The 43,984-nt window shown below is 74.2% G+C and carries 46 protein-coding genes and 1 tRNA gene; 26 read left to right on the top strand and 21 right to left on the bottom strand.

Features of this window, described 5'->3' with window-relative positions:
• Positions 1–380: molybdenum cofactor guanylyltransferase (mobA, locus tag ACYVI6_RS07730; protein WP_460445816.1), on the bottom strand; the 380-nt coding region annotated here is incomplete at its 3' end.
• 142 nt (positions 381–522) lie between these two features.
• Between mobA and ACYVI6_RS07725 the strand changes: the two genes are divergently transcribed.
• From ACYVI6_RS07725 to ACYVI6_RS07710, 4 genes are all read left to right on the top strand, one after another.
• Positions 523–3,942 (top strand): sensor histidine kinase, encoded by a 3,420-nt coding sequence (locus ACYVI6_RS07725; RefSeq protein ID WP_460445815.1) that lies wholly within the window; start codon positions 523–525, stop codon positions 3,940–3,942.
• Between the two features lie 97 nt (positions 3,943–4,039).
• The gene (locus tag ACYVI6_RS07720; protein WP_460445814.1) at positions 4,040–4,492 is read left to right on the top strand and encodes a roadblock/LC7 domain-containing protein; all 453 of its coding nucleotides are present in this window, start codon (positions 4,040–4,042) and stop codon (positions 4,490–4,492) included.
• The gene (locus tag ACYVI6_RS07715; RefSeq protein ID WP_460445813.1) at positions 4,489–4,899 is read left to right on the top strand and encodes a DUF742 domain-containing protein; all 411 of its coding nucleotides are present in this window, start codon (positions 4,489–4,491) and stop codon (positions 4,897–4,899) included. Before ACYVI6_RS07720 ends, ACYVI6_RS07715 begins: the two co-directional genes overlap by 4 nt.
• Entirely contained in the window at positions 4,880–5,518 is a 639-nt protein-coding gene (locus tag ACYVI6_RS07710) for a GTP-binding protein (RefSeq protein WP_460445812.1), read from the top strand. Before ACYVI6_RS07715 ends, ACYVI6_RS07710 begins: the two co-directional genes overlap by 20 nt.
• Positions 5,519–5,609: 91 nt before the next feature.
• On the opposite strand, the gene ACYVI6_RS07705 is transcribed toward ACYVI6_RS07710, so the two are convergent.
• From ACYVI6_RS07705 to ACYVI6_RS07695, 3 genes are read right to left on the bottom strand one after another with little or no spacing between them, the layout of a single operon-like run.
• Entirely contained in the window at positions 5,610–6,398 is a 789-nt protein-coding gene (locus ACYVI6_RS07705) for an ATP-binding cassette domain-containing protein (protein ID WP_460445818.1), read from the bottom strand.
• A gap of 44 nt (positions 6,399–6,442) precedes the next feature.
• Entirely contained in the window at positions 6,443–7,474 is a 1,032-nt protein-coding gene (locus ACYVI6_RS07700; RefSeq protein ID WP_460445811.1) for an ABC transporter permease, read from the bottom strand.
• A gap of 4 nt (positions 7,475–7,478) precedes the next feature.
• Positions 7,479–8,585 (bottom strand): substrate-binding domain-containing protein, encoded by a 1,107-nt coding sequence (locus ACYVI6_RS07695; RefSeq protein ID WP_460445817.1) that lies wholly within the window; start codon positions 8,583–8,585, stop codon positions 7,479–7,481.
• Positions 8,586–8,815: 230 nt separating this feature from the next.
• On the opposite strand from ACYVI6_RS07695, the gene cysK reads away from it, so the two are divergent.
• The 7 genes from cysK to ACYVI6_RS07660 all read left to right on the top strand — a co-directional run bounded on the left by cysK (position 8,816) and on the right by ACYVI6_RS07660 (position 16,109).
• A complete protein-coding gene (gene cysK / locus ACYVI6_RS07690; protein ID WP_460445810.1) occupies positions 8,816–9,745 on the top strand; it encodes a cysteine synthase A in 930 nt (309 codons plus the stop codon).
• A 4-nt stretch (positions 9,746–9,749) separates the two neighbouring features.
• Complete coding sequence (gene epsC / locus ACYVI6_RS07685; RefSeq protein WP_460445809.1) at positions 9,750–10,358, top strand: serine O-acetyltransferase EpsC; 609 nt, start codon at positions 9,750–9,752, stop codon at positions 10,356–10,358.
• A 534-nt stretch (positions 10,359–10,892) separates the two neighbouring features.
• A complete protein-coding gene (locus ACYVI6_RS07680; RefSeq protein ID WP_460445808.1) occupies positions 10,893–12,275 on the top strand; it encodes an ABC transporter substrate-binding protein in 1,383 nt (460 codons plus the stop codon).
• Between the two features lie 163 nt (positions 12,276–12,438).
• Entirely contained in the window at positions 12,439–13,389 is a 951-nt protein-coding gene (locus tag ACYVI6_RS07675; protein WP_460445807.1) for a carbohydrate ABC transporter permease, read from the top strand.
• Positions 13,386–14,297 carry a carbohydrate ABC transporter permease gene (locus tag ACYVI6_RS07670; RefSeq protein ID WP_460445806.1) on the top strand — a complete coding sequence of 304 codons (912 nt, stop codon included), beginning with the start codon at positions 13,386–13,388 and terminating at the stop codon, positions 14,295–14,297. The genes ACYVI6_RS07675 and ACYVI6_RS07670 overlap by 4 nt, the downstream gene beginning before the upstream one ends.
• A gap of 40 nt (positions 14,298–14,337) precedes the next feature.
• Positions 14,338–15,333: a zinc-dependent alcohol dehydrogenase family protein gene (locus ACYVI6_RS07665; protein WP_460445805.1), complete on the top strand. Its 996-nt coding sequence runs from the start codon at positions 14,338–14,340 to the stop codon at positions 15,331–15,333.
• Between the two features lie 11 nt (positions 15,334–15,344).
• Positions 15,345–16,109, top strand: a complete 765-nt coding sequence (locus ACYVI6_RS07660) for a DeoR/GlpR family DNA-binding transcription regulator (protein WP_460445804.1) — start codon at positions 15,345–15,347, stop codon at positions 16,107–16,109.
• 3 nt (positions 16,110–16,112) lie between these two features.
• Here the strand turns inward: ACYVI6_RS07660 and ACYVI6_RS07655 are convergent, their stop codons facing one another.
• The 3 genes from ACYVI6_RS07655 to ACYVI6_RS07645 all read right to left on the bottom strand — a co-directional run bounded on the left by ACYVI6_RS07655 (position 16,113) and on the right by ACYVI6_RS07645 (position 19,862).
• Complete coding sequence (locus tag ACYVI6_RS07655) at positions 16,113–16,412, bottom strand: hypothetical protein (RefSeq protein WP_460445803.1); 300 nt, start codon at positions 16,410–16,412, stop codon at positions 16,113–16,115.
• A gap of 110 nt (positions 16,413–16,522) precedes the next feature.
• Complete coding sequence (locus ACYVI6_RS07650) at positions 16,523–17,512, bottom strand: Gfo/Idh/MocA family protein (RefSeq protein ID WP_284288744.1); 990 nt, start codon at positions 17,510–17,512, stop codon at positions 16,523–16,525.
• A gap of 10 nt (positions 17,513–17,522) precedes the next feature.
• Positions 17,523–19,862 (bottom strand): putative bifunctional diguanylate cyclase/phosphodiesterase, encoded by a 2,340-nt coding sequence (locus ACYVI6_RS07645; protein ID WP_460445802.1) that lies wholly within the window; start codon positions 19,860–19,862, stop codon positions 17,523–17,525.
• A gap of 139 nt (positions 19,863–20,001) precedes the next feature.
• Here ACYVI6_RS07645 and ACYVI6_RS07640 point away from each other — a divergent pair, with 139 nt between their 5' ends.
• Positions 20,002–20,223 carry a hypothetical protein gene (locus ACYVI6_RS07640; RefSeq protein ID WP_460445801.1) on the top strand — a complete coding sequence of 74 codons (222 nt, stop codon included), beginning with the start codon at positions 20,002–20,004 and terminating at the stop codon, positions 20,221–20,223.
• On the opposite strand, the gene ACYVI6_RS07635 is transcribed toward ACYVI6_RS07640, so the two are convergent.
• Together ACYVI6_RS07635 and ACYVI6_RS07630 are read right to left on the bottom strand one after the other, a co-directional pair.
• A complete protein-coding gene (locus ACYVI6_RS07635) occupies positions 20,220–21,815 on the bottom strand; it encodes an EAL domain-containing protein (RefSeq protein ID WP_460445800.1) in 1,596 nt (531 codons plus the stop codon). The genes ACYVI6_RS07640 and ACYVI6_RS07635 overlap by 4 nt on opposite strands.
• A gap of 128 nt (positions 21,816–21,943) precedes the next feature.
• Entirely contained in the window at positions 21,944–22,456 is a 513-nt protein-coding gene (locus ACYVI6_RS07630) for a hypothetical protein (RefSeq protein ID WP_460445799.1), read from the bottom strand.
• Positions 22,457–22,627: 171 nt separating this feature from the next.
• Between ACYVI6_RS07630 and ACYVI6_RS07625 the strand changes: the two genes are divergently transcribed.
• Positions 22,628–22,714: transfer RNA gene (locus tag ACYVI6_RS07625), tRNA-Ser, on the top strand.
• A gap of 325 nt (positions 22,715–23,039) precedes the next feature.
• Complete coding sequence (locus tag ACYVI6_RS07620) at positions 23,040–24,356, top strand: HNH endonuclease signature motif containing protein (protein WP_460445798.1); 1,317 nt, start codon at positions 23,040–23,042, stop codon at positions 24,354–24,356.
• 7 nt (positions 24,357–24,363) lie between these two features.
• On the opposite strand, the gene ACYVI6_RS07615 is transcribed toward ACYVI6_RS07620, so the two are convergent.
• Together ACYVI6_RS07615 and ACYVI6_RS07610 are read right to left on the bottom strand one after the other, a co-directional pair.
• Positions 24,364–24,882, bottom strand: coding sequence for a hypothetical protein (locus ACYVI6_RS07615; RefSeq protein ID WP_460445797.1), 519 nt, complete (start codon positions 24,880–24,882; stop codon positions 24,364–24,366).
• A gap of 48 nt (positions 24,883–24,930) precedes the next feature.
• On the bottom strand, positions 24,931–25,383 hold the full coding sequence (locus tag ACYVI6_RS07610; RefSeq protein WP_284288734.1) for a hypothetical protein: 453 nt from the start codon (positions 25,381–25,383) through the stop codon (positions 24,931–24,933).
• A gap of 169 nt (positions 25,384–25,552) precedes the next feature.
• Between ACYVI6_RS07610 and ACYVI6_RS07605 the strand changes: the two genes are divergently transcribed.
• The 3 genes from ACYVI6_RS07605 to ACYVI6_RS07595 all read left to right on the top strand — a co-directional run bounded on the left by ACYVI6_RS07605 (position 25,553) and on the right by ACYVI6_RS07595 (position 26,995).
• Complete coding sequence (locus ACYVI6_RS07605) at positions 25,553–26,008, top strand: DUF6069 family protein (protein ID WP_460445796.1); 456 nt, start codon at positions 25,553–25,555, stop codon at positions 26,006–26,008.
• Positions 26,005–26,340 carry a YbbN family protein gene (locus ACYVI6_RS07600; RefSeq protein WP_460445795.1) on the top strand — a complete coding sequence of 112 codons (336 nt, stop codon included), beginning with the start codon at positions 26,005–26,007 and terminating at the stop codon, positions 26,338–26,340. Before ACYVI6_RS07605 ends, ACYVI6_RS07600 begins: the two co-directional genes overlap by 4 nt.
• A 121-nt stretch (positions 26,341–26,461) precedes the next feature.
• A complete protein-coding gene (locus tag ACYVI6_RS07595; RefSeq protein ID WP_460445794.1) occupies positions 26,462–26,995 on the top strand; it encodes a CAP domain-containing protein in 534 nt (177 codons plus the stop codon).
• A 14-nt stretch (positions 26,996–27,009) separates the two neighbouring features.
• Here ACYVI6_RS07595 and ACYVI6_RS07590 read toward each other — a convergent pair whose 3' ends face one another.
• Genes ACYVI6_RS07590 through ACYVI6_RS07580 form a run of 3 tightly spaced genes read right to left on the bottom strand, consistent with a single transcriptional unit; the run spans position 27,010 to position 28,204 of the window.
• Entirely contained in the window at positions 27,010–27,462 is a 453-nt protein-coding gene (locus ACYVI6_RS07590; protein WP_460445793.1) for a PRC-barrel domain-containing protein, read from the bottom strand.
• A complete protein-coding gene (locus ACYVI6_RS07585) occupies positions 27,462–28,037 on the bottom strand; it encodes a PRC-barrel domain-containing protein (RefSeq protein WP_460445792.1) in 576 nt (191 codons plus the stop codon). The genes ACYVI6_RS07590 and ACYVI6_RS07585 overlap by 1 nt, the downstream gene beginning before the upstream one ends.
• Before the next feature lie 8 nt (positions 28,038–28,045).
• Positions 28,046–28,204, bottom strand: coding sequence for a hypothetical protein (locus ACYVI6_RS07580; protein ID WP_284288728.1), 159 nt, complete (start codon positions 28,202–28,204; stop codon positions 28,046–28,048).
• A 222-nt stretch (positions 28,205–28,426) separates the two neighbouring features.
• Here ACYVI6_RS07580 and ACYVI6_RS07575 point away from each other — a divergent pair, with 222 nt between their 5' ends.
• Both ACYVI6_RS07575 and ACYVI6_RS07570 read left to right on the top strand, forming a co-directional pair.
• Positions 28,427–28,768 (top strand): S-adenosylmethionine decarboxylase, encoded by a 342-nt coding sequence (locus ACYVI6_RS07575; protein ID WP_460445791.1) that lies wholly within the window; start codon positions 28,427–28,429, stop codon positions 28,766–28,768.
• Positions 28,768–29,502 (top strand): hypothetical protein, encoded by a 735-nt coding sequence (locus ACYVI6_RS07570; protein WP_460445790.1) that lies wholly within the window; start codon positions 28,768–28,770, stop codon positions 29,500–29,502. Before ACYVI6_RS07575 ends, ACYVI6_RS07570 begins: the two co-directional genes overlap by 1 nt.
• On the opposite strand, the gene ACYVI6_RS07565 is transcribed toward ACYVI6_RS07570, so the two are convergent.
• The gene (locus ACYVI6_RS07565) at positions 29,462–31,777 is read right to left on the bottom strand and encodes a putative bifunctional diguanylate cyclase/phosphodiesterase (RefSeq protein WP_460445789.1); all 2,316 of its coding nucleotides are present in this window, start codon (positions 31,775–31,777) and stop codon (positions 29,462–29,464) included. The two genes, ACYVI6_RS07570 and ACYVI6_RS07565, sit on opposite strands and share 41 nt — an antisense overlap.
• Positions 31,778–31,884: 107 nt before the next feature.
• Between ACYVI6_RS07565 and ACYVI6_RS07560 the strand changes: the two genes are divergently transcribed.
• Positions 31,885–32,715, top strand: coding sequence for a phosphatase (locus tag ACYVI6_RS07560; RefSeq protein ID WP_460445788.1), 831 nt, complete (start codon positions 31,885–31,887; stop codon positions 32,713–32,715).
• A gap of 10 nt (positions 32,716–32,725) precedes the next feature.
• Here ACYVI6_RS07560 and folP read toward each other — a convergent pair whose 3' ends face one another.
• Together folP and ACYVI6_RS07550 are read right to left on the bottom strand one after the other, a co-directional pair.
• The gene (folP, locus tag ACYVI6_RS07555) at positions 32,726–33,613 is read right to left on the bottom strand and encodes a dihydropteroate synthase (RefSeq protein ID WP_460445787.1); all 888 of its coding nucleotides are present in this window, start codon (positions 33,611–33,613) and stop codon (positions 32,726–32,728) included.
• Positions 33,614–33,824: 211 nt separating this feature from the next.
• Entirely contained in the window at positions 33,825–34,823 is a 999-nt protein-coding gene (locus ACYVI6_RS07550; RefSeq protein ID WP_460445786.1) for a 2-dehydropantoate 2-reductase, read from the bottom strand.
• 41 nt (positions 34,824–34,864) lie between these two features.
• On the opposite strand from ACYVI6_RS07550, the gene ACYVI6_RS07545 reads away from it, so the two are divergent.
• Positions 34,865–35,749 carry an ROK family protein gene (locus ACYVI6_RS07545; protein ID WP_460445785.1) on the top strand — a complete coding sequence of 295 codons (885 nt, stop codon included), beginning with the start codon at positions 34,865–34,867 and terminating at the stop codon, positions 35,747–35,749.
• On the opposite strand, the gene ACYVI6_RS07540 is transcribed toward ACYVI6_RS07545, so the two are convergent.
• Genes ACYVI6_RS07540 through ACYVI6_RS07525 form a run of 4 tightly spaced genes read right to left on the bottom strand, consistent with a single transcriptional unit; the run spans position 35,727 to position 38,201 of the window.
• Entirely contained in the window at positions 35,727–36,776 is a 1,050-nt protein-coding gene (locus ACYVI6_RS07540) for a zinc-dependent alcohol dehydrogenase family protein (protein ID WP_460445784.1), read from the bottom strand. The genes ACYVI6_RS07545 and ACYVI6_RS07540 overlap by 23 nt on opposite strands.
• A 52-nt stretch (positions 36,777–36,828) precedes the next feature.
• Positions 36,829–37,227: a PaaI family thioesterase gene (locus ACYVI6_RS07535; protein WP_460445783.1), complete on the bottom strand. Its 399-nt coding sequence runs from the start codon at positions 37,225–37,227 to the stop codon at positions 36,829–36,831.
• A gap of 45 nt (positions 37,228–37,272) precedes the next feature.
• Complete coding sequence (locus ACYVI6_RS07530) at positions 37,273–37,677, bottom strand: rhodanese-like domain-containing protein (protein ID WP_460445782.1); 405 nt, start codon at positions 37,675–37,677, stop codon at positions 37,273–37,275.
• Positions 37,674–38,201, bottom strand: a complete 528-nt coding sequence (locus ACYVI6_RS07525; RefSeq protein ID WP_460445781.1) for a cysteine dioxygenase — start codon at positions 38,199–38,201, stop codon at positions 37,674–37,676. The genes ACYVI6_RS07530 and ACYVI6_RS07525 overlap by 4 nt, the downstream gene beginning before the upstream one ends.
• Positions 38,202–38,558: 357 nt before the next feature.
• On the opposite strand from ACYVI6_RS07525, the gene ACYVI6_RS07520 reads away from it, so the two are divergent.
• The 5 genes from ACYVI6_RS07520 to ACYVI6_RS07500 form a co-directional block, all read left to right on the top strand.
• Entirely contained in the window at positions 38,559–39,848 is a 1,290-nt protein-coding gene (locus ACYVI6_RS07520) for an acetyl-CoA C-acetyltransferase (RefSeq protein ID WP_460445780.1), read from the top strand.
• The gene (locus ACYVI6_RS07515) at positions 39,845–41,197 is read left to right on the top strand and encodes a 3-oxoacyl-ACP reductase (RefSeq protein ID WP_460445779.1); all 1,353 of its coding nucleotides are present in this window, start codon (positions 39,845–39,847) and stop codon (positions 41,195–41,197) included. Before ACYVI6_RS07520 ends, ACYVI6_RS07515 begins: the two co-directional genes overlap by 4 nt.
• Positions 41,198–41,199: 2 nt before the next feature.
• On the top strand, positions 41,200–42,111 hold the full coding sequence (locus ACYVI6_RS07510; protein WP_460445778.1) for a MaoC/PaaZ C-terminal domain-containing protein: 912 nt from the start codon (positions 41,200–41,202) through the stop codon (positions 42,109–42,111).
• Positions 42,112–42,120: 9 nt separating this feature from the next.
• Positions 42,121–43,404, top strand: a complete 1,284-nt coding sequence (locus ACYVI6_RS07505; protein WP_460445777.1) for a calcium:cation antiporter — start codon at positions 42,121–42,123, stop codon at positions 43,402–43,404.
• Between the two features lie 5 nt (positions 43,405–43,409).
• A partial coding sequence (locus ACYVI6_RS07500) for an AlkA N-terminal domain-containing protein (RefSeq protein WP_460445776.1) occupies positions 43,410–43,984 on the top strand: 575 nt, incomplete at its 3' end.

The raw sequence follows: 43,984 nt of genomic DNA, 5'->3' as shown, positions 1-43,984 counted from the left end.
GCGAGCAGCGGCTGGTCGCGGCCGCCCGCGTCGACCCCGACGGCGGCCTCCTGCTGCGGCGCGGCACGCAGGGCGGCGACCAGCAGCGGCAGCGCGTCGGCCGCGAACGGCTGGTCGCCCGCCACGACCGCCACCAGCGCGTCGTCCGGACCCGGTAGCGCGGTCAGCCCCGCGGCGATCGCCGGCACCGGTCCGCCGGGCACCTCGGGCCCGACCAGCCGCACCGGCACGCCCAGCCGCCCGAGCCGGCGCAGCAGGTGGTCGAGCACCGTGCCGTCCCCGAACGGCGCCGCCAGCTTGTCGCCGCCGAAGCGGCTGGAGCGCCCGCCGGCGGGCACGACGACGCCGATCAGCCCCTCGACGTCCGGCTCGCCCGACACGGTCGCAGTATCCGCCACGCACGCGGGAGGGCGCTCGACACGCCGTCGCTGGGCCGAACGGGTGACCTCCTGCCGGTGCGTGGTCAACATCCCACCCCGTCGCGCCGACACGTCATCTGTCAGCGACAGAGGGAAGGGCACCATGCTGCGTAACCGAGGTATCAGGACCAAGCTGCTCGCCGTCCTGGCACTGCCCGTCGTCGTGCTGCTCGTGATCTCGAGCATCGTGTCGGCACTGCAGTTCCAGAGCGCCAGCAAGGCGACGCAGGTCGAGAAGCTCGCCACCGGCGCGGGCGTCCTCGGTGAGCTGGTGTCGAACCTGCAGGACGAGCGCGCCGCCTCCGAGGTGCGCGTGCAGTCACAGACCGTCTCCAAGGAGACCGAGCGCCAGCTCAAGGCCACCCGCCTGGCCACCAACGGCTCGCTCGTCGCCGTCCGCAAGCTGCTCGTCTCGGTCGACCTGAACGCGCTGTCGGCCGACGCCGGCACCGCGGTCGCCCAGGCGCAGGCCGGGCACGAGCGCCTGCTCGACATGCGCCGCCAGGTCGACGGCGGCTTCATCAGCACCGACACCGTGGCCTCGCAGTACGCCACCGTGATCGCCGCCGACATCGCGCTCCCGCAGCGCATCGGCGACGGCCTCGACGACCGCTCCATCGGCCAGCAGCTCGTGGCGTACTCCGCCTCGCAGCGCCTCACCGAGGTCGCGCTGCTGCAGCGCGAGGCCGGCCTGGCGCTCATCCGCGCCGACGGTCAGGACTCGGGCGACGCCCAGCGCCGCGCCATGGTCGAGTACGGCCAGCAGGACATCGCCGCGAGCACGCTGTTCCGCCAGAACGCGACCGCCCCGCAGCAGCAGGCCCTCGACAACGCGGTCTACAACCCGCCGACGCTGCGTGGCCTGTACCGCGAGGCCGAGGCCGCTCTCGAGCGCGGCGGCTCGCTCGGCGACATCGACACCGCCTACTGGCGCGCCGCGGCCAACCCCCGCATCGACGCGCTGAACGACCTGGGCGCCCCGATCGCCGCGGCCATCGCCGCGACCGCGAACGACACCGCGGCCGCTGCCCGGGCCCGTGCGCTGTTCGTGCTGCTCGGCTCGATCCTCCTCGTCGTCGTCGTCGGCGGCCTGGGTGTCTACCTGGCCCGCGCCATGACCCGCCCGCTGCGCCGCCTGACGGCCGCGGCCGGCGAGCTGGCCGACGAGCTGCCCCGCATGGTGGAGCGCATGGCCACCCCGGGCCAGGGCCCGGGCGTGGAGCTCCCCGAGATCCAGATCACCTCGAACGACGAGGTGGGTCAGCTGGCCCTCGCCTTCGTGAACGTGAACGAGACGACGGTCCGCGTCGCGGAGGAGCAGGCCGCGCTGCGCGCCTCGATCGCCGAGATGTTCGTCAACGTCGCCCGCCGCAACCACGTCCTCCTGTCGCGCCAGCTGAGCTTCATCGACCAGCTGGAGCGCACCGAGGAGAACCCGGACACGCTCGACAACCTGTTCCGCCTGGACCACCTCGCGACCCGGATGCGCCGGAACGCCGAGTCGCTCATCGTCCTCGCGGGCGTCGACGCCGGACGCCGCCTGCGTCGTCCGATGCCGCTGTCCGACGTGATCCGCACCGCCGTCTCCGAGATCGAGCGGTACGACCGCGTCGACCTCTCGCTGCAGGCCGACCCGCCGCTCGTCGGCCACGTCGCCCTCACCGCGGCGCACATGGTCGCGGAGCTGCTCGAGAACGCCACCCAGTTCTCCAACCCGGACACCCGCGTCATCGCGGCGACGGCGTTCGGTGCCGGCGGCGTCCGCGTCACCATCACCGACCTCGGCCTGGGCATGACCTGGGACGAGATCAACGACGCCAACCAGCGCATCGCCAACCCGCCCGTCACCGACGTGGTCGGCTCGCAGCGCCTCGGCTTCTACGTGGTCGGCCGCCTGGCCCGCCGCCTCGACGCCGCCGTGGTGCTGCGCCCGGGCCGCACGCAGGGCACCGTCGTCACCATCGACCTGCCGTCCGCGCTGTTCGTGCCCGGCTCGGTGCTCGAGGTGGCCGGCGGGTTCGACGACCTGGCGGACGCCGTCACCGAGGCGACCGGGTCGAGCGACCCGAGCGACTCGACCGGTTCGTCCGGCGGCTCCGCCCCCGCGGCGCACGACGACTTCACGCCGGTCGCCCCCACGGGCACCGACGCCGAGGTGCTCGACGTCGCTCCCGCCACCGACGGCTCGCTGCCGACCCTGCCGCGTCGCGGCCAGGGCGGCTCGGTGCAGCCCCGGGTCCCGGCGTCCGCGCCGGTGGAGCCGGCTCCGGCCGGGTCCGCCGACGGTGGTCTGCTGCCCCGCCGCTCGAAGGCGGCCGAGCCCGTCGTCGCCCCCGAGCCGGTCGCCGAGCCGGTCGAGGCGCCGTCCGGTCCCCGGTCCGGCATCTTCAGCGGCTTCCGCTCGCGCCGTGCGGTCGACGAGCCCGCCGACGCCCCCGAGACCGCGGCGGCCCCGGCCGCCCCGGTGACGGCGTCCGACGACCTGCAGGTCGCCACGGCGTCCGGTGCCCCGGTGTCCCTGCCGAGCCACCACGCGCACACCGTCCTGGACGACGAGCCCGCCGCCGAGTTCGTGCCGGTGCTCGAGGAGTCCAAGCCGCTGCCGACCCGCTCGCTGCCCGCCCGGGCCGTCGAGCCGGCACCGGAGCCCGTCGTGGCGCAGCTCGCCGAGGAGCCGGCCGCGCCGGTCGCCGAGGTCGAGCCGGTCGCCGAGGTCGAGCCCGTCGCGGTCGCCGAGCCGGTGGCCGTCGTCGAGCCCGAGCCGGTCGTCGAGCCCGAGGCCCTGCCGGTGCGCTCGCAGGGCGACGCCCTGCAGGCCTTCGCCCAGGCCGCGGGTCCCGCCTTCGAGCCGGTCTTCGAGCCCGAGGAGCCGGCCGAGCCGGCCCTGGGGTCGGCCGGGGTGGTCTCGCTCGACATCCTGCCCGACAAGGGTGGCAAGAAGCTGCGCCGCCGTCCGGCCAAGAGCGCCCCGGCGCCCGCGGCCGCCCAGGCCCCGGCCACCGCGCCGGTGCCCGCCCCCGCCGCTCCCGCGGCCGGTCTCTTCGGCGGCGCCGCGGCGGCGGTCGCCGAGGTCGCCTCGATCGCCCCGGCCGAGCCGGTCGCGGTCGAGGAGGGTCGCGCCGACGCCACCGCGCTCTTCGGACGTCGCCGCGAGGCGGCTGCTCCCGAGGCGCCGGCACCGGTCCCGGCCGTCCCGGCCCTCGCCGCCGCGCAGACCCTGCGCGAGCGGTCGGCCATGGCGTCCGAGGCGCTGTCGGAGCTGAGCGCGCTGTCCGCCTACAACCCGCAGACGGTGCAGCCGGCCGCCCCCACCTCGCTCACCCGACGGACGCCGCTCGCGACGCCCGCCGGTGCCGCCGGGCAGCGTGCCCAGCAGCAGACCGAGGAGCAGCCGCTCGGTGCCCGACGCACCAACCGCAACGCCGCCGACGTCCGCACCATGCTCTCCGGCTTCCGGGCCGGCGTGGAGCGCGGTCGCACGTCGCCCGGCGACACCGCCGACGAGCCCGCCGGCGACCACTGATGTCGACACCCCGCGTGTCGCTGCACGCTCAAGATCAGCTCCACCCTGTCCGATCAACCACCTGGATCGACCCCGCACCACTTCGGAGGACCACCCCGTGACGACGATGAGCACCGAGGCAGCCAACTTCAGCTGGCTCCTCGACAACTTCGTGAAGAGCGTGCCCGGCGTCAAGCACACGCTCGTCGTGTCCGCCGACGGCCTGCTGATGGCAATGTCCGACGAGCTCGACCGCACCGCCGGCGACCAGCTGGCCGCGATCGTCTCGGGCATGTCCAGCCTGACCCGCGGGGCAGCTCGCCAGCTGCGCGGCGGCGAGGTGCGGCAGGCCATCGTCGAGATGGACACGCAGTTCATGTTCCTCATGAACATCAGCGACGGCTCGGTGCTGTCGGTGGCCGCCGACGCCACCTGCGACGTCGGCCTGATCGGCTACGAGATGGCGCTGCTGGTGAGCCGCACCGAGGCCACCCTCACGCCGCAGCTGGTCACCGAGATGCGCTCGCGCCTCCCCGTCTCCGGGGCGGTCCGTGCGGGGATCCCGGGGTGATCCCGGTGGACCCCCTCGACCTCCCCGCCGACCTGGCGGAGGACGAGGCGGACGACGACACGTACGCCGTCCGCCCGTACGCGGTGACGGGTGGCCGGACGCGCACGTCGGCCAAGCAGGAGGCCCTGCCGGTCGAGGCGCTCGTCCAGTCCTTCGGTGGCGACGACGCGGTCGGGCTCACGCCCGAGCGACGCAAGATCATCGCCCTCACGTCCACGCAGTTCCTGTCCGTCGCGGAGCTCTCCGCGCACGTCGAGCTCCCGGTCGGCATCGTCCGGGTGCTCATCGCAGACATGGCCGAGGCCGGCCAGGTCAAGATCCACGGTCTGGGCACCACGTCCCAGGCCGCCCCAGCAACCAGCCTCAGCGTCCTGGAGAGTGTTCTCAATGGCATTTCCTCGCTCTGACGTCGCGCCGTCGGGCACGCCCGCGGCGGCCGCGGGCGCCGGCGCCGCGGCTGCGACCCCCGAGACGGCCCCCACCGTCGTCAAGATCGTCGTGGCCGGCGGGTTCTCCGTCGGCAAGACGACCTTCATCGGTTCCCTCTCGGACATCGAGCCCCTCCGCACGGAGGCCGCGATGACCGAGCACTCGGTCGGCGTCGACGACGCCGGTCTGGTGACCGACCGCAAGACCAGCACCACCGTCGCCATGGACTTCGGCCGCATCTCGCTGCCGGGCAACCTGTGGCTGTACCTGTTCGGCACCCCGGGCCAGGACCGCTTCCTCTTCATGTGGGACGACCTGGTCAAGGGCGCCATCGGGGCGGTCGTGCTCGTCGACACCGACCGGCTCGACCAGTGCTTCCCGGCCGTCGACTACTTCGAGGCGCGGCAGATCCCGTTCGTCGTGGCGGTCAACTGCTTCGACGGCGTGGCCCGCCACCAGCTCGAGGACGTCCGCGAGGCGCTCGCCGTCCCCGCGCACGTGCCGATGCTCTACACGGACGCACGCACCCGGGCGGCGACCAAGCAGGCGCTCATCAGCGTCGTGCAGCTCGCCATGCAGCGCCTCACCGGCGCCTGAGCCCGCACCAGACACCGCCGAGCTGCCACCTCTGGGGCACCGAACCACGGTTCGGTGCCGCGGAAGTGGCAGCTCGGCGGCGTCTCGGGGGTCAGTCCAGGGTCTTGGCCCCGGTCATGATCGCCACGCCCTCGCCCATCTCGTGGGTGCTGGGGGTGATGACGCCGGCCCGGCCGCCGAGCCGCTGCACGTGGATGCGGTCGGCGACCTCCCACACGTGCGGCATGTTGTGGCTGATGAAGATGATCGACAGCCCGCGGTCGCGCAGCTGCTTGATCATGTCGAGCACCATGCCCGACTCCTTGACGCCCAGCGCCGCGGTCGGCTCGTCGAGGATGACGACCTTGCTGCCGAACGCCGCGGCGCGCGCCACCGCCACCGCCTGCCGCTGACCACCCGACAGGGTCTCGACGGCCTGGTTCATGTTCTGGATCGTCTGGATCCCCAGGTCCTGCACCGACTTCCCGGCCCGTCGCTCCATGCCCTTCTTGTCGAGCATGCGCAGCACCGAGCCGAGCGGTCCCTTGCGGCGCTCCTCGCGAGCCAGGTACAGGTTGCTCGCGATGTCGAGCGCAGGGATGACGGCGAGCTGCTGGTAGACGGTCTCGATGCCGGCCTCGCGCGCGTCCTGCGGCTTGCGGAACGCGACCGGCTGGCCGTTGAGCCGCACCTCGCCCGAGTCCGGCACGAAGGCTCCGGTCAGGCACTTGATGAGGGTCGACTTGCCGGCACCGTTGTCGCCGATGACCGCGAGGATCTCGCCCGGGTACAGGTCGAGGTCGACGCCGTTCAGCCCGACCACCCGGCCGAACGTGATGACCAGGCCACGGGCCTGCAGCACCGGCTGCTGGCTGTAGATGTGCTCCTTGCCGGCCGGCACGCCGCCGTAGGCGACCTCCTGCTGGTCCGGGTGCTGGGACGTCGTCACACCTTCACCCGCCTGATCCACTGGTCGACCGCGACGGCGACGATGACGAGGATGCCGGTGGCCAGCACGCGCCACTGCTGGTCGACACCCATCTGCGAGAGCCCGAACTGGAGCGTCTGGACGATGAGCGCGCCGATGAGCGTGCCGATCAGCCGTCCGCGGCCGCCGAACAGGCTGGTGCCGCCGATGACGACGGCGGTGATGCTGGCCAGGTTCGCGTCCGGTGCCGCGTTCGGCGTGGCCGCACCGGCACGGCCGATGAGGATCCACGCCGCGATGCCGTAGATGAGCCCGGCGACCGTGTAGACGGCGAGCAGGATGCGCTTGCTCGGCACGCCCGAGAGGCGGGCCGACTCGGCGTCGTCGCCGACCGCGTACACGTAGCGTCCCCAGGCGGTCTGCGAGAGCACGAAACCGACCACCAGGTAGATCAGGACGACGACGACGATGCCCCAGGTGAGCCGGAAGTCGCCGATCGCGAAGCCCTCGCCGAGGAAGTTGAGCAGCCGCGGCAGGTGGTCGGCCTGGATGCTCTCGCCGCCGGAGTAGAGCAGCGCGATGGCGGTGAAGATGCTCAGCGTGCCGAGCGTGACGATGAACGGCGGCAGGTTGATCCGCGTGACGAGCGCGCCGTTCAGCAGGCCGGCCGCGGTGGCCAGCGCGACGCCGATCAGCAGGCCCAGCAGCCCCGGCATCCCGCCGTCCTTCGACAGCGTGGCCATCACCATCATCGACAGCACCATCACCGCACCCACCGACAGGTCGATGCCCGCGGTGAGGATGACGAGCGTCTGCCCGACGGCGAGGGCGGCCACGACCGCCGACTGCTGCAGCAGGATGCCCATCGAGTTCGGGGTGAGGAACGTCGGCGTCGCGATGAAGAACGCCACGAAGGCCACGAGGAGCAGGAACAGCGGGCTCAGCCACGGTCTCCCGTGCAGCTGGTGCTGCACCTTCTGCAGCGGGGACTGCTGCCGCCGAGCGAACTCGGCGGCAGCAGCCGAACCGGTGGTCGTGGTGGTGGTCATGCGATCAGTTGCCCCAGCACAACGAGTTGCCCTTGCCCGAGTCGATGCTCTCGACGCCGTCGGCCGGCTTGTCGGTCACCAGCGCGACGCCGGTGTTGAAGAAGTCGAGGCCGTCGGACGGCTTCGGCTTCTCGCCGCCGCGGGCGATCTTGGCGATGGCCTCCATGCCGAGCGTGGCCATCTTCAGCGGGTACTGCTGCGCCGTGGCGCCGATGACGCCGCTCTTGACGCTCGAGACGCCGGCGCACCCGCCGTCGACCGACACGATGAGCGCCTGCTTGCCGGCGGCCTTCAGTGCGGCGTTCGCGCCGACGGCGGTGGGCTCGTTGATCGTGTACACCAGGTTGATGTCGGGGTTCTTCGCCAGGCACTTCTCCATGGCGCTGCGCCCGCCGTCCTCGGCGCCCTGACCGGCCTCGTTGCAGACGATCGTGTAGTCGCCGCCCTTGCCGCCGGTGTACTTGCCGCTCTTGGCCTCGTCGCCGTTCTTCTTCGGGTCGGCGACGTCGATGCCCATGCCCTCGAGGAAGCCCTGGTCGCGGTTGTAGTCGACCGAGACGATCTTGTCGTCGAAGAGGTCGAGCAGCGCGATGACGGCCTTCTTGCCGTCCAGCGTCGAGGCGGCCCACTGGCCGTCGAGCTTGCCGGCCTCGCGGTTGTCCGTGGCGAAGGTGATGTCGACGGTGTCGGCCGGGTCGGGCGGGGTGTCGAGCGCGATCACGAAGAGGCCGGCGTCGCGGGCCTTCTTCATGGCGGCGTTCACGCCGGTGCTCATCGGGGTGATGAGGATGCCCTTGTCGCCGCGGGCGATGGAGTCCTCGATGGCCGTGATCTGGCCCTGGTCGTCGCCCTCCTGCTTGCCGCTGGCGACGGTGAGCTTCACGCCGTTCTTGCCGGCGTCGGCCTTGGCGCCCTTCTGCATGGCGACGAAGAAGGGGTTGGTCGAGTCCTTGGTGATGAGGCTGACGCCGACGGTCTTCTCGCCGCCGGACGACGACGCTCCGGCGTCGTCGCCGCCGCGGTTGCAGGCTGCGGTCGCGCTGACTGCGAGGCACGCCGCGGCGACCGCGACCGCCCGTCGCGTCATCGAGTGGGAGGGGGAGGTGCGCATCATGCCGGTGCCCTTCAGAGAACTGCTGACGACCTTGTCAGGCCCGTGCCTAGTCCGCTGACCTGCGGAAGTCAATGACCGGGGCCCCTGGCGAGACCGCGTCCCGTCCACATGGTGGACGTCCGGAGCCGTGCCGGGGCGTCCGACGTCCAGAGGGTGTTCGCTGTCCACGAGGTCGCGCGCGTCCGCGCGCGCCGACGCCTGCCCGCTCGACCGAGAGGTGACCCCCCGTGACCGTCTACGACGACGTGACCGCGCTCATCGGCAACACCCCGCTGGTCCGCCTGAACCGCGTCACCGACGGTGCGGGCGCGACCGTGCTGGCGAAGCTCGAGTTCTACAACCCGGCCAACAGCGTGAAGGACCGCATCGGCGTCGCGATGATCGACGCCGCGGAGGCGTCCGGCGAGCTGCAGCCGGGCGGCAGCATCGTCGAGGCCACGAGCGGCAACACCGGCATCGCGCTCGCCATGGTCGGCGCCGCGCGCGGCTACAAGGTGATCCTCACGATGCCCGAGACGATGTCGAAGGAGCGCCGGGCCCTGCTGCGCGCGTTCGGCGCCGAGCTGGTGCTCACGCCCGGCGGCGAGGGCATGAAGGGCGCGGTGAACAAGGCCGTCGAGATCGGCCAGGAGCGCGGGGCCGTGCAGGTGCGGCAGTTCGCGAACGCCGCCAACCCCGAGATCCACCGGCGCACCACGGCCGAGGAGATCTGGCGCGACACCGACGGCGCCGTCGACGTGTTCGTGGCCGGCATCGGCACCGGCGGCACCATCACCGGCGTCGGCCAGGTGCTGAAGCAGAAGAAGCCGGGCGTGCAGATCGTCGGGGTCGAGCCGGAGGAGTCGCCGATCCTGAACGGCGGCGCACCCGGCCCGCACAAGATCCAGGGCATCGGCGCCAACTTCGTGCCCGAGATCCTCGACCGCGAGGTCTACGACGAGATCATCGACGTGAACGCCGAGACGTCCGTCGAGTGGGCCCGCCGCGCCGCCGCGGAGGAGGGGCTGCTCGTCGGCATCTCGTCCGGTGCGGCGATCAAGGCCGCCGTCGACCTCGCCAAGCGCCCGGAGAACGCCGGCAAGACGATCGTCGTGATCATCCCCAGCTTCGGCGAGCGGTACCTGTCGACGATCCTGTACGCCGACCTCCTCGACTGACCGGGTGCCGCACCCGGACGCGGCCGCGCCGACCTCCTTCTGGCGGTCGGCGCGGGCGCGCGTGCTCGAGGACCTCGACGCCGCGGCGGTGCGCGACCCGGCTGCCCGCAACCGCCTCGAGCTGCTGCTGTGCTACCCCGGGCTGCACGCCGTGTGGATCCACCGCGCGGCCCACCGGCTCTGGCGCCGACCGGGTCTGCGCCTGGCCGCGCGGCTGCTGTCGCAGCTCAACAGGTCGCTCACGGGCGTGGAGATCCACCCCGGGGCCGTCGTCGGCCGCCGGCTGTTCATCGACCACGCCATGGGCGTGGTGATCGGCGAGACGGCCGAGGTCGGCGACGACGTCCTGCTCTACCACGGGGTCACCCTGGGCGGCCGGAGCCTGGCGCGGGCCAAGCGCCACCCGACGCTCGAGGACGGCGTGAGCGTGGGTGCCGGGGCACGGGTGCTCGGCCCCATCACGATCGGTGCCGGGTCGCAGATCGGGGCCAACTCCGTCGTGGTGAAGGACGTCCCCCCGAACAGCATCGTCGTCGGCGTGCCCGGTGTGGCCCGCCCGGCGCAGGGGCACGACGTGTACGACGTCTGGGCCGACCCGGAGATCTACATCTAGGCGACCCGACGGTCCGCGTGCCCGTCGCGGGCGCGGCCACGGCGGTGAGCGGCGGACACGGGACGTTGCGTCCCGAAACGGTCATCCCGCGGTGGGCCGCAGGGTCCTCACGGGCAGCGCGCCCACCGGAACCTGCCTGGGGCGGCTGATCGGCCGTCGTCCGGTGCCCGACACCGGTTCTCGGGAGGCGATCCCGGGGTCACGCGCCGGACACACGGTGGTCACGAGGCGGTCACGCAACCTGCCCGCGGGCGCCCGTTTCGAGTGCCCGGATGCCCGTTTAGGACCGGGTGTTGCCGGAGGTCGTGTGGCCTGCGTTACATGCAGACGGCAACAGGCGCCCGAAACGGGCGCAGTCGGCAACGGAGCGGACGGTGACGAGGTGCGCGTGACGATGCGTCCGGCGATCCCCACCGTCCCGTCGGCAGGCCCTTCCATGACGTCCGGGACGGCGCACGACGTCCCGGTACGGCGCGACCCCGCAGCACCCGAGAGCCGCCCGGTGGGGGCGGTCTCCGGCATGAAGGAGGAGCAGTGACCCAGAACCCCAGGTTGTGGCGCACCGTCGTCACGTCCGGGCTCGTCGCCTCGGCGCTCGTGGCCGCCGGCTGCGCCGGCGCCGGTGGTGGCGGCAGCGCCAGCGGCGGCGGCGCCGGTGGCGGCGACGCGAAGTCCATCAACGTCCTGATGGTCAGCAACCCGCAGATGACCGACATCCAGAAGCTCACCGCCGACACCTTCACCAAGGACACCGGCATCAAGGTGAACTACACCGTCCTCGACGAGAACAGCCTGCGCGACAAGGTCACCCAGGACGTCGCCACCAAGGCCGGTCAGTACGACGTCGCGACCGTCGGTGCCTACGAGATCCCGATCTGGGCGAAGAACGGCTGGCTGCACGAGGTCGGCAGCTACGCGTCGAAGGACGCGAGCTACGACCAGTCCGACCTGCTGAAGCCGATCCAGGAGGCCATCAGCTCCGACGGCAAGCTCTACGGCCTGCCGTTCTACGGCGAGTCCTCGATGCTCATGTACCGCAAGGACGTGCTGAAGGCCAAGGGCGTCACGATGCCCGAGCGCCCGACGTGGGACCAGGTCGCCGACATCGCGGCCAAGGTCGACGGCGCCGAGCCGGGCATGAAGGGCATCTGCCTGCGCGGCCTGCCGGGCTGGGGCGAGATGTTCGCGCCGCTCACCACCGTCGTGAACACCTACGGCGGCACCTGGTTCGACAAGGACTGGACCGCCAAGGTCAACGCGCCGGAGTTCAAGAAGGCCGCGAACTTCTACGTCGACCTGGTCAAGAAGCACGGCGAGACCGGTGCGGCGCAGGCCGGCTTCACCCAGTGCCTCAGCGCGATGACCCAGAGCAAGGTCGCCATGTGGTACGACGCGACCTCCGCCGCCGGCTCGCTCGAGGACCCCAAGTCGAGCGACGTCGCGGGCAAGATCGGCTACGCCTACGCGCCGACCGGCACCGTGCAGAAGCCGTCCGGCTGGCTGTGGACGTGGGCGTGGGTCATGCCGCAGACCACGAAGAAGGCGGACGCCGCCTCGAAGTTCATGCTCTGGGCGACCAGCAAGGACTACGAGAAGCTCGTCGGCGAGAAGCTCGGCTGGGCCCGCGTGCCGTCCGGCAAGCGCGCCAGCACCTACGAGCTGCCCGAGTACAAGAAGGAGGCCGCTGCGTTCGGTGACATCACCCTGAAGTCGATCGAGGAGGCCAACCCGACCGACCCGGGTGCGCAGCCCCGCCCGACGGTCGGCGTCCAGTACGTCGGCGTCCCCGAGTTCACCGACCTCGCCACCGAGATCTCGCAGCAGCTCAGCGCGGTCATCGCCGGCAAGGGCACGGTCGACGCGGTGCTCGACGACGCGCAGAAGCAGGCCCAGACGGTCGGGGACAAGTACAAGTAAGGTCCCCGCACCCGAACGACCGCACCACTGCTCGTCCTGCTCCACCCGACCCACCTGCTCCACCGCGAGGCCCGGCCGGCGTCGAACCCCGACGCCGGCCGGGCACCGCCCCGCCAGGCTCCGCCCGGCCCCCCGCACCGGCAGCAGCTCCAGGAGGCTCCGCATGACCGCCGTCGCCGAGAGACCGACGCAGACCCTCGAGGTCCGTCACACCAAGCAGTCGAAGTGGGGCCGGCGAGCACCCCTGCTGCCCGCGCTGATCTTCACCATCGTCATCACGCAGGTGCCGTTCCTCATCACGATCGCCCTGTCGTTCACGAACTGGAACGTGCTGAAGGACGGCGACTCGCCCGCCGGGTTCGCGGCGCTCGACAACTACAAGTCGGTGTTCACCGACGCGAACCTGCGCACCTCCGTCGTCAACACGGTGATCCTGACCGTGGGCGTGGTGCTGTTCAGCCTCCTGGTCGGGCTCGGCCTGGCGCTGCTGCTCGACAAGAAGTTCCCCGGTCGCGGCCTGGCCCGCACCCTGCTCATCACGCCGTTCCTGCTCACCCCCATCGCGGCAGCCATGCTGTGGCGCTACGCGATGTGGGACCCGGACCTCGGCCTGGTGAACGGCATCGCCGGCGCGGTCGGCAAGCTGTTCGGTGGCGACGGCATCGTGTCGATCGCCTGGACGTCGCAGTACCCGATGGCCGTCCTGATCTTCCAGCTGGTCTGGCAGTGGACGCCGTTCATGATGCTCATCATCCTGGCCGGCCTGCAGTCGCAGCCGGGCGACGTCATGGAGGCGGCCCGGGTCGACGGCGCGAGCGCCTGGCAGACCTTCCGCTACGTGACGCTGCCGCACCTGCGCCAGTACCTCGAGCTCGCCGCGCTGCTCGGCACGATCAACATCGTGCAGACGTTCGACGCGATCCGTCTGACCCGCGGCGGCCCCGGTCTGTCGACCAGCACGCTGCCCTTCCGCATCTACCAGACGATGTTCCAGTCGTACGAGTACGGCCTGGCGGCCGCGCAGGGCGTCGTCGTGGTCATCTTCACCATCATCATCGCGACGTTCGCGCTCCGCGTCGTCTCGTCCCTCTTCACCGAGGAGGTCGCCCGATGAGCACCGCCACCGCTCCCGTCACCGGTTCCGGCACGATCGCCGGCACCACCCCCCCGAAGCGTCGCGGCAAGGTGCGCGGCTCGGCCGACGCGGCGCAGCGCGCGAAGCCCGTCTGGGCGGTCGTCACCTGGGTGATCGTGGTGCTGTTCTTCGCACCGGTCGCCTGGATGGTGCTGACCTCGTTCCACACCGAGTCGGACGCCGCGCGCAACCCCCCGCGGCCGTTCGCCGGTCTGACGCTGGCCAACTACGAGAGCATCTTCAGCGGGAGCGGCAAGGCGACGCCGTTCCTCATCAACTCGCTCACCGCGTCGGTGCTGTCGCTGATCCTCGTGCTGCTGCTGTGCATCCCCGCGGCGTACGCGCTGTCGATCAAGCCGGTCGAGAAGTGGACCGACGTCCTCTTCTTCTTCCTGTCGACGAAGTTCCTGCCGCCGATCGCCGCGCTGCTGCCGATCTACATCATCACGCAGCGCATCGGCGCCCTCGACAACGTCTACACGCTGGTCATCCTGTACACCTCGATGAACCTGCCGATCGCGGTCTGGATGATGCGGTCGTTCCTCGCCGAGGTGCCCAAGGAGATCCTGGAGGCCGCGTCGATGGACGGCGCCGGCCTGGCCACCCAGCTGATCCGCATCGTGCTGCCGATCGTGTCGCCGGGCATCGCGGCCACCAGCCTCATCTGCGTGATCTTCAGCTGGAACGAGTTCATGTTCGCGCTGAACCTCACCAGCGTGCGGGCCGCGACCGCGCCGTTCTTCGTGCTCTCGGGCGTCGCCCAGGAGGGCCTGTTCCTGGCCAAGCTCTGCGCGGCGTCCACGATCGTGTCGCTGCCGGTGGTCATCGCCGGGTTCGCGGCGCAGGACAAGCTCGTGCGCGGGCTCTCGCTCGGCGCGATCAAGTGACCCGCGGCACCGTGCAGCACCCCTCGAGAGGAGCGGTCGCGTGAAGGCCGTCGTCATCAGCGCGCCGGGCGAGCTGGAGGTCACCACGGTCGACGACCCGACGCCGGGTCCGCGCGACGTCGTGGTGCGCGTGGCCGGCGTGGGCATCTGCGGCACCGACCTGCACATCCTGCAGGGCGAGTTCGCGCCCACCCTGCCGGTCGTGCCGGGTCACGAGTTCGCCGGCGAGGTCGTCGCCGTCGGCTCCGAGGTCACCGAGGTGCGGGTCGGGCAGCAGGTGTGCGCCGACCCCTCGCTGTACTGCCACGAGTGCTACTACTGCCGCAAGGGTCGCGACAACATGTGCGAGCGGTGGGCCGCGATCGGCGTGACCGAGGGCGGTGCCGCCGCGGAGTACGTCGTGGCGCCGGTGGCCAACTGTGTGGTGCTGCCCGAGGGCGCGCGGACCGCCGACTGGGCGCTCGTCGAGCCGCTGGCCTGCGCCGTGCGCGGGATCGACGTGCTGAAGCCCAGCCTCGCCGACAGCGTGCTGATCTACGGCTCGGGCACGATGGGCCTGATGGTCATGGAGCTGGTGAAGCGCGCGGGCGCCGGCAGGGTCGACGTCGTCGACCTCAACGCCGAGCGGCTGCAGACCGCCGTGCAGCTGGGGTGCAGCAACGCCGTCACCTCGGCCGACGAGCTCGAGATGCCTCGAGGCTGGGACGTCGTCATCGACTGCACCGGCGTGGTGGCGGCCATCGAGGACGGCCTGCCCCGCGTCGACAAGGGCGGCACGTTCCTGCAGTTCGGCGTCACCGGCATGCACGACACCGCGAAGTGGAACCCGTACGTGGTCTTCAACCAGGAGATCACCATCACCGGGTCGATGGCGGTGCTGCGCAGCTACGAGCGGGCTGCCGCGCTCTTCGCCGACGGCGTGCTCGACCCCGACGTCATGATCAGCCACCGGTACGGGCTCGAGGACTACCCGAAGGCGCTGCAGCAGTTCGCCGACGGCGTCGGGCGCAAGATCCAGGTGAACCCGGGCGCCTGAGGGGGATCGCGATGCGTGACGTGGGCGAGCGGCAGCGCTCGATCCTGGCCCTGGCCAGGTCGTCGGGGTCGGTGGAGGCCACCGACCTGGCCGACAAGCTCGGCGTCTCGATCGAGACGGTGCGCCGCGACCTGCGGGTGCTCGAGCAGCACGGCGTCGTCCGGCGCACGCACGGCGGCGCCTACCCGGTCGAGAACGCGGGCTTCGAGACGCGGTTGTCGGAGCGCACCGGTGCCCGGCTGGCCGAGAAGCGGCGCATCGCGCAGGCGGCCATCGGGTGCCTGGCCGACGCCTCCTCCGTGTTCATCGACGAGGGCTTCACGCCGCAGCTGGTGGCCGAGGCGCTGCCGGCCGACCGGCCCATCACCGTGCTGACGGCGTCCGTGCCGCTCGCCGCCGCGATCAGCGGGCAGCCGCACCTGACCGTGATCCTGCTCGGCGGCCGGGTGCGACCGAACACCCTCGCCGTCGTCGGCGCCTCGGTGACGGCGATGCTCGGCCGGTACGTCGTCGACCTGGCGATCCTCGGCGCGAACGGCATCTCGCTGACGCACGGCCTCACGACGCCCGACCCGGCGGTGGCCGACGTCAAGACCCAGGCGATCCGCTCCTCGCGCCGCCGGGTGCTGGTCGGCGTGCACTCGAAGTTCGGGATCAGCAGCTTCTGCCGCTTCGGCGAGCTGCGCGACCTCGAGACCGTGATCACCGACGACGGCCTGCCCCTGGCCCAGGCGCGCCGCTACCAGGACCAGGGGCCGCACGTCATCCGCGCCTGACGCTCAACAGGTGATGGTGCGAGCGTAGGTCCCGCCGCTCTGCTTGTAATCCAGCGACCGACGGTCCGCGACGGACGTGCACTTGCTGTCGACCTGGTTGTCCAGAACGATCTTGATGCGCATGGTCTTGCCGCAGGTGTTGGTTGCTGTGTAGTGCCTGAAGAGGCCGTCGTTGTAGCTGCCTCTCAGGATGCAGCTAGGTGCAGTTCCTGTCGCGGCCATCGCTGGCGCGGCTTGCGCACCGGTGACGGCTGCCGCCAGTACCAGACTGAATGTCAGAGTGGCCGTTCGTCGTCCTCGCATCAAGCTCCCCGTCCCTGCGGTTGATTCAATGGCTGTTCAGCAGAACTTGTCGAACAGCAGGAAACCTACCGGCACGCGATGACGTATGGGAGTCGTCGACCAGGACGTTCCTAGAGGTCGCTCTGCGCACGCACCTCGTCGAGGGTGCGCATGATCGCGACGGTCTCGTCGAGCGGGAGCACCGGCGACTCGAGCAGCCCGGCGCGCAGGCAGCGCACCACCTCGGCGGCCTCGTGCCGCAGGCCGTGGCCCTCGTGCGGCTCGTCCCACGTCCACGCCTCGCCCTCGCGCGGGGTGACGGTGAACGACGTCGGGGCGTACCAGACCTCGTCGATCTCGAGGCGGCCCTCGGTGCCGACGATCGCGGCCCGGTTCGAGCCCTTCGCCAGCAGCGTCGTCGACAGCACGGCGTGGGCACCCGACTCGTGCTCGAGCAGGATCGACGTCTGCGCGTCGACGCCGGTGAAGGCCGGGGTGGCCCGGGCCGTGACGCGCGTCGGGGTGCCGAGCACCATCGAGGCGAACGACACCACGTAGACACCGAGGTCGAGCAGCGCCCCGCCGCCGAGCTCGGGCGCGAAGACGCGGTGCGACGCGTCGTGCTCGAACCACTGCGCGTGGTCGGCGACGACGCTCACCACGTCGCCCAGCACGCCGCTCTCGAGCACCTCGCGCACCGCGACCACGTGCGGGTTCCAGCGCGCCCACATGGCCTCCATGCAGAAGACGCCGGCGTCGCGGGCCGCGTCGACGACCTCCTGGGCCTCGTCGCCGGTCATCGTGAACGGCTTCTCGATCAGCAGGTGCTTGCCCGCCCGGACGGCGTCGAGCGCGACCGGGTGGTGCCACGGGTGCGGCGTCGCGACGTACACGACGTCGACGTCGGGGTCGGCGAGCAGCGCGTCGTACGAGCCGTGCGCGCGGGCGACGCCGTGGGCCGCGGCGAACGCGTCGGCCGACTCCTGCGTGCGGGAGCCGACGGCCACCACCTCGGCCGGGGTGTCGGGCCCGAGCAGGGCGAGGTCGTCGGTGAAGGTGGCCGCGATGCCACCGGTGCCGACGACGCCGAAGCGCACCGGCCGCGAGTCGAGGTCTGTCACGCCCCGCAGGCTATGCGCCCCGGGCGGAGATCTCGCGGGGAGCCGCGTCGGCCGCCTGCTCGCGCAGCGTCTCGAGCATCTCCGGCAGCGGTCGCGGCCGGGCGAAGAGGAACCCCTGACCGCTGGGGCAGTGCCCCGCGGCGAGCAGCGCCGCCTGCTCGGGCCGCTCGATGCCCTCGGCGACGACGTCCAGGTCGAGGGCGGAGGCGATGGCCAGGATGGCGTCGACGAGGGCCCGGGCCCGCGGCACCAGGTCGATGTCGCGGGTGAAGCTGCGGTCGATCTTCAGCGCGCTGACCGGCAGGTGCTGCAGGTAGCCGATCGAGGAGAAGCCCACCCCGAAGTCGTCGATCGCCAGGTACGCGCCGGCGCGGGTCAGCTGACGCAGGGTCTCGGCCGTCTCGAGGTCGTCCTGCACGAGCACCGTCTCGGTCATCTCCAGCACCAGCCGGCTGCCGCCGAGCGCCGCGGCGGCCCGACCCACCTGGGCGACGAACCCGGGGTCGCGCAGCTGCAGGGCCGACATGTTCACCGCGAGGTCGAGGTCGTGACCCGCGGCGGCGACCAGCAGCGGGGCGTCGCGCACCACCTGGTCGAGCACCCACGCGCCGAGCGGCACGACGAGCCCGCTCTCCTCGGCGGCGGTGATGAACTCGTCCGGCGGCACCAGCACGCCTCCGCGCTGCCAGCGCACCAGCGCCTCCAGGCCGATGGTGCGGCCCGCCGGCAGGTCGACGACCGGCTGGTAGTGCACGACCAGCTCGTGCTCGATGCCGTGGCGCAGCGCCTCGATGAGCTCGAGTCGCTTCACGCGCTCCTGACCGAGCGAGCCCTCGTAGCGCACGTACTGGTTCTTGCCGAGGGCCTTCGCGCGGTACATGGCCATGTCGGCCTGCCGCAGCAGCAGGGCGGCGTCGGCGCCCGGCGTCGACACCGCGACGCCGATGCTGGTGCTGACCACGACCTCGTGCTCGGCGACGGTGATCTCGGCGCGCATCGCACCCACGAGCCGGCGGCACAGGGCGGTGACCTCGGCCTCGTCCTGCGCCTGCTCGACGACGACGGCGAACTCGTCGCCGCCGAGCCGGGCCACGACGTCGCCGTCGCGCACGTGCGCGCGCAGCCGGGCCGCGACGGTGCGCAGCAGGTCGTCGCCGGCCGCGTGGCCGAACCGGTCGTTGACCGACTTGAAGCCGTCGAGGTCGAGGTAGAGCACGGCCACCGGCTGCTCGGCGCTGGCGGACCGGACGGCGCGACCGAGCCGGTCGAGCAGCAGCGCGCGGTTGGGCAGGCCGGTGAGGGCGTCCTCGCGGGCCTGGCGAGCCATCTGCTCGCCGAGTCGCAGCCGCGACAGGGCCTCCTGGCCGACGCTGGCGAGCGTCTCCAGCGCCTGCCGGTCGGCGGCGACGGTCGAGCGGGCGCGACCGCCGGCGGGGGAGACCATCCACAGCTCGCGGTCACCCGTGGTGAGCGGGACGCCGATCTCACCCTGACCGGGCGGGGTGTCGCGGATGCCGGCGCGCACCCGCGCGACGACGGAGCGCACCTGCCCGTCCAGCGTCTCCAGCGCCTCGTCGTACGACTGCGCGCCCTGCAGCTCGGCCGCGGCCCCGAAGAGCGCCGTCAGCCGGCGCTGGTGCTCGGCGCCGCGCGAGATCGAGCGGGTGGCCACCAGGATGGTGAGCACCGGCACGGCCATCAGCACGCTGGCCCACGGCGGCAGGCCGCGCAGCACGATGGTCATGAGGTAGCCGAGGCTGTCGATGGCGACGAACAGCACGCCGGCCAGCACGCCGTTGTTCTGCCGCATCTCGGCGAGCAGCGAGGTGCGCCGCTCGAGGCCGATCGACACCGCGGACACCACGTAGTCGGTGAGGAAGTAGATCGCGCAGCCGAGGCTGACGGCGACGAGCTCGTGCAGCGACGTCTCGTCGAGCGGGCTGAGGGCGCGCATGGTGGTCACGGCCAGGGCGCCCGAGACGACGCTGATGCCGACGTTGAACGCCCGCACGTCCCAGCGCTTGGCGGTGGTCAGCTGCGACGCGAGCTGGCCCAGGGCGAAGATGCCCAGCGCCCCGGTGCCGCCGTGGAAGCAGGCCAGGCAGAGCAGCGCCGCCGACTCGAAGCTCACCTCGAGCCCGGTCTCGCCCCGGCTCAGCACCAGCGGGAAGCGCGCCATGATGACGATGAGCGGCACGCCGACGACGATCAGCAGCACCCAGGTGAGGTCGAGGCGGTCCGACGTCAGCAGCCTGACGACGGCCACGAGCGTGATCACGGACCCGGCCGCGCACACGGCGAGGTCGAACGCCCAGCTTAGCCTGCCCTTGCTCGGGGGCAGTGCGCTCATCGCGTGCCTCCCGCGCGGTCGGTCAGACGGCTCCGGCGACACCATCGGCACGTCGGCCGGCGATCTGTAGCGGTCTCGGACGGAGATCTGCCGGGGTGCCCTCCCGCCGGTCGGCTGCCCGAGGCGGCACGATGACGCCGTGACGCAGACCGAGGGCGAGCCGGAGCCGGACGACGAGCGCCGACGCCGCGACGACCGGCGCCGCACCATCGACCTGACCTACCTCGAGCGGGGCGGTGTGGAGCGGCGCGAGCTGCCCGGCGTCGAGCGGCGAACCGCCCGGGCGGACGACGTCCCGCCGGCCGAGCGCACCGACGACGAGGGCGAGGCCGAGGAGACCGAGCCACCGGGCACGCCCTAGGGCGCGACCGGGGTGACGCTGGGCAGGATGTGGGCGGTCACCATCGTCGGGCGGCCTTCGTCGTCGTCGAGCCGGCCGGCCAGCACCAGCGCGTGCACCGGCTCGCCGTGCACGTCGAGGTAGCGCTTCTCGACCCGCTGCGACCCCGGCTCGCCGGCCAGCAGCCGCTGCAGGTTGCGCTCGTCGGCGGCCCGGTCGTCGGGGTGGGTCAGGTCGGCCACCGAGCGGCCCACCAGCTCGTCGGGCGTCGTGCCGAGCAGCCGCGCGAACGCCTCGTTGACCTGCACGATCGTGCCGTCGAAGCGCGACAGCGCCATGCCGATCGGCGCCTGCTCGAACGCCCACTCGAAGCGCGCCTCGGTGCCCGCGAGGCGTCGCTCGACCTCGATCTGCCGCGTGACGTCGCGGCTGATCGACACGATCTCGGTCGCCACGCCGTCCGGCCCCTTCACCGCCTGCGCCACCGAGCTGAGCCAGCGGTACTCGCCGTCGCGGCGGCGCACCCGCAGCACCCGGCGGGCCGGCGTCCGCCAGAACGCCGGGTCGTCGCCGTTCGGCAGGTCGTGCAGGTCGTCGGGGTGGATCTGGTCGGCCATCGGCCGCCCGATGAGCTGCGACGGCGAGTAGCCGAGCACCGCCAGCGACGACGGCGAGACGTAGGTGATGCGGCGCGTGGTGTCGGTGATGACCACCAGCTCGTCGTTGCTGCCCCAGATGCGCACCGGCGGCGGCACCTGCGGGTCGAGGCGCGCGGCCGGGCGGTCGAGGTCGGCCTCGCGCTGCGGCCGGCCGAACCAGTAGCCCTGGGCCCAGTCGCACCCGAGCGCGAGCAGCTGCTGCGCCTGCTCGGGACCCTCGACGCCCTCGGCGCACACGTGCAGGCCGAGGCTGTGCGCGGTGTCGATGACCAGCCGGATGATGACGGTGTCGCGGGCCTGGTCGTGCACGTGCGACACGAACGAGCGGTCGATCTTCAGGACGTCGAACGGCATCCGGCGCAGCATGGCGAGCGGCGAGTGGCCGACGCCGAAGTCGTCGAGGGCCAGCTTCACGCCGAGGCGGCGCAGCCCGCGCAGCCGGGCGGCCGTCTCGTCCCAGTCCTCGACGGCGGCGTTCTCGGTGATCTCGAGGAAGATGCGCGCCGGGTCGAGGCCCGAGTCGCGCAGCGCCGACCGCACCTCCTCGGCGAACCCGAGGTCGGTCAGCTGCAGCGGCGAGACGTTGACGCTGATGCTGGGCAGCCGGCCCTCGTCGCTCGGCCACGCCGCGGCGGTGGTGCAGGCGGAGCGCAGCACCTGGCGGCCCAGCTCGTGGATCAGCCCGGTCTCCTCGGCGACCCGCACGAACAGCTCGGGCGGCACGTCGCCGAGCTCGTCGTCGTGCCAGCGGCACAGCGCCTCGTAGCCGGCGGTGCGCCCGGACGGCAGGAACACGACGGGCTGGAAGTGCAGGCGCAGCCGCCCGGACGCCAGCGCCACCCGCAGCCGGCGCTCGACGCGCTGCAGCATGCCCGGCGGCAACGGGTCGTGGGGGTCGTCGGGTACGCCGACGAGCGCGATGTCGCCCGCCGTGTGCCGCCCCTGCTCGGCCACGCCGCCGCCTCCCGTCCCGGATCGCGGTCCGCCCGCGGGCCGCTCGCCCACCGGAGGCGTCATCGTCGCACCGTCACCGGTGCGACGCCATCGTCCAGCCGGGTCGTCACGCCCGGTGGACGTCGCGCCTACCCGTCCTGGCGCAGCCGGGGGCTCAGCTCGCCCTGCGACCAGCCGTCGACGGCGGACAGCTTGCACCGCCACAGCGGCAGCTGCGTGGTGGTGCTGCCGCTCCACATCGTGACGTCGCGCAGCGTGAGGTAGCGGAAGGCGGGGTCGGGCTGGTCGTCGACCTCGCGCATGAACGAGCGGACGTCGTCCTCCTGGCCGAACTGCGTGAGCAGGTCGCTCAGCGCCTCGGCGAGCGCGGGTGCGGACTCGCGCATCGAGTCGGTCCACAGCCGCTCCCAGGCGCGGGTGCCGATGACGGTGCCGGTCACCACCGAGCCGCTGAGGCTCAGGGTGATCTTGAAGGCGCCCTCGTTGCCCGGGGTGTCGGAGCCCACCACGGCGCGCAGCAGCGCCTCGAGATAGAAGTCGTCGGCCACCACGTCGTCGTCGTGCACCGTCTCGGGTCCCATCGTGATGTCGTAGGCGGAGGCCGGGTCGAGGCCCACCGCGTCGTCGTCTCGCGCGCTCACTGCTCCACTCCCTCAGATCGACCCCGAACGATCGAAGGTACTGCCCGCCGCACGTCGTCCGAGCCGTTGACGCGATTCGTCCCCCCGGCAGAACGGGCGAGGTGCCGCGAAACGGGCAAAGACGGCACCTGGGGTCGGCCTGGCGTGCGCAGCGGTAGAGTCGCCGCCCCTGGAGGGCTCGCATAGTGGCCGAGTGCGGCGGTCTTGAAAACCGCTGGGGGTGCAAGCTCCTCGTGGGTTCGAATCCCACGCCCTCCGCTCTCAGGCGACGTCGGAGAGGCGACTCGGCTCGGTTGTCCTCGAGGCGATCCACGACGACGTCCTCGACACCGAGCAGGGTGACGGCCAGGTGCGCCGGCCTCGGCAGACACCTCGTGGTCGCCGGCGCCGACCCCGGCGTGCAGGTCGACGACCGCGGTGCTCGTCCGGCACCGGCACGTCCGGCGACGGTGGCAGCGACGGTGGCAGCCGCCCGGTCGTGCCCGGTACCCGCCGCGTGGCGGTCTGCACGACCGCGTGATCGAGATCGTCGAGAACCGTTGTCGCAGTGGAGTTCCAGGCAGGCCACTGGTAGACTTGTCACATGACGATCACGGGTGGGCGGGAGGCCTGGCAGCTCGACGCCGCCGGCCTGCGGGCCGCCGTGGTCGAGCACGACCGGGTCAGTCGCCGGCTGGACGCCGAGCTGCTGCAGGTGCTCGCCGAGGTCGAGCGGTCGGGGCTGGTCGGGCGCGACGGGCAGGCCGGCCTCGCGACGTGGCTGCGCGAGCAGGTGCCGTCCATGACGGTGGCCGCTGCGGCGCGCACCGTGCAGCGCGTGCACCGGCTGTTCACCCGTCCGATCGCGGCCGACCTCGGGCCGACGCGCGAGGCGCTGCTCGCGGGTGACGTCGACGGCGAGCAGGCCGACGTCGTCGTGCAGGCCGTCGAGACGCTGCGCAGCCGCGGCCGCGCGCTCGACACCCCTGCCGACCGGCTCGACGCGGTGCTGGTCGAGGCGCAGGACGCGCTCCTGCGGCTGGCCCGCGGCGGCCTGGTCGATGCTGGAGCCGCGGACGGTGAGAGCGCGGTGATGCCGCTGAGCCCGCGCGAGCTGCGGGTCGTCGCGACGCAGCTCGTGCAGACCGTCGACCCGGAGGCCGACCACGAGCTCGAGCGCTCGGTCGAGCGGCAGCACGCCGCACGGCGGCTCGACGTGTCCACGAGCCCCGACGGGCTGGTCAGCGTCGACGGCCTGCTGACCCAGGCTGCTGGTGCGGCCCTCCGAGCCGCGCTCGACGCCTGGTCGGCTCCCGTCCCGTCGGCCGACGGCGCTCCCGACCCGCGCCCCGCCTGGCAGCGCCGCCACGACGCGCTGCAGCGGCTGGCCGAGACCGTGGTCGCCGCCGACGGCGTGCTGCCCAGCACGCACGGCTCGGCGTACCGGGTCGTCGTCACGGTGCCGGTCGAGCGGCTGCTCGGCGAACCGTGCGCCCCCGCGAGCTTCGACAGCGGCGCCCCGGTGCCCGACGCCGTGCTCGACGCGCTGCTCTGCCACGCCGAGGTCGTGCCGGTCGCGCTCGACGTCGCCGCCCGCGGCGAGCTGCCGATCGACGTCGGCGACACCCGCTACCCGTTCACCCCGCGGCAGCGCGCGGCCATGGCCCTCGAGCACGGGCACTGCACCTACGGCACCTGCACCGCACCCGCCGCCTGGTGCGACGCCCACCACGTCGTCCCGTTCAGTCGCGGCGGACCGACCGACCTGCGCAACGGCACCTTGCTCTGCGGCCGCCACCACCCGGTCGTGCACGCCACCGGGCGGGCCGGACCGCCGAATCGTGCGCGGGCCGAGACGGTTGCGAGACAGACGATCCGCGACCTGTCACTGCGCCTGCGCACCCACCTGCTCGCCGCCTAGAGCGGGTTCAGCGGCGTCGGCGGACGGCGGACAGCACGTCGGACGGCGAGGGCAGCCGACGGCGTGGGGTGTCGTCGACGGCGACGCCCTGCAGCACCTCGGGCAGCCGGTCGGCGTCGTCGCCGAGCACCGAGCGGCCGAACACGTCGGCGAACAGGCGGTCGACCCCGTCGTCGAGCTGGCCGAGCGCCCGGTGCCGGTCGAGGCCGCTGCGCACCTGCGCCAGCGACAGGCCGGAGCGCAGGGCCGACATCCGCTGCCGCCACTGCTCGCCGAGCCGGCGCTCCTCGGCGTCGTCCGACTGCTCGAAGGCCGCGACGGGCTGCTCGAGCGCCTCGAGCGTGCGGCGCAGGCGTTCGGGCCGGCTGCGGGTGGTCTGCGCACGCCGCACGCCGTCGACCATGGTGTCGACCCGGCGGCGCAGCTCGGGGTTCTTCTCCAGCGCGGTCGTGAGCACCTGCGCGGCGCCCCACAGCCGCGGTCCCCACCGGACGACGAGGCCGATCACCGTCGCGGGTCCGGGCACCCGGCGAGCGTATCGGCCGTCGCCGCTGGCGCCAGCGGACGTCGGTGCCTACGACGCGGCGCAGTCGCCGGCGTCGGTGCCCTTCGCCAGGTCGGTGCCGTCGGCCGACACGACGCGCACCGACGCCACCCCGTGGCCGGCCGCCTCGTTCGCGGCGATGCTGCAGACGCCGAGCGCTGCCTGCACGTCGTCCGCCGCGCTGCCCAGCGACGTCGTCACCACGGCCTCGTCGCACGAGGGCACGTCGACGGCCGTCACCTGCCCGGTCGCGCCGGCACCGGCCTGGATCTCCGGGCCGGCGTCCGCGCAGCCGCCGCCCGCGTCCGCGGTGGTCGACGACGAGGACGACGAGGACGCGGACGAAGCGGACGACGAGGCCGCGGACGGGGTCGGCCCGCTCGTCGGCGCCGGGTCGTCCGACCCGCAGGCCGTGGCCAGCAGCAGCAGGCCGCTCACGGCGAGGCAGCCCACGACGGTGAGGGACGGTGTGGTCGCGCGCACGGTGGCTCCAGCTGGTGGGGGGGGGGTGGCTGCGACTCTCGGCGGCGGGCGCGGTGCGGCGCAAGGTTCTCTGCGCAACCCGCCGGGCGCGGCTGAACCGTCGGTGGCCCGACCCGCGTGACCACTGCGAGCGCCGGCAGACCGCCGTCGCCGTGCCCGAGGAGCCCGCATGACCACCAGCGACGCCGCCACCGCGCCCCCTGCGACCTGGACCTCCCGCCCGCACGGGCTGCGCCGCCTGGCCACGGCGACCCTGCTCGCCGTCGTCGTCGGCGTCGCCGCCTGCGCGCTCGTCGTCGCCGTCGCCCGCGCCGCCGGGGCCGGCGAGGGCTTCACCCCCTTCACGATCTACCCCGCGTACGTCGCCGTCGGCACGGTGCTCGCGGCCGTCGGGTGGTACCTCGTGGGGCGCCGCGCCACCGCCCCGCGGCGGCTGCTGACCCGGCTGGTGCCGGCCGTGCTCGTCGTCAGCCTGGTGCCCGACGTCTGGCTCGGCGTCTCGCGGGCGATCCCGGGCACCACCTGGGGCGCCGTCGCGGCGCTGGCGGCCATGCACGTCGTCGTCGCCGCCACCGCCGTCAGCGTGCTGACCCGCTTCGCGCCGCTGCCCGAGACCGGCCGGTGACCACCGCGGCGGTCCGGCGGCTGACACCCGCCGCCGTCGACGTCGCGACGAACGCCCCCGGTGTCACCGTCGTGATGCTGCTCTCCGACGACCCGCGCTCGCGCGAGCTGGTGCCGCAGCTGCGCCGCCTGGCGTGGCGGCGCAGCGACCTGGCGCTGTGGGCCGCGGACGTGGACGCCGAGCCGCAGCTCGCCGAGCGCCTCGGCGTCGACCGCGCACCCGCGGCGCTGCTCTTCGTCGACGGCCGAGCGCGCGGTCGGCTCACCGGCGAGCTGCGCGAGCCCCGCGTCGAGGTCTTCGCCGACTCGGTGCTGGAGACCGTCGACGTCTGATGCGCCGGTGAACCGGCACGGGTCGGCGGCGCGTGTGGCCCGCATGACGGCACGGGGAGCAGGGGCAGCCGGCGGACGCGCTCGCGGCGGCAGCAAGGGCAGCAAGGGCAGACCGCGGGTGGTGCCACCGAAGGCGGTGCGTCGGCCGCCGGAGGAGCGAGCGGCCCCGGCGCGTGCGGCCGCTCCGGTCGCTCCGGTCGCTCGGGTCGCCGCAGCCTCGACCACGGCACGACCGACGGCCCGCGCCGCGACCCCGCGCAGCCGGTCGTGGTCGGACGCCGCCGAGCTGCGCGACGTCGTCCGCCTGACGAACCACGAGCGGGCGAACGCCGGCGCACCGCCGGTGCAGCTCGACGCGCGGCTGACCCGCGCGGCGCAGCGGCACAGCGACGACATGGCCACCCGCCGCCGGATGGGACACGACGGCTCGGACGGCACCCAGGTCGGCGACCGGACGTCGGACGCCGGGTACCCGGCGGGGCGGGTGTCGGAGAACGTCGCCGTCGGGCAGACCGGCGCCGCCGAGGTGGTGCGCGGGTGGCTGCACAGCCGCGGTCACCGCCGCAACCTGCTCGACCCGGCCGTCGACCGCATCGGCGTGGCGGTCACCGTCGGCGCCGGGCGCCCGTACTGGACGCAGGTGTTCGGCGGCTGAGTCGCAGGGGCCGGTCAGACCGGGCGGTCGGACGGGTCGGCCTGCACGACCACGGCGTAGCTGCCGATGCCGACGAGCCGGCTGCCGGCCACGTCGGCCTGCTTCTTCAGCACGAGCGCCGTCACGTCGCCGGTGGCCGGGTCGAACTCGACGTCCTTGACCGGCCCGAGCTCCTGCCCGGCGGTGGTCAGCACCCGCTTCTTCAGCACGTGGTTGCGCTTGTCGAGCAGCGGTTCCATGCCCTCGGGCACCTCGCCGATCGCGGTCGGCCCGTCCACCGTCACGGCGTCCGCGCCGAAGGCGGCGACCGAGTCCCACACCAGCACCGGGCCGAGGTCGGACTTCTTAACGGTGACCGCGACGACGCGTCGGGTCGCGACGTCGACGACCAGCTCGTCGACCTTGCCGAGGGTGTCGGCGCTCGCCGTGCTCACGATCTTGTGCCCGGAGGCGTCGGAGAAGCGCATCAGGCCGGTCCCTCCAGGTGGCGGCGGAAGTCCTGCACCGAGGCGCCGAAGCCGGCCAGGTCGTGGGCGACGAAGTCGCGGGCGCTCGCGGGCACGACGAGGTGCTCGCCGGACGCCGCGAGCGTGTCGGGCAGCGGGATGAGCAGCTTGGTGCCCTTGGTGCCGAGCGCCTCGGACGCCTCGATCTCGTAGCCGACGACGTCGCACGCGCCGCCCGGCTCGGTGGGCACCTCGAGCACGACGTCGACCACGGTGCCCAGGGCCGTGCCGGCGTCGGTCAGCACCTGCGAGCCCAGCACGTCGCCCGGGTCGCCCTCGCCGCCGGCGTCGCCGGACAGCGCCGAGGCGTCGGCGAACGCGGCCTCGCTGACGACCATCACGGCGTCGACGCCGAGGGCAGCCACCTGCGACCACGGCAGCACCTCGTGCTTCGGCCCGGCGAACAGCCCGCGGCCGGCGAGGGTGAAGCCGCTGACGTGCCCGCCGTCACCGGCGTAGACGACGTCCTTCAGCTGGGCGACGTCGTCGCCGGCGTAGGTCACGACCGGCCGCTTGGCCAGCTCGGAGGTGCGCATCAGGCGGCTCATCGCCCGGCCCCGCCCCGGCCGGAGCCGGTACCGGTGCCGCGGCCCCGGTCGACCTTGACGCCGCCGCGCCGACGGCGTGCCTGCACCGCGATCACCGCGACGAGCAGCACCACCAGCACGACGACCACGACGATCGCCCATCCCCACCACTCCATGCCTGGACCCTAGTGGCGGCCCGTCGGCTCGGCCCGTCGGGGAACGCACCGGGAGCAGCCGGGCAGACCGGGCGTCGCCCACGGTCACCGGTGCCGACGCCGGGTGCCCGGGGCGGTCCCGAGCGGTGCAACGCGGCGCCATCTGCCGGAGAACGGCCGTCGCTGTCGGTGGTCGATGACAGCATCTGCGTGACCGCCCCGTCGACAGCCCGGAGGAACCCCGTGCGTGACCTCGCCCCCGAGATCCACCGCCAGCGACTGGTGGTCGAGGGTCTGTGCCAGCGCCCCATCGACGACGTCGCCATCCGGCAGTACCTCTCGCAGCTGTCGAAGACCATCGACATGGTCGAGCTCACCGAGCCGGTGACGCACCAGTCGCCGCTCTACGGCTGGGCCGGCTGGATCCACTGGGAGACGTCCGGGGCGCACTTCTACGCCTGGGACGAGCCGCGGCTGTTCTTCAGCGTCGACGTCTACGCGTGCAAGCCGTTCGAGGAGCAGGCGGTCGTCGACCTCACCCGCGACTGGTTCGACGCGACCGACGTCGTCGCCAAGGGCTTCTAGTGGACCTCGTCCTCTCGTTCGCGGACGCCGGGCTCGCGGCGTCCGCGCGCGACTGCGAGGCCGAGGTGTTCGGCCGCTGGTACGACAACAGCCGCGAGCAGCTCGACGCCGAGTACGCGCCGTACGACGACGCCAGCCGGTTCGTGACGGTCTCCGACCCGCTCGGGCACGTGCTCGGGGCGATGCGGCTCATCGCGCCCGGCGGCGCCGCGGGGTCGAAGACGCTCGTCGACCTGGCCGGGCCGCCGTGGCGGGTCGACGCGGCGCGCGCGGCGGCTGCCGCGGGCCTCGACCCCGAGGGCACGTGGGACATCGCCACGCTCGTGACGCGGGCCTCGACCACCGGCTCGGGCACCCGGCTGAGCCTCGCGCTGGTGCACGGCCTGGTGCAGGTCGCGCGGGTCAACGCGGCGGCCTCGTTCACCGCGGTGCTCGACGAGCGGGTGCGCCGGCTGCTGAACGGCTTCGGCGCCGTCACCCGCACGCTGCCGGGCGCCCGCACCGCCCCCTACCTCGGGTCGGCGGCCAGCACGCCGGTCTACCTCGACATGCCCTCGACGATGGACGCCCAGCGCCGCGACGTGCCGGACTCGTACCGGCTGGTCAGCCTCGGCGTCGGCCTCGACGGGGTGTCGGTGCCGCCGCCGAGCCACTTCCGGCTGCGCCCGCTCGAGCAGCCGGTCGCGATCGACCTCAGGACGCCGGCGCCGTCCGCAGCGCGGGCGGCCGGCTGACGCCGAGCTGACCGGCGGCGGCCAGGGCCGCGCGCCGCCGCATCCACGGCAGCACCTCGTCCGACGGCATGGGGCGGGCCACGTGGTAGCCCTGCAGCACGTCGACGCCGGCCTCGGCCAGCAGCTCGGCCGTCTCGGCGTCCTCGACGCCCTCGGCGACCAGCCGCAGGCCGAGGGCGTGCGCCATCTGCGTGGTCGCGGTGACGATCAGCCGGCTGCGCTCGTCGGTGCTCGCCGTCGAGCAGAACGAGCGGTCGAGCTTGAGCTCCTGCACCGGCAGGTCGCGCAGGTACGACAGCGACGAGAAGCCGGTGCCGTAGTCGTCGATGGCGGTCTCGACGCCGTGCTCGTGCAGCTGCACCAGCATCTGCCGGGCCCGCTCGGGGTCGGAGAGGAACGAGTCCTCGGTCACCTCGATGAGCAGGGTGCCGTGCGGCAGGGCGGCCCGCTCCAGCTCGCGGAAGGTGTGCGGCAGGAACTGGCCGGCGAGCAGCTCGGTGGGGGCGCAGTTCATGGCCACGCGCACACCGTGGCCGGCGTCGAACCAGGCACGGGCGTCGAACAGCACCTGCTCGAGCACCACCGACGACAGCGCCGTCATGAGGCCGGCGCGGCGGGCGTCGGGCAGGAACTCGGCGGGCGGGACGAGGCCGTCGACCGGGTGCCGCCAGCGCACCAGCGCCTCGACGGCGGTGATCTCGTGGGTGAGCGCGTCGACCTGCGGCTGGTACCAGACCTCGAGCTGGCCGGCGGTGAGGGCCGTGCGCAGGTCCTCGCCGCGCCGCAGCCGCTCGCGCGAGTAGCCGTCCTGGGCGCGGTCGAAGAGCAGCGCGCCCGAGCGGGTGCGCTTCGCCTCGTACATCGCGATGTCGGCGCGGCGCAGCAGCGCGGTGGCCGACTGGTCTCCCGCCTCGCAGGCGGTCACGCCGACGGACGCGTCGACCGACAGCTCGAGGCCCTCGACGGGTACCGGGTCGAGCAGGCTGGCCCGCAGCGCCTGCGCCGACTCGAGCATGGTCAGCTCGTCGTCCGAGGGCACGAAGAGCGCGAACTCGTCGCCGCCGAGCCGGGCCAGCAGCTGGCCGGGACCCACGGCGTCCGTGAGCCGGTTCGCGACCACGGTCAGCACCTCGTCGCCGGCGCCGTGACCGATGCTGTCGTTGATGTCCTTGAAGCCGTCGAGGTCGAGCAGCATCAGGCCGAACGGCTCGTCGGTGGCGATCGCGGCGTCGGCGCGGGCGAGCAGCGCCCGCCGGTTGGGCAGCCCGGTCAGCTCGTCCGTGAGCGACAGCCGCAGCGCCTCCGCCTTGCCCCGGGCGTCGCGCAGCGCCTGCACCATGCGCACCCCCGCGCTGGCGAGGGTCATGGCCGCCGGGGCGGTGACCAGCCAGCCGGTCGTGCCGCCGGGCCGGACGACGAGGATCAGGACGGCGACCGCCGCGGCGGCGCCCAGCAGCCAGCCGGCGCTCTGCCGCTCGGTCACCTGCACCGGCGGCGGGGGCGTGCACGCGGCGCCGACCAGCAGCAGGAAGCTGATGCCCCACACCAGGTCGAGCCACAGGTTCGAGGTGTAGGCCTCGGTGCCGAGCCCGAGCACGAAGCTGCAGTCGGCGGCGGTCATCACGAGGAACCCGCCGGCCAGGGCGAGCGTGCGCCGCGACCGGGCGCGCTGCCCGAGCAGCATCTGGGCCAGCACCAGCAGCCCGAGCACGAGGTCGAGCAGCGGGTAGAGCACCGCCAGCAGCAGGGCCAGGCCGCCGCGCGCGAAGATGCTCGCCGCCGGCGACAGCACGGCCAGCGCCGCGACGCAGGTCGCCGCCCCGCAGACGACCGCCGCCTCGAGCCAGATCGCCGACGTCGGCAGGCGGCGGCGCGGCACGTCGAGCAGCAGGAAGCCGGCCATGCCGAGGTACGACATCAGGTACAGGCTCTCGCCCGGGGCCGGGAAGGTGAGGCCCGCCGCCTCCGCCTGACCGGCGGTGACCGTCGCCGCCCCGGTCGCCCAGAGCACCGTGCCGAGGGCGAGGAACGACAGGGGGAGCCGGCGGGCCGGCACCCGCACGGCGAGCACGACCAGCCGCGCGACGAGCATCGCGAAGAAGAAGGTCAGCGACACCAGCAGCGCGGTGCGCTTCACCGGCCCGCCCGACCCGCCCGGCAGCAGCGAGGTCACGAGCAGCGCGGCCAGGGTGAAACCGGGCGCACCGCGGCCCAGCGCCGAGGCCAGGCGCGACGCCGGGCGCGGCCGCACCTGGAGGCGCGTGGCTGCACCCATCTGCCCCTCGTCTCCCCTGCGCGTCCGACCTGGTCACGGGGTGCATCGGCGGTCGGTGGCGCGAACTTGAACCGGGGTCCGCTCGGGCCGGGTGCCAGGATCGGGGCATGAGCGCCCAGCCCGGCCCGCCGTCCGTCCCCGTGCCCAGCCGCGACGAGCTGCGCGAGCACCTGGTGCGCAGCCGGATCGCCGGCGAGGTGGCGACCCCGCGCGAGAACAACCTGCGCAACTACCGCCGGCTGGCCGACGGCGAGCCCTACGCCTGGCTGGGCCTGACGCCGCACCGCGGGTGGACCGAGCAGGAGGTGCTCGAGCTGATGGTCGACCGGGTCGGCGTCGACCCCGACCCGGCCCACCGGTGGGGGCAGGACCGCATCGACCCCGACCTGACGATCGACCGCCTCGAGGCGCTGGCCGACCGGGTGGCGCTCGCCGCGCAGCGCCGCGAGCGGGTGCTCGTCGCGACCGGCCACCCGGTGGGGCTGCGGCCCACGCACTCGGCCACCGCCGCGGCGCTCGCCGCCGCCGGCTGCACGATGCTGCAGGCGGCGCACGGCTGGCAGCAGCCGGAGGACACGGCGTACGGCTGGCAGGACGGCGCACTGACCTGGCGCGACGGCGTGGGCATGCTGGCCGGGCCGGGCTCGCAGACGCACCACACGCACTCGCCGCTCCCCGTCTGGGCGGTGCTCGACGGGCTGCGCGAGGCGGGCGAGGCGCCGCCCGACCTCGTCGTGGCCGACCACGGCTGGGCCGGTGGCGCCGCCGCCCGCGGCCTCGACGCCGTCGGCTACGCGGACTGCAACGACCCGGCGTTGTTCGTCGGCGAGGCCGAGGGCGAGCTGCTCGTCGCGGTGCCGCTCGACGACAACGTGCGCGAGTCGCTCTACGCGCCGATGACGGCGTACCTGCTCGACCGGGCCGGGCTGGCGGGCTGACCGACCGCCGTCAGAGGTTGTGCCGCTCGGTGGCGGGCTCGCGCCAGCCCAGCACCGCCTCGGTCATCCGGACGGCGTCGCGCGCGGCCGCCACGTCGTGCACGCGCAGCACCCGGGCACCGCGCAGCACGCACAGCACCACGGCGGCGAGCGTGGCCGGCAGCGCGTCGTCGCGCGCGACCCCGACCGCCTCCTGCACGAAGTCCTTGCGCGACACCGACGCCAGCACGGGCTCGCCGAGGTCGAGCAGCTCGTCGAGGCGGCGGGTCAGCTCGAGCGAGTGCCGGGTGGTCTTGTTCAGGTCGTGGCCGGGGTCGACCACGAGGTGCTCGACGCCGCGCGACCTGGCGACCGCCACCCGCTCGGCCAGCAGGTCGTGCACCTCGCGGACGACGTCGGTGTACGTCGGGCGGTGCAGGTGCTCGAACGGCCGGGCCAGGCTGTGGCAGACGACCAGCGTGCCGCCGGCCTCCGCCGTGGCGTCGGCCAGCTCGGGGTCGTGCAGTCCGGAGGTGTCGTTCAGGACGTCGGCGCCGGCCGCGAACGCCGCGCGCGCCACGGCCGGGCGGGTGGTCTCGACCGACACGATCACGTCGCCGGTGGCCCGGGCCGCGGCCACCACGGGCAGCAGCCGGTCGAGCTCCTCCGCCTCGTCGACCCGCTCCGCGTCGGGCGAGAACGGCACCGCCCCGACGTCCACCCAGTCGGCGCCGTCGGCCACGGCCCGCTCGACGGCGGCGGTGGCGGCGTCCAGCGCGAAGGTGCGCCCGCCGTCGAAGAAGCTGTCGCGGGTGCGGTTCACGATCGCCATCACCAGGGGGCGGCGGTCGAGGTCGATCGTCTGCCGGCCGACGGTGCGCACCCCGAGGCCGACGGGGACCGCGAGCGGTTGGGGCACGCGGCAGACGCTACCGGGCAGGCGCCCCGTCGCGGCACCGGAGGGTGGACCGCGACGGGACGCCCGGCGCGGCCGGGTCGCGGCCGCGTGCGCCCCGACGTGCCGATCGGGGAGGCACCGGCACCGTGGCACGGCCAGGTTGTCGCAGGGAAGCCGACGGACGACGTGGGCGCCGTGTCGCCCGAACCGGGCGGTACCGGCCGCGAACCGGTCAGGCGGGGTACAGCCCGCGGGTGCGCGCGGCCAGCCGGGTGAGGCCCAGCAGCGCGTCGGTGTGCGGCGTCGCGACGCCCACCGCCTGCGCCAGCTCGCGCGCGGCGCCGGTCAGCGCGTCGAGCTCGAGCTGCCGCCCGGCGCGGGCGTCCTGCAGCATCGACGGCTCGAGGTCGCCGAGGCGGCGGGTGACGTCGACGCGCGCGGCGGGCGTCTCGTCGATGGGGCAGCCGATGCGGGCGCCGACCTCGCGGGCCTCCAGCATCACCGCCTCGATCAGCCCGGTGACCAGGTCGTCGGCGAGCATCGGCCCCATGCTGGCCCCGGTCAGCGCGCTGATCGGGTTCACCGTCATGTTGCCCCAGAGCTTGTACCAGGCGGCCTGCCGGACGTCGTCGGTCTGCTCGACCTCGAAGCCGGCGTCACCGAGCAGGCCGGCCACCTCGTGCAGCCGCGGCGTCGCCGAGCCCGCGGGTTCGCCGACGATCAGCCGGCGCCCCGACCCGTGCACGACGAGGCCCGGCTCGGCGGTGCTCGCGCCGAGGTGCACCACGCAGCCGACGACCTGCGCCGGCGGCAGGGCCACGGCGATCGCGCCGTCCGGGTCGACCGACCGCAGCCGCAGGCCGTCCGCCGGGCCACCGAGCCCGGTCGTGAACCACCACGGCACGCCGTTCATCGCCGGCAGCACCACCGTGCCCGGCCCGACCAGCGGTGCCAGGCGAGGCGCCAGCGCGGCCAGCGACTGCGCCTTCACCGCGACCACCACGACGTCGTGCACCCCGAGCTCTGCGGCCGAGGCCGCCGCGGTGACCGGTGCCGTCGTCAGCGAGCCGTCGGTCTCACGAACCCGCCAGCCGCTGCGCTGCAACGACTCCAGCGTCGCGCCCCGGGCGAGCGCCGTCGTCTCGACGCCGGAGCGGCTCAGCCAGGCGCCCAGCAGGCCCCCGATCGCACCCGCTCCGACCACGCACACCCTCGTCGTCCGGCTCGGCACCGGCGCAACGTAGCAGCGGGCGGCCGGGTAGGTTCCGGGGCGTGCTGGCGGGCGTCGAGCTGGGGGGCACCAAGGTCGTCGCCGCGATCGGCCGCGGCCCCGGCGACCTGGTGGCCCGCACCGTCGTGCCCACCACCGAGCCGGGCCCCACCCTCGACGCCGTCGCCGACTTCCTGCGCGGGCACCGGGTCGACGCGCTCGGGCTGGCGTCGTTCGGGCCGCTCGACCTCGACCCGGCGAGCGACGGGTACGGCCGCATCACCTGGACGCCGAAGCGCGGCTGGGAGGGCACCGACCTGCTCGGGCGGCTCGGCTCGGCGGTCGGGGTGCCGGTGGGCGTCGACACCGACGTCGCCGGCGCGGCGCTCGCCGAGCAGCGCTGGGGCGCCGGTGCGGGCGCGCGCACCACGACGTACGTCACGGTCGGCACCGGGGTCGGGGGCGCCACCGTCGAGGCGGGCCGGGTGCTGCACGGGCGGATGCGGCCCGAGCTGGGGCACCTCGACGTCGTGCGGATGCCGGGCGACGAGCTGCCCGGCGTCTGCCGGTTCCACGGCGGCTGCCTCGAGGGGCTGGCGAGCGGGCCCGCGCTGCACGCGCGGTTCGGGCGGCCGGGGCAGGACCTGCGCGGCGCCGACCTCGCCCGCGCCGTCGGGCTGGAGGCCTGGTACCTCGGGCAGCTCGCCCGCACCCTGGTCTACCTGCACTCGCCCGACCGGCTGGTGCTCGGCGGCGGCGTGCCCAAGCTGCCCGGGCTGCTCGCCGCCGTCCGGCGCGCGGTGACCGACGGCCTGGCCGGCGCCATCGGGCTGCCCGAGGTCGTCGACGGCTCGTTCCTCGTGACCCCCGCGCTGGGTGACGACGCCGGCGTCCTCGGCGGGCTGCTGCTGGCCGAGGCGGCGCTCAGGGACGCAGCAGCGTCTTGATCGCCGTCCGCTGGTCCATCGCGGTGTAGGCGGTCGCCACCTCGCTGAGCGGCAGTTCGACGTCGAACACCTTGCCCGGCTCGATCGCGCCGCTCAGCACGTCCTCGAGCAGCTCGGGCAGGTACTGCCGCACCGGCGCGACGCCGCCGCCGACCGAGATGTTGTCGGAGAACAGCTGCGCGATCGGCAGCTCGGCGCCGCCGGCCGGCACCCCGACGTACCCGACGCGGCCACCGGGCCGCGTCGCGCCGATCGCCTGCTCCATCGACTCCTTCATGCCGACGCACTCGAGCACCGCGTCGGCGCCCACGCCGCCGGTGAGCTCCTCGATGCGCGCCACGCCCTCCTCGCCGCGCTCGGCGACCACGTCGTCGGCGCCCAGGTCGAGCGCGACCGCCTGCCGCGCGGTGTGCCGCGACATCGCGATCACCCGCTCGGCGCCCAGCCGCCGGGCGGCGAGCACCGCGCACAGGCCCACCGCGCCGTCGCCGACCACCACGACCGTCTGCCCCGGGCCGACGCCTGCCGCGAGCGCGGCGTGGTGCCCGGTGCCCATGACGTCGGACAGCGCGAGCAGCGAGGGCAGCATCGCGTCGTCGGGGTGCCCGGGGACGGCGACCAGCGTGCCGTCGGCCATCGCGACGCGCACCGCCTCGCCCTGCCCGCCGTCGACCAGGTACCCGTCGCGGTCGGTCGCACCCCACGCGGCGCCCCGCTCGCACGACGTCTGGACGCCGTGCCGGCAGTGCGCGCAGGTGCCGTCGCTCAGCGCGAACGGCGCCACCACGAAGTCACCGCGCCGCACCGTCGTCACCTCGCTGCCGACGTCCTCGACCACGCCGATCAGCTCGTGGCCGATGCGCCGGGGGCGCTTCGTCGGCCGCACCCCGCGGTAGGGCCACAGGTCGGAGCCGCACACGCACGACGCCGTCACCCGCACGACGGCGTCGGTCGGCACCTGGATCTGCGGGTCGGGCACCTCTTCGAGGCGGATGTCGCCGGGGCCGTGGATGAGCGTCGCGCGCATGCGGCCACCCTTCCACGGGCCCGCCGGGCCGCGCCCGCCGAGCGGGGTGCGGTCAGGCGCCGCGCAGGTTCTGCAACCGCACCTGGCCGCGCGCCACCAGCCGGTCGCCGGCGTCGCGCGTCTCGACCAGCCACACCTGCTGGCTGCGCCCCTGGTGCACCGGCGTCGCCACGCTGCGCAGCTCGCCGTCGCGCACCGCCCGGTAGAAGTCGGTGGAGTTGTTGACCCCCACGACGTGCCCGTCGTCGCCCAGCCAGGTCTGCGCCCCGACGCTGGCCAGCGTCTCGACGACCCACGAGTGCACGCCGCCGTGCAGGATCCCGGCCGGCTGGTGCACCGCCGGACCGACCGTCCACGTCGCCTCGACCCGCGCACCGGTCGGGTCGTCGAACCGGATGCCGATGGCCTCGCCGACCGCGCCGAGCGAGGAGGTGTCGCTGGGGGTGCTCATCGCGCGATCGTGTCAGGCGTCCACGGGCGTGTCACCCGTGCCGTCCTAGCCGGCGGTGGGCAGGCCGGCGGCCCGCCAGGCGACGAAGCCGCCGACGACGTCCGTCGCCCGGGTGATGCCCAGCCCGACCAGGGCGGCGGCCGCGAGCGAGGAGGTGTAGCCCTCGGAGCAGAGCACGAGCACGCGCAGGTCGTAGGAGGCGATCGGCAGCCGGGCGTCGCTGCCCGGGTCGAAGCGCCACTCGAGCACGTTGCGCTCGACCACCAGCGCGCCCGGCACCTCGCCCTCGAGCAGCCGCTGCGCGGCGGGCCGGATGTCGACGAGCACGGCACCGGCGAGCTGCTCGGCGTGCGCCTGCTGCGGAGCCACGCGCTGCAGCCGTTCCCGCGCCTCCGCCAGCACGTCGTCGATCGAGCGGCGCGGCGGCGCCGTCAGCGCGGGGGCGCTCACAGCGCCGGCTCGGGCTCGTCGCCGAGCACCTCGTGCGCGGGCGCCAGCCGACCGTCGACGAGGTCGTAGTAGGTCATCCGCGAGAGCTTCGGGGCGTAGGCGTGGATGCTCACGGCCGGCGCGGTCAGGTCGTTGCGCACGTCGTGCACCACGCCGGGCTCGACGACGCGGACGGCGGGGGCGTCGAGGCGCGTCGACCAGACGCCGAGCACCTCGTCGGCACGCACCTCGGTGAGGGCGCCCTGCACCACCGCGAAGGCGGCGCTGCTGTCGCCGTGGTCGTGCAGGTCGGTCTGCTGGGACGGCAGCCACGTGAGCAGCCAGACGTCGACGCCCTGCGGCGAGCCGAGGCGCGTCCAGAAGCGCTCGGCGGCGGTGAAGCGGACGTGCGGTCGCCACAGCCGCGGCTCGCTGGCGATGCGCCGCACGAGCAGCGCGAGGTCGTGCGTGGTGGGCGTCCCGGGCTGCGCGGCGCGGGGCGCGCCGGGCCGGGTGTGCAGGGGGCGGAGCGGGGTCTGGGTCATGCCGGGTCCTCGGGTGTGCAGCGCACGGTCCGCGGGCGCGCGTCGGCCGGGCCCTCGAGGGGCGGGTCGCGCGCTGACGCCGGGGGGTGCTGGGTGGTCGGGCGGTCAGGCGAGAGGGGCCCGACACGCTGCGCTGCACAGCCGCATGAGGTCGACGTGCCGACGCACGACGAGCGCTCGCAGCTGGACCTCGACCATGTCCACCAGGTTGGTCGACAAAGCGAGGGGTGTCAATGCGCGGACGTCGTCGGTCTCACGCCTCGGACGACCCCTTGCGGCGACCGGTCTCCCTGGGCGCCCGCGCCACCCGCCCCGGTTACCTTCTCGGCACACCGACCGCCGTCCGACGGAGGCACCATGGCCGAGCCCCGCACCCCCCGCCGCGCCGCGGTGCTCGGGGGCAACCGCATCCCGTTCGCCCGGGCCGACGGCCCGTACGCGCAGGCGAGCAACCAGGACATGCTGGTCGCCGCGCTCGACGGGCTGGTCGCGCGCTTCGGGCTGGCCGGGGAGCGGGTGGGCGAGGTCGCAGCGGGAGCGGTGCTGAAGCACAGCCGAGATCTCAACCTGACGCGGGAGGCGGTGCTGGGCTCGCGGCTCTCGCCCCGGACCCCCGCCTACGACGTCCAGCAGGCCTGCGGCACCGGCCTCGAGACCACGGTGCTGGTCGCCAACAAGATCGCGCTCGGCCAGGTCGAGAGCGGCGTCGCGGGCGGCGTCGACAGCGCGAGCGACGCGCCCGTCGCCGTCGACGACGACCTGCGGCGCACCCTGCTCGCCCTGCGCCGGGCCCGGTCGGTCGGCGAGCGGGCCAGGGCCCTGGCGCGGCTGCGCCCGGGGCAGCTGCGGCCCGAGGTCCCGCGCAACCGCGAGCCGCGGACGGGGATGTCGATGGGGGACCACGCGGCCGTCACCGCCGCGGCGTGGGGCGTCGACCGCACCGCGCAGGACGAGCTGACGGTCGCCAGCCACCACCGGCTGGCCGCGGCGTGGGACGCCGGGTTCTTCGACGACCTCGTGACGCCGTACCTCGGGCTGCAGCGCGACCAGAACCTGCGGCCCGACACCAGCGTCGAGCGGCTGGGCCGGCTGCGCCCGGTCTTCGGCGAGGGCGACGACGCGACGATGACCGCCGGCAACTCGACGCCCCTGACCGACGGGGCGTCCGCCGTCCTGCTGGCGAGCGACGAGTGGGCGGCCGAGCGCGGGCAGCCGGTGCTGGCGCACGTGGTGGACGCCGAGACCGCCGCCGTCGACTTCGTGCAGGGGGACGAGGGGCTGCTCATGGCGCCCACCTACGCCGTGGCCAGGTTGCTCGCGCGCCAGGGCATGACCCTGCGCGACCTCGAGCTGGTCGAGGTGCACGAGGCGTTCGCCTCGACCGTGCTGGCGACGCTCGCGGCGTGGGAGAGCCCCGCGTTCTGCCGCGACCGGCTGGGCCTCGCGGCGCCGCTCGGTGCCGTCGACCGCGACCGGCTCAACGTGACCGGGTCCTCGCTCGCCACGGGCCACCCCTTCGCGGCCACCGGTGGGCGTATCGTCGCCACCCTCGCCAAGTCGCTGCGCGCCCGGGGTGGGGGCCGTGGGCTCATCTCGATCTGCGCCGCCGGCGGTCAGGGCGTCGTGGCCATCCTGGAGGCGTCGTGACCGACCGCTACACCGCGCTCGTCCAGGGCGGTGCGGGCCGGCGCGTCGCGAGCACCCTCGGTCTGCCGAGACCGGCCGTGCTCCGGCGCCACGAGGCGGGGGAGCCCCTGCTGCCCGGCCCGGCCCGGCTGGTGGGCGACGGTCCCGTCGGTGCGCTGCTCACCTCGCTCCCCGGCGCGCCGGTCGAGCTCGACGGCGACGCCCCGGCCGGCGACCGGGCGGGCGCGGACGACCGGCTGGGCGCCGTGGTCGTCGACGCGACCGGTCACCGCACCCCGCGCGACCTCGTCGGGGTGCGCGCCGCGCTGGCCACCGACCTGCGCCGCCTCGGTCGGTCGGGCCGCCTGGTGGTCGTGGGTCGTCCGCCGGAGGACGCGAGCGACGTCACGCAGGCCGCGACCCGGCAGGCCCTCGAGGGCCTGACCCGGTCGCTGGCGAAGGAGCTGCGCGAGGGCGCCACGGCCAACCTGGTGCTGGTGGCGGACGGCGCCGACGACGCGGCGCGGTCGACCCTCGCCTTCCTGCTGAGCGCGCGCTCGGCCTTCGTCGACGGGCAGGTGGTGCGGGTGCGGGCACCGGTCGGTGCCGTCCGCGAGGTCGACGACCCCGCCCGGCCGCTGCAGGGGGCCGTCGCCGCGGTCACCGGCGCCGCTCGGGGCATCGGTGCCGCGATCGCCCACGTCCTCGCGCGTCAGGGCGCCCGGGTGCTCGCCGTGGACGTGCCCGCGGCCGGACAGGCGCTCGCCGGCACCGCCAACGCGGTCGGCGGCACCGCGCTCCAGGTCGACGTGACCGCAGCCGACGCCGGACGACGCATCGCCGACCTCGCCCTGTCCCGCTACGGCTCGCTCGACGTCGTCGTGCACAACGCGGGCATCACCCGCGACAGGCTGCTGGTCAACAGCGACCCGGACGCCTGGGCCTCCGTGCTCGCCGTCAACCTCGAGGCGCAGCTGCGCATCGACGACACGCTGCTCGGGGAGCGGGTGCTCGCCGACGGCGGCCGCGTGGTGAGCCTCGCCTCGACGAGCGGCATCGCCGGGCAGCGCGGCCAGACGAACTACGCAGCCAGCAAGGCCGGCGTCATCGGCATGGTGCGGGCCCGGGCCGGGCAGGTCGCCGATCGCGGCATCACGGTGAACGCCGTGGCGCCCGGCTTCATCGAGACGGAGATGACGGCCCGCATGCCGTTCGCGACGCGCGAGGTGGCCCGGCGCCTGAACAGCCTGGCGCAGGGCGGCCAGCCGGTCGACGTCGCCGAGACCGTGGCCTGGTTCGCCGAGCCCGGCAGCGCGGGTGTCACCGGCCAGGTGGTCAGGGTGTGCGGCCAGCTGCAGGTCGGGGCGTAGACGTGCGCACCATCGACCTCGAGCGACCGCCCCGGCAGCTGGCCCTGCTGGCCGGGTCGCTGCTGCCGCGGCGGCGCCCGTCGCTGCTGCCGCAGACGCAGGTCGTCCGGCACGCCGTGCGCATCGACCGCGATCACCTGAGCGCCTACCAGCGGGTCTGCGGCTTCGCGGTGCGCGGGCAGGTGCCGGCCGGGTACCTGCACGTGCTGTCGTTCCCGCTGCAGCTCGTCGTCATGGCCGAGCCCGCGTTCCCGGTGCCGCTGCCCGGGCTGGTGCACGTGGCGAACCGCTGGTCGCTGCACCGGCCGGTCGACGTCGACGAGCCGCTCGGGCTCGCGGTGCACGCCGAGCGCCTGCGCCCGCACCGGCGCGGCGCCCAGGTCGACCTGGTGTCGACCGCCTCGACGGGCGGCGACGTCGTCTGGACCGGGCGCAGCACCTACCTCGCGCGCGGCGTCACGGTCGCCGCCGAGCCGGGCGGGCAGCCGACCGACGCACGAGCGACCGCGGGCGGTGACGGCTGGGCGCCGCCGCAGGAGGACGTCACCGCCTGGGCCGGGTCGCCGCGCGCCGTCTGGCGCTTCGGGTCGGACGCCGGACGCCGGTACGCCGCGGTGAGCGGCGATCACAACCCGATCCACCTGCACCCGCTCACCGCGCGGCCCTTCGGGTTCCGCAGAGCGATCGCGCACGGCATGTACTCGGTGGCGCGCTGCCTGGCGTGGCTCGAGCCGCGCACCCCCGAGGCGCACGAGCTCGAGCTGGAGTTCAAGCGGGCCGTGCTGCTGCCCGGCACCGTGCGGGTGCACGCCACCGAGCAGGTCGGGACGCACCCGGCGCAGGCGTGGACGTTCGCCCTCACCTCGCGAGACGGCGACGAGCACCTCAGGGCCGCCCTCAGGGCCCATCCGTAAGATCGGGCGATGACCCCCCACCCCCAGCCGCCCGAGCGCACCGCGACGCCGCGCGAGGTGCCGGAGGGGTCGGTCCTGGACGGGACCGAGGGGACCGAGGGGACCGAGGGGACCGAGGGGACCGCGCCCACGCTGCCGCTGTGGACGCTCGTCGTGCCGCCGGTCGCGGTGGTGCTGCTCGTGGTGTCGTGGGGGCGCGAGCCGGGGTCGGTGATGCTCGCGCTCATCGGGGTCGGGCTGGTCGGGGCCGTGGTCTGCGCGGTGCACCACGCCGAGGTGGTGGCGCACCGGGTGGGCGAGCCGTTCGGCACGCTGATCCTCGCCATCGCGGTGACCGTCATCGAGGTCGGGCTGATCGTGTCGCTCATGGTGAGCAGCCCCGAGACGTCGTCGGCGCTGGCCAGGGACACCGTGTTCGCCGCGATCATGGTGGTCTGCAACGGCGTCGTCGGGCTCTGCCTGCTCGTCGGGGCGCTGCGCCACCAGGTGGTCTGGTTCCGGCCCGAGGGCGTCGGCGGCGCCCTCGCCACGCTGGCCGCCGTCGCCACGCTCGGCCTGGTGCTGCCCTCGTTCACCGCCAGCAGCCAGGGCCCGACGTACACCGGCGCCCAGCTCGCCTTCGCCGGGCTGGCCTCGCTGGTGCTCTACGCCGTCTTCGTGTTCGTGCAGGCGGTGCGGCACCGCGACTACTTCCTGCCGCCCGAGCGCGGCCACGTCGCGCTGCCCGTCGGCCCGGGGGCCGACGGCGTGCAGCACGACAGCCGCCGGGGCGCCCTGCCCGGCGACGGCGACGCGGGTGCCGCCGACCACGACGACGAGCACGCCGCCCCGCCGTCGTCCCGCACCACGTGGACCAGCCTCGGGCTGCTGCTGGTCTGCCTGGTCTGCGTCGTCGGCCTCGCCAAGACGGCGTCGAAGTCGATCGAGCACGCCGTCGAGGCGGTCGGGGCGCCGCAGCCGGTCGTGGGCGTGCTCATCGCGATCCTCGTGCTGGCCCCCGAGACCGTCGCCGCGCTGCGGGCCGCCCGCCGCAACCGCGTGCAGACCAGCCTGAACCTCGCCATCGGCTCGGCGCTCGCGAGCATCGGGCTCACCATCCCGTCGATCGCGCTGGCCTCGATCTGGCTGACCGGCCCGCTGCAGCTCGGGCTCGGGCCGACGCAGCTGGTGCTGCTCGCCCTGACCCTCGTGGTGAGCACCCTGACGACGGTCACCGGCCGGGCGACGATCCTGCAGGGGGCCGTGCACCTGGCGATCTTCGGCTCGTTCGTCTTCCTCGCCTTCACGCCCTGATCGCCGTGCCCCGGCCCACGACGAGCAGGCACCACCTCGCCGCGCAGCCGCCGTACGACGGGCCGCGGCTGCTCGCGTTCGTCGGCGCGCACGCGGTGCCCGGCGTCGAGGTCTGGGACGGCGTGCGCTGGGGCCGCACCCTGCGGCTGCCCGGTGGACCGGGCGTCGCGCAGGTCGAGGCCGCGCCGGGCGGCGTCGACGTCGAGCTCACCCTCACCGACCCCGCCGACGAGGAACCGGCGCTGCGCCGGCTGCGCCACCTGCTCGACGTCGACCGCGACGTCCGACCGGCCGAGCGGCACCTCGGCGCCGTCCCGCTGCTCGGGCCGGTCGTGGCCCGCCGGCCCGGCCTGCGCGCGCCGGGCAGCCTCGACGACGGCGAGACGCTCGTGCGCATCGTGATCGGGCAGCAGGTGTCGCTCGGAGGAGCCCGCACGGTCGCCGGTCGGCTCGTCGCGGCCGCCGGCACGCCGCTGCCGGCGGCGCTGGCCGCGGTGCACCCGGGCCTGACCACGACGTTCCCCGCCCCGGCGGCGGTCGCCGCGCTCGACCCGGCCGGCGGCGACCTCGCCATGCCGAG

Source organism: Angustibacter aerolatus (assembly GCF_054776675.1).
Note: the sequence above shows the minus strand (reverse complement) of the source record. Positions and strands in the feature narration are given on the sequence as shown.

What these genes read in the sequence shown, in the direction of transcription:
- ACYVI6_RS07660 (WP_460445804.1), top strand. Translation starts at nt 15,345, where the DNA reads ATGCGTGACGTGGGCGAGCGGCAGCGCTCGATCCTGGCCCTGGCCAGG.
- ACYVI6_RS07535 (WP_460445783.1), bottom strand. Translation starts at nt 37,227, where the DNA reads ATGAGCACCCCCAGCGACACCTCCTCGCTCGGCGCGGTCGGCGAGGCC.
- ACYVI6_RS07540 (WP_460445784.1), bottom strand. Translation starts at nt 36,776, where the DNA reads ATGCGCGCGACGCTCATCCACGGCCCCGGCGACATCCGCCTCGAAGAG.
- ACYVI6_RS07580 (WP_284288728.1), bottom strand. Translation starts at nt 28,204, where the DNA reads ATGGAGTGGTGGGGATGGGCGATCGTCGTGGTCGTCGTGCTGGTGGTG.
- ACYVI6_RS07525 (WP_460445781.1), bottom strand. Translation starts at nt 38,201, where the DNA reads ATGACCCAGACCCCGCTCCGCCCCCTGCACACCCGGCCCGGCGCGCCC.
- ACYVI6_RS07695 (WP_460445817.1), bottom strand. Translation starts at nt 8,585, where the DNA reads ATGCGCACCTCCCCCTCCCACTCGATGACGCGACGGGCGGTCGCGGTC.
- ACYVI6_RS07725 (WP_460445815.1), top strand. Translation starts at nt 523, where the DNA reads ATGCTGCGTAACCGAGGTATCAGGACCAAGCTGCTCGCCGTCCTGGCA.
- ACYVI6_RS07645 (WP_460445802.1), bottom strand. Translation starts at nt 19,862, where the DNA reads ATGAGCGCACTGCCCCCGAGCAAGGGCAGGCTAAGCTGGGCGTTCGAC.
- ACYVI6_RS07585 (WP_460445792.1), bottom strand. Translation starts at nt 28,037, where the DNA reads ATGCGCACCTCCGAGCTGGCCAAGCGGCCGGTCGTGACCTACGCCGGC.
- ACYVI6_RS07605 (WP_460445796.1), top strand. Translation starts at nt 25,553, where the DNA reads ATGACCACCAGCGACGCCGCCACCGCGCCCCCTGCGACCTGGACCTCC.
- ACYVI6_RS07675 (WP_460445807.1), top strand. Translation starts at nt 12,439, where the DNA reads ATGACCGCCGTCGCCGAGAGACCGACGCAGACCCTCGAGGTCCGTCAC.
- ACYVI6_RS07565 (WP_460445789.1), bottom strand. Translation starts at nt 31,777, where the DNA reads ATGGGTGCAGCCACGCGCCTCCAGGTGCGGCCGCGCCCGGCGTCGCGC.
- ACYVI6_RS07700 (WP_460445811.1), bottom strand. Translation starts at nt 7,474, where the DNA reads ATGACCACCACCACGACCACCGGTTCGGCTGCTGCCGCCGAGTTCGCT.
- ACYVI6_RS07670 (WP_460445806.1), top strand. Translation starts at nt 13,386, where the DNA reads ATGAGCACCGCCACCGCTCCCGTCACCGGTTCCGGCACGATCGCCGGC.
- ACYVI6_RS07655 (WP_460445803.1), bottom strand. Translation starts at nt 16,412, where the DNA reads ATGCGAGGACGACGAACGGCCACTCTGACATTCAGTCTGGTACTGGCG.
- ACYVI6_RS07620 (WP_460445798.1), top strand. Translation starts at nt 23,040, where the DNA reads ATGACGATCACGGGTGGGCGGGAGGCCTGGCAGCTCGACGCCGCCGGC.
- ACYVI6_RS07505 (WP_460445777.1), top strand. Translation starts at nt 42,121, where the DNA reads ATGACCCCCCACCCCCAGCCGCCCGAGCGCACCGCGACGCCGCGCGAG.
- ACYVI6_RS07560 (WP_460445788.1), top strand. Translation starts at nt 31,885, where the DNA reads ATGAGCGCCCAGCCCGGCCCGCCGTCCGTCCCCGTGCCCAGCCGCGAC.
- ACYVI6_RS07520 (WP_460445780.1), top strand. Translation starts at nt 38,559, where the DNA reads ATGGCCGAGCCCCGCACCCCCCGCCGCGCCGCGGTGCTCGGGGGCAAC.
- ACYVI6_RS07710 (WP_460445812.1), top strand. Translation starts at nt 4,880, where the DNA reads ATGGCATTTCCTCGCTCTGACGTCGCGCCGTCGGGCACGCCCGCGGCG.
- ACYVI6_RS07590 (WP_460445793.1), bottom strand. Translation starts at nt 27,462, where the DNA reads ATGCGCTTCTCCGACGCCTCCGGGCACAAGATCGTGAGCACGGCGAGC.